The organism is Streptomyces sp. NPDC002676, assembly GCF_053592455.1.
Window position 1 is genome coordinate 55,357 of sequence record NZ_JBSFVT010000023.1, and the last position, 47,538, is coordinate 102,894.

45 protein-coding genes (1 of these 45 only partly in view) are annotated in these 47,538 nt (G+C 70.5%); 24 read left to right on the forward strand and 21 right to left on the reverse strand.

Annotation, left to right across the window (positions count from 1 at the left end; translation table 11 throughout):
• Positions 1-214, reverse strand: partial view of a methylmalonyl-CoA epimerase gene (gene mce / locus ACWD3E_RS37025; protein ID WP_451391898.1) — the beginning only. The gene continues 227 nt to the left of window position 1, outside the view; 214 of the gene's 441 nt are visible here — the first part of the coding sequence; its start codon is at positions 212-214; the stop codon falls past the left edge of the window.
• A gap of 150 nt (positions 215-364) precedes the next feature.
• On the opposite strand from mce, the gene ACWD3E_RS37030 reads away from it, so the two are divergent.
• Entirely contained in the window at positions 365-1,564 is a 1,200-nt protein-coding gene (locus ACWD3E_RS37030) for an acetyl-CoA C-acetyltransferase (protein ID WP_451391899.1), read from the forward strand.
• A gap of 51 nt (positions 1,565-1,615) precedes the next feature.
• Positions 1,616-2,572: a methylmalonyl Co-A mutase-associated GTPase MeaB gene (gene meaB, locus ACWD3E_RS37035; RefSeq protein WP_451391900.1), complete on the forward strand. Its 957-nt coding sequence runs from the start codon at positions 1,616-1,618 to the stop codon at positions 2,570-2,572.
• Between the two features lie 116 nt (positions 2,573-2,688).
• Here meaB and ACWD3E_RS37040 read toward each other — a convergent pair whose 3' ends face one another.
• From ACWD3E_RS37040 to ACWD3E_RS37055, 4 genes are all read right to left on the reverse strand, one after another.
• Positions 2,689-3,165: a MarR family winged helix-turn-helix transcriptional regulator gene (locus ACWD3E_RS37040; RefSeq protein ID WP_451391901.1), complete on the reverse strand. Its 477-nt coding sequence runs from the start codon at positions 3,163-3,165 to the stop codon at positions 2,689-2,691.
• 92 nt (positions 3,166-3,257) lie between these two features.
• Positions 3,258-4,019 carry an AIM24 family protein gene (locus tag ACWD3E_RS37045; RefSeq protein WP_451391902.1) on the reverse strand — a complete coding sequence of 254 codons (762 nt, stop codon included), beginning with the start codon at positions 4,017-4,019 and terminating at the stop codon, positions 3,258-3,260.
• 41 nt (positions 4,020-4,060) lie between these two features.
• Positions 4,061-4,711, reverse strand: coding sequence for an AIM24 family protein (locus tag ACWD3E_RS37050; RefSeq protein ID WP_451391903.1), 651 nt, complete (start codon positions 4,709-4,711; stop codon positions 4,061-4,063).
• 1 nt (position 4,712) lies between these two features.
• The gene (locus ACWD3E_RS37055; protein ID WP_451391943.1) at positions 4,713-5,345 is read right to left on the reverse strand and encodes an AIM24 family protein; all 633 of its coding nucleotides are present in this window, start codon (positions 5,343-5,345) and stop codon (positions 4,713-4,715) included.
• Between the two features lie 186 nt (positions 5,346-5,531).
• Between ACWD3E_RS37055 and ACWD3E_RS37060 the strand changes: the two genes are divergently transcribed.
• The 4 genes from ACWD3E_RS37060 (at position 5,532) to ACWD3E_RS37075 (ending at position 7,723) form a co-directional block, all read left to right on the forward strand.
• Positions 5,532-5,876 carry a DUF3817 domain-containing protein gene (locus ACWD3E_RS37060; RefSeq protein WP_451391904.1) on the forward strand — a complete coding sequence of 115 codons (345 nt, stop codon included), beginning with the start codon at positions 5,532-5,534 and terminating at the stop codon, positions 5,874-5,876.
• Positions 5,873-6,166, forward strand: coding sequence for an MTH1187 family thiamine-binding protein (locus ACWD3E_RS37065; RefSeq protein WP_451391905.1), 294 nt, complete (start codon positions 5,873-5,875; stop codon positions 6,164-6,166). Before ACWD3E_RS37060 ends, ACWD3E_RS37065 begins: the two co-directional genes overlap by 4 nt.
• 154 nt (positions 6,167-6,320) lie before the next feature.
• The gene (locus ACWD3E_RS37070) at positions 6,321-7,073 is read left to right on the forward strand and encodes a hypothetical protein (RefSeq protein WP_451391906.1); all 753 of its coding nucleotides are present in this window, start codon (positions 6,321-6,323) and stop codon (positions 7,071-7,073) included.
• Complete coding sequence (locus ACWD3E_RS37075) at positions 7,070-7,723, forward strand: TetR/AcrR family transcriptional regulator (protein ID WP_451391907.1); 654 nt, start codon at positions 7,070-7,072, stop codon at positions 7,721-7,723. Before ACWD3E_RS37070 ends, ACWD3E_RS37075 begins: the two co-directional genes overlap by 4 nt.
• An 8-nt stretch (positions 7,724-7,731) precedes the next feature.
• Here the strand turns inward: ACWD3E_RS37075 and ACWD3E_RS37080 are convergent, their stop codons facing one another.
• Positions 7,732-8,712 carry a DUF5937 family protein gene (locus ACWD3E_RS37080; protein WP_451391944.1) on the reverse strand — a complete coding sequence of 327 codons (981 nt, stop codon included), beginning with the start codon at positions 8,710-8,712 and terminating at the stop codon, positions 7,732-7,734.
• A 93-nt stretch (positions 8,713-8,805) separates the two neighbouring features.
• On the opposite strand from ACWD3E_RS37080, the gene ACWD3E_RS37085 reads away from it, so the two are divergent.
• The 4 genes from ACWD3E_RS37085 to ACWD3E_RS37100 all read left to right on the forward strand — a co-directional run bounded on the left by ACWD3E_RS37085 (position 8,806) and on the right by ACWD3E_RS37100 (position 12,792).
• A complete protein-coding gene (locus ACWD3E_RS37085) occupies positions 8,806-10,047 on the forward strand; it encodes an MFS transporter (RefSeq protein WP_451391908.1) in 1,242 nt (413 codons plus the stop codon).
• Positions 10,048-10,058: 11 nt separating this feature from the next.
• Positions 10,059-10,568 carry a MarR family winged helix-turn-helix transcriptional regulator gene (locus ACWD3E_RS37090; protein WP_451391909.1) on the forward strand — a complete coding sequence of 170 codons (510 nt, stop codon included), beginning with the start codon at positions 10,059-10,061 and terminating at the stop codon, positions 10,566-10,568.
• A gap of 43 nt (positions 10,569-10,611) precedes the next feature.
• Positions 10,612-10,950: a DUF3817 domain-containing protein gene (locus ACWD3E_RS37095; RefSeq protein WP_451391910.1), complete on the forward strand. Its 339-nt coding sequence runs from the start codon at positions 10,612-10,614 to the stop codon at positions 10,948-10,950.
• Between the two features lie 141 nt (positions 10,951-11,091).
• Positions 11,092-12,792 carry an acyl-CoA mutase large subunit family protein gene (locus tag ACWD3E_RS37100; protein WP_451391911.1) on the forward strand — a complete coding sequence of 567 codons (1,701 nt, stop codon included), beginning with the start codon at positions 11,092-11,094 and terminating at the stop codon, positions 12,790-12,792.
• A 52-nt stretch (positions 12,793-12,844) separates the two neighbouring features.
• Here ACWD3E_RS37100 and ACWD3E_RS37105 read toward each other — a convergent pair whose 3' ends face one another.
• Positions 12,845-13,522 carry a TetR/AcrR family transcriptional regulator gene (locus ACWD3E_RS37105; RefSeq protein ID WP_451391912.1) on the reverse strand — a complete coding sequence of 226 codons (678 nt, stop codon included), beginning with the start codon at positions 13,520-13,522 and terminating at the stop codon, positions 12,845-12,847.
• Between the two features lie 208 nt (positions 13,523-13,730).
• On the opposite strand from ACWD3E_RS37105, the gene ACWD3E_RS37110 reads away from it, so the two are divergent.
• The 4 genes from ACWD3E_RS37110 to ACWD3E_RS37125 all read left to right on the forward strand — a co-directional run bounded on the left by ACWD3E_RS37110 (position 13,731) and on the right by ACWD3E_RS37125 (position 18,154).
• Positions 13,731-14,702, forward strand: a complete 972-nt coding sequence (locus tag ACWD3E_RS37110; RefSeq protein WP_451391913.1) for a tetratricopeptide repeat protein — start codon at positions 13,731-13,733, stop codon at positions 14,700-14,702.
• A gap of 644 nt (positions 14,703-15,346) precedes the next feature.
• Positions 15,347-15,985 (forward strand): DUF6230 family protein, encoded by a 639-nt coding sequence (locus ACWD3E_RS37115; RefSeq protein WP_451391914.1) that lies wholly within the window; start codon positions 15,347-15,349, stop codon positions 15,983-15,985.
• A gap of 116 nt (positions 15,986-16,101) precedes the next feature.
• Positions 16,102-16,680 (forward strand): DUF6114 domain-containing protein, encoded by a 579-nt coding sequence (locus tag ACWD3E_RS37120; RefSeq protein ID WP_451391915.1) that lies wholly within the window; start codon positions 16,102-16,104, stop codon positions 16,678-16,680.
• A complete protein-coding gene (locus ACWD3E_RS37125) occupies positions 16,670-18,154 on the forward strand; it encodes a hypothetical protein (protein WP_451391916.1) in 1,485 nt (494 codons plus the stop codon). The genes ACWD3E_RS37120 and ACWD3E_RS37125 overlap by 11 nt, the downstream gene beginning before the upstream one ends.
• 118 nt (positions 18,155-18,272) lie before the next feature.
• Here the strand turns inward: ACWD3E_RS37125 and pyk are convergent, their stop codons facing one another.
• The 3 genes from pyk to pta all read right to left on the reverse strand — a co-directional run bounded on the left by pyk (position 18,273) and on the right by pta (position 23,134).
• On the reverse strand, positions 18,273-19,703 hold the full coding sequence (pyk, locus tag ACWD3E_RS37130) for a pyruvate kinase (protein ID WP_451391917.1): 1,431 nt from the start codon (positions 19,701-19,703) through the stop codon (positions 18,273-18,275).
• Positions 19,704-19,832: 129 nt separating this feature from the next.
• Positions 19,833-21,035, reverse strand: a complete 1,203-nt coding sequence (locus tag ACWD3E_RS37135; RefSeq protein ID WP_451391918.1) for an acetate kinase — start codon at positions 21,033-21,035, stop codon at positions 19,833-19,835.
• A 23-nt stretch (positions 21,036-21,058) separates the two neighbouring features.
• Positions 21,059-23,134: a phosphate acetyltransferase gene (gene pta, locus ACWD3E_RS37140; protein ID WP_451391919.1), complete on the reverse strand. Its 2,076-nt coding sequence runs from the start codon at positions 23,132-23,134 to the stop codon at positions 21,059-21,061.
• A gap of 198 nt (positions 23,135-23,332) precedes the next feature.
• Here pta and ACWD3E_RS37145 point away from each other — a divergent pair, with 198 nt between their 5' ends.
• Positions 23,333-24,358, forward strand: a complete 1,026-nt coding sequence (locus ACWD3E_RS37145; RefSeq protein ID WP_451391920.1) for an ATP-dependent 6-phosphofructokinase — start codon at positions 23,333-23,335, stop codon at positions 24,356-24,358.
• On the opposite strand, the gene ACWD3E_RS37150 is transcribed toward ACWD3E_RS37145, so the two are convergent.
• A complete protein-coding gene (locus tag ACWD3E_RS37150) occupies positions 24,355-25,044 on the reverse strand; it encodes a helix-turn-helix domain-containing protein (protein WP_451391921.1) in 690 nt (229 codons plus the stop codon). The two genes, ACWD3E_RS37145 and ACWD3E_RS37150, sit on opposite strands and share 4 nt — an antisense overlap.
• A gap of 142 nt (positions 25,045-25,186) precedes the next feature.
• Positions 25,187-26,044 (reverse strand): 5'-methylthioadenosine/S-adenosylhomocysteine nucleosidase, encoded by an 858-nt coding sequence (locus ACWD3E_RS37155; RefSeq protein WP_451391922.1) that lies wholly within the window; start codon positions 26,042-26,044, stop codon positions 25,187-25,189.
• A gap of 33 nt (positions 26,045-26,077) precedes the next feature.
• On the opposite strand from ACWD3E_RS37155, the gene ACWD3E_RS37160 reads away from it, so the two are divergent.
• Both ACWD3E_RS37160 and ACWD3E_RS37165 read left to right on the forward strand, forming a co-directional pair.
• Positions 26,078-26,635, forward strand: a complete 558-nt coding sequence (locus ACWD3E_RS37160; protein WP_451391923.1) for a hypothetical protein — start codon at positions 26,078-26,080, stop codon at positions 26,633-26,635.
• Entirely contained in the window at positions 26,632-28,818 is a 2,187-nt protein-coding gene (locus tag ACWD3E_RS37165; RefSeq protein WP_451391924.1) for a tetratricopeptide repeat protein, read from the forward strand. The genes ACWD3E_RS37160 and ACWD3E_RS37165 overlap by 4 nt, the downstream gene beginning before the upstream one ends.
• Here the strand turns inward: ACWD3E_RS37165 and ACWD3E_RS37170 are convergent.
• Together ACWD3E_RS37170 and ACWD3E_RS37175 are read right to left on the reverse strand one after the other, a co-directional pair.
• Positions 28,700-29,392, reverse strand: a complete 693-nt coding sequence (locus tag ACWD3E_RS37170) for a response regulator (protein WP_451391925.1) — start codon at positions 29,390-29,392, stop codon at positions 28,700-28,702. The genes ACWD3E_RS37165 and ACWD3E_RS37170 overlap by 119 nt on opposite strands.
• The gene (locus ACWD3E_RS37175; RefSeq protein ID WP_451391926.1) at positions 29,389-31,008 is read right to left on the reverse strand and encodes a sensor histidine kinase; all 1,620 of its coding nucleotides are present in this window, start codon (positions 31,006-31,008) and stop codon (positions 29,389-29,391) included. The genes ACWD3E_RS37170 and ACWD3E_RS37175 overlap by 4 nt, the downstream gene beginning before the upstream one ends.
• A 120-nt stretch (positions 31,009-31,128) precedes the next feature.
• Here ACWD3E_RS37175 and ACWD3E_RS37180 point away from each other — a divergent pair, with 120 nt between their 5' ends.
• Positions 31,129-32,538 carry a cation:dicarboxylate symporter family transporter gene (locus ACWD3E_RS37180; RefSeq protein WP_451391945.1) on the forward strand — a complete coding sequence of 470 codons (1,410 nt, stop codon included), beginning with the start codon at positions 31,129-31,131 and terminating at the stop codon, positions 32,536-32,538.
• A gap of 100 nt (positions 32,539-32,638) precedes the next feature.
• Here the strand turns inward: ACWD3E_RS37180 and ACWD3E_RS37185 are convergent, their stop codons facing one another.
• Positions 32,639-33,262 (reverse strand): TetR/AcrR family transcriptional regulator, encoded by a 624-nt coding sequence (locus ACWD3E_RS37185; RefSeq protein WP_451391927.1) that lies wholly within the window; start codon positions 33,260-33,262, stop codon positions 32,639-32,641.
• Positions 33,263-33,422: 160 nt separating this feature from the next.
• On the opposite strand from ACWD3E_RS37185, the gene ACWD3E_RS37190 reads away from it, so the two are divergent.
• Both ACWD3E_RS37190 and ACWD3E_RS37195 read left to right on the forward strand, forming a co-directional pair.
• Positions 33,423-35,108, forward strand: a complete 1,686-nt coding sequence (locus ACWD3E_RS37190; RefSeq protein ID WP_451391928.1) for an MFS transporter — start codon at positions 33,423-33,425, stop codon at positions 35,106-35,108.
• 132 nt (positions 35,109-35,240) lie between these two features.
• Entirely contained in the window at positions 35,241-36,005 is a 765-nt protein-coding gene (locus ACWD3E_RS37195; protein WP_451391929.1) for a DUF2127 domain-containing protein, read from the forward strand.
• On the opposite strand, the gene ACWD3E_RS37200 is transcribed toward ACWD3E_RS37195, so the two are convergent.
• Both ACWD3E_RS37200 and ACWD3E_RS37205 read right to left on the reverse strand, forming a co-directional pair.
• Positions 36,002-36,877: an aldo/keto reductase gene (locus ACWD3E_RS37200; RefSeq protein WP_451391930.1), complete on the reverse strand. Its 876-nt coding sequence runs from the start codon at positions 36,875-36,877 to the stop codon at positions 36,002-36,004. The two genes, ACWD3E_RS37195 and ACWD3E_RS37200, sit on opposite strands and share 4 nt — an antisense overlap.
• Before the next feature lies 1 nt (position 36,878).
• Positions 36,879-37,808, reverse strand: a complete 930-nt coding sequence (locus ACWD3E_RS37205; protein WP_451391931.1) for an NAD-dependent epimerase/dehydratase family protein — start codon at positions 37,806-37,808, stop codon at positions 36,879-36,881.
• 39 nt (positions 37,809-37,847) lie between these two features.
• On the opposite strand from ACWD3E_RS37205, the gene ACWD3E_RS37210 reads away from it, so the two are divergent.
• The 4 genes from ACWD3E_RS37210 to ACWD3E_RS37225 all read left to right on the forward strand — a co-directional run bounded on the left by ACWD3E_RS37210 (position 37,848) and on the right by ACWD3E_RS37225 (position 41,611).
• On the forward strand, positions 37,848-38,378 hold the full coding sequence (locus ACWD3E_RS37210) for an Lrp/AsnC family transcriptional regulator (protein WP_451391932.1): 531 nt from the start codon (positions 37,848-37,850) through the stop codon (positions 38,376-38,378).
• Between the two features lie 44 nt (positions 38,379-38,422).
• Positions 38,423-38,851, forward strand: coding sequence for a MerR family transcriptional regulator (locus ACWD3E_RS37215; protein ID WP_451391933.1), 429 nt, complete (start codon positions 38,423-38,425; stop codon positions 38,849-38,851).
• A 14-nt stretch (positions 38,852-38,865) separates the two neighbouring features.
• Positions 38,866-39,180: a thioredoxin gene (gene trxA / locus ACWD3E_RS37220; protein ID WP_451391946.1), complete on the forward strand. Its 315-nt coding sequence runs from the start codon at positions 38,866-38,868 to the stop codon at positions 39,178-39,180.
• 142 nt (positions 39,181-39,322) lie between these two features.
• Positions 39,323-41,611: a HelD family protein gene (locus ACWD3E_RS37225; RefSeq protein ID WP_451391934.1), complete on the forward strand. Its 2,289-nt coding sequence runs from the start codon at positions 39,323-39,325 to the stop codon at positions 41,609-41,611.
• Here the strand turns inward: ACWD3E_RS37225 and glgB are convergent.
• The 4 genes from glgB to ACWD3E_RS37245 all read right to left on the reverse strand — a co-directional run.
• Entirely contained in the window at positions 41,586-43,859 is a 2,274-nt protein-coding gene (gene glgB, locus ACWD3E_RS37230; protein WP_451391935.1) for a 1,4-alpha-glucan branching enzyme, read from the reverse strand. The genes ACWD3E_RS37225 and glgB overlap by 26 nt on opposite strands.
• Complete coding sequence (locus ACWD3E_RS37235) at positions 43,856-45,307, reverse strand: maltokinase N-terminal cap-like domain-containing protein (RefSeq protein WP_451391936.1); 1,452 nt, start codon at positions 45,305-45,307, stop codon at positions 43,856-43,858. The genes glgB and ACWD3E_RS37235 overlap by 4 nt, the downstream gene beginning before the upstream one ends.
• An 87-nt stretch (positions 45,308-45,394) precedes the next feature.
• Positions 45,395-47,113 carry a maltose alpha-D-glucosyltransferase gene (gene treS, locus ACWD3E_RS37240; protein WP_451391937.1) on the reverse strand — a complete coding sequence of 573 codons (1,719 nt, stop codon included), beginning with the start codon at positions 47,111-47,113 and terminating at the stop codon, positions 45,395-45,397.
• A partial coding sequence (locus tag ACWD3E_RS37245) for an alpha-glucosidase C-terminal domain-containing protein (RefSeq protein ID WP_451391938.1) occupies positions 47,110-47,538 on the reverse strand: 429 nt, incomplete at its 5' end. The genes treS and ACWD3E_RS37245, both read right to left, overlap by 4 nt.

Consider the following 47,538-nt stretch of genomic DNA (forward strand, 5'->3'; position numbering starts at 1 on the left):
CGACCGCGGAGTCCTCGCGGGTCGGCTCCAGCAGCTGCAGGTAGGAGGCGCCGCCGTCGGACGTCTCGTTGATCTTGAGCATGGCCTCGCGCACGCCCTGTTCCTCGTTGACCTCGGTGTGGAACACCTCGAAGCCGTACGTGGCCTTGTAGAACTCGATGGTGGCGTCGAGGTCGCGGCAGGCGATCCCGATGTGGTCGATTCGCGTCAGCATGGATTCAGTGCAGCGCTGATGTGGTGGTTACGCAACGTGCGCGCGATCACACCTACGGGCCGATGACGGCACGGAGTGCCACTCAGTACATTCGAAGTAAACCCTCGTTCACTCCTCGGCTCTTTTGCAGCTGGAAGGGGATCGCACCTCATGTCTTCTGGAACGACCAGCTCGGTGATCGTCGCGGGCGCGCGGACGCCCATGGGGCGGCTGCTGGGCTCGCTGAAGTCCTTCTCCGGAGCCGACCTCGGCGGCTTCGCGATCAAGGCCGCCCTCGACCGTGCGGGGATCGGTGGCGACCAGGTGCAGTACGTGATCATGGGCCAGGTGATCCAGGCCGGCGCCGGCCAGATCCCGGCCCGCCAGGCCGCCGTCAAGGCCGGCATCCCCATGAGCGTCCCGGCGCTCACCATCAACAAGGTGTGCCTGTCCGGCCTGGACGCGATCGCCCTGGCCGACCAGCTGATCCGCGCCGGTGAGTTCGACATCGTCGTCGCGGGCGGCCAGGAGTCCATGACCAACGCCCCGCACCTGCTGCCGAAGTCCCGCGAGGGCTTCAAGTACGGCGCGATCGAGATGCTCGACGCGATGGCCTACGACGCCCTGACCGACCCGTGGGCGAACATCCCCATGGGCGAGTCCACCGAGAAGCACAACACGCGCCTCGGCATCGGCCGCGCCGAGCAGGACGAGATCGCCGCCCTGTCCCACCAGCGGGCCGCCGCCGCGCAGAAGAACGGCGTCTTCGAGGCCGAGATCACCCCGGTCGAGATCCCGCAGCGCAAGGGCGAGCCCGTCCTGTTCAGCAAGGACGAGGGCATCCGCGCCGACACCACCGTGGAGTCCCTGGGCAAGCTGCGCCCGGCGTTCACCAAGGACGGCACGATCACGGCCGGCACCTCCTCGCAGATCTCCGACGGCGCTGCGGCCGTGGTCGTGATGAGCAAGGCCAAGGCCGAGGAGCTGGGCCTGGAGTGGCTCGCCGAGATCGGCGCGCACGGCAACGTGGCCGGCCCGGACAGCTCGCTGCAGTCGCAGCCGTCCAACGCGATCCTGCACGCCCTCAAGAAGGAGGGCCTGGGCGCCGAGGACCTCGACCTCATCGAGATCAACGAGGCCTTCGCCGCGGTCGCGGTGCAGTCAATGAAGGACCTCGGAGTGTCCACGGAAAGGGTGAACGTCAACGGCGGCGCCATCGCTCTCGGCCACCCCGTCGGAATGTCCGGCGCCCGGATCGTGCTGCACTTGGCGCTGGAGCTGAAGCGCCGCGGTGGCGGCGTCGGCGCCGCCGCGCTGTGCGGTGGCGGCGGCCAGGGTGACGCGCTCATCGTGCGTGTGCCCAAGGGCTGAGGTCCCTGCCCGAGTTCCCCTGTACGTCTGTGTAGTGAACGGAGCTGTTTGATGCAGGACGTCTCCTCTCTGGTGGCCCAGGCCAGGGAAGGCCGGCCGCGGGCCGTGGCCCGGCTGATCTCCCTGGTGGAGGGGGCGTCCCCGCAGCTCAGGGAGGTCATGGCGGCGCTCGCGCCGCTGACCGGCAATGCGTACGTGGTGGGCCTGACCGGCTCGCCCGGCGTGGGCAAGTCGACCTCCACCTCCGCGCTCGTCACGGCGTACCGCAAGCAGGGCAAGCGGGTCGGCGTCCTGGCCGTCGACCCGTCGTCCCCGTTCTCGGGCGGCGCCCTGCTCGGAGACCGGGTCCGGATGTCGGACCACGCCTCCGACCCCGGTGTCTACATCCGCTCGATGGCCACGCGAGGCCACCTCGGCGGTCTGGCCTGGGCCGCCCCGCAGGCGATCCGCGTCCTGGACGCGGCGGGCTGCGACGTGATCCTCGTCGAGACGGTCGGCGTGGGACAGTCGGAGGTGGAGATCGCCTCCCAGGCGGACACGAGCGTGGTCCTGCTCGCCCCCGGCATGGGCGACGGCATCCAGGCGGCGAAGGCCGGAATCCTGGAGATCGGCGACGTCTACGTCGTCAACAAGGCCGACCGGGACGGCGCCGACGCCACGGCCCGCGAACTGAACCACATGCTGGGCCTGGGCGAGGCCCGCGGTCCCGGCGACTGGCGCCCGCCGATCGTCAAGACGGTCGCGGCCCGCGCCGAGGGCGTCGACGAGGTCGTGGAGGCCCTGGAGAAGCACCGGGCCTGGATGGAGGAGCGGGGGGTCCTCGCCGAGCGCCGTCTGGCCCGCGCCTCGCGCGAGGTGGAGACGATCGCGGTCACGGCGCTGCGCGAACGCATCGGCGACCTGCACGGCGACCGCCACCTGGGTGCCCTGGCGGAACGTATCGTCGCCGGCGAACTGGACCCGTACCGGGCGGCGGACGAACTCGTGGCGAGCCTGACGGAGAGCTGACGGAGAGCCGGCAGGCTCAACTTCCGCGAGCTGCCACGGGCTCGACTCGTCGGCCGCCGGCCGGGGGGTGCCTGCTGGATCAGGTCGGCAAAGGATCCAGAAGACACCCCCGTGGCTCAGGGGCGTCCGCGCTGGGCCCTCAGGTGCTCGGCGATAGGCTTCAGGGCCTTGTCCAGTTCGTGCAGCGCCTCGGGCGACAGCAGGTCGATGAAGTGCCGCCGTACGGAGGCCACGTGGTGGGGGGCCACCTTGTTCATCGTCTCCATGCCGTGCTCGGTCAGCACGGCGTACAGTCCGCGTCGGTCGGACTCGCAGTTCTCACGGCGTACCAGGTTCGCGTTCTCCATGCGCGTGATCTGGTGCGAGAGCCGGCTCTTGGACTGCAGCGTGGCGGAGGCGAGGTCGCTCATCCGCATCCGTTCGTCCTCGGACTCGGACAGGTTCACAAGGATCTCGTAGTCGTTCATTGTCAGTCCGAACGGCTGCAGATCCTTTTCGAGCTGGTAGGTCAACAACATGTTGACCTCCAGGTGTGTGCGCCAGGCGCACTGCTCCGCATCGGTCAGCCAGGGCGTGGCCGTCTCGGTCTCCATGAATGAAGTCTACCTAAGAAGTTGAATGGCGTACTACTTCGGATGGTGTGACTGTGCGCACGCGTTCGATGTCACACTCCGCAGACTACCGCTCACAGCCCGAAGCGATGCTGGAGGTCTCCCAGCTGTCCGGGAAGGCGCGGTAGGCCGGGCGATTGCGGACCGTGTCCGGTCGATCCCGCACCGCCACCGCCGGGCACCCCCGGTTCGGACGGAACCGACCCCGTGGCCTGCCCGGCCATGAGGGTCTCCGTCGACTGCAGCAGGACCGTCCCGGCTCCCACGAACTCGAACTGGTGCTCCTCCCCGGAAGCCCCGCCGAGGCCCGTCATCGCACGTAGACCGCCCCATACGCCCGTCAGGTACCCGTGGTCGTAGTGATGGCACGGTGACGGGCAGTCGGCCCACCCGACGAGCGCCTGCGGGTCGACCCGGATCGGAGGTTCCACGAACACCACCGGACCGTTAGATGCGGCGACGAACTTGCCGGTTCCGATAAGGGTCAGAAAACCCGGCACGATCGATTGCTTGAGCGCGAGACTTGGCTGAAAAGCGAGCAGATTGCCCGCGCGAATGGTCAAGTTCCCGTCGTCCAGGTCATACGAGTTGACGTCGAAGGCCCGGTCGGCCAGCAGCATCTTCCCCGAACCCTCGGCGACGACCCAGTCGCTTGCGTGCAGTGGCGAATGGAACGACGTGCGGACAAGCCGGTCAAGTCGCCCGTGCCCGATGCCGTTGAACTCGATCGCCCCGTAGTAGGCGATCATCTTCCCCTTCTGCAGGAACCACTGGCCGCTCTTCAACTCCACGCAGAACGTGTACTTGTTCACGTTGTCGTCGGCGGGCAGCGTCATCGGGTCGTACACCACCGGGCCGCCGGGGGCTCCGTACGCGCTCACAGCTTCTCCTCCGAGGCCTGGACGTACACCGTGCCGCTGCCGCTCAGCTCCAGCTGGAAGGCCTCGCCGGAGCCGCGGCCGACCATGTCGCGCCAGCCGAGCGCGGTGGACAGCTTGTTGCGGACGTCGCCGTGGTGGGCGACGTACGCCTGCGGGTCGACGTGGACCGGGCGCTGCGGGGTGATCGGGACCTCGAAGACACCGCCGTGCGCCATCACGGCCACCGAGCCGTGGCCCTGGAGGGTGGTGGTGAACAGCCCCTGCCCGGTGACCTGGCCGCGGACCAGGCCCATGACCCCGCCCTGCGAGCCCATGAACATCGTGCCCTGCCGGAGCGTGCCCTCGAAGGCGAGCAGCCGGTCGGCCTCGACGTACAGGGTGTCGCCGGTGAGGCCTATGACGTGCACGTGGTGGCCGCCGTGCCCGAAGAAGACCGTGCCGCTGCCCTCGACGGTCATCAGCGGGGTCGCCTCGCCGGCCATCCGCCGACCGATCATGGACATCAGACCGCCCTGGCCGCCCTGGAGGTTGGGCGTGAAGGACACGTCCCCCTTGTACGCGAGCATCGCGCCGCGCTGACTGAACAGCCGCTGCCCGGGCAGCACGGTCGCCTCGACCATCTTGGAGTTGATCTCCCTGAAGCCCATGTCACAGATCCCCCGCGATCGTGTTCCGCTCGCTCGGCTGTACGTAGACCAGCCCGTCGCCCTCGAAGCGGATCTGGAAGGCCTCGCCGCCGCCCTCCCCGAGGAGCGTGCGGAAGGTCACACCGGACTGGAAGGACTGCCGTACGTTCCCCTGGTGGGCGATGTACGCGCCCGGGTCGACGATCAGCGGGTACTGCGGGCTGACCCGGAGCACGACCGCCGGCCCGTCGGACATGATGGCCGCCTGGCCGTGCCCCTCGACGGTCGTCGTGAACAGGCCGTTGCCCTGCGAGGCCCCGCGCAGCCCCGTGAAGGTCGTGCCCGTCCTGAGGCCCGCGTCCGTCGCCAGCAGGTTGCTCGACTCGACGTAGAGCTTGTCCCCCTGGAGGCTGACCAGGTTTATCTCGGACGCCCGGTCCGCGAACCAGCAGGTCCCATGACCCTTTACCTCCATCACCGTCATCTGCTCGCCGGTCAGCCGCCGGGTCACCATCCCGCGCAGCCCCTCGCCGCCGCCGCTCAGCTTCTTGAAGGCCATCTGCCCGTCGTACGCGACCATCGAGCCGTTCTTCGCCTTCACGGCGTCCCCGGTCATGTCGACGGCGAGCACCTTGCTGCCTTGGAGTCGGAACATCGCCACGCTGCGAAAGTAGCGTCCGGGCGGGTGGACGGAACAGGGCCTATGGGTGGAGAGCGACCCTGAGCGCACCCCTAGGGGCGCCGTTTGCCACAATGGGGCAAACGCTTGTGCGCGGGTTCACAAACTGCCAGGACCGCCGTCACAACTCCCATCCAAGACAACTCCCACCGAAGGTGACCTGTGGACATCAAGACCGCCACCGCCCTCCGCCGCCTCCGTCTGATCTCGGCCCCCGAGGCCGTGTCCTTCCTCGTCCTGCTCGTCTGCTCGGTCCTGAAGCGGACCACGGACTTCGACGCGGTGCCCGTCATGGGCGCGGTCCACGGTGTCCTCTTCATCCTCTACGTCATCTTCTGGGCGGACGCCTGGAACCGCACCAAGTGGAGCCTGAAGACCGCGGCCTTCTACTTCGTCCTCTCCGTCCTGCCCACCGGCGGTTTCTTCGCCGAGCGCAAGCTGCGCCACGAGGCCGAAGCCGCCGTCATCGCCGCCCGCGCGCGCAAGGAAGGGATCGTCAACGCATGATCGTCGCCTTCTCCGTGACGCCCCTCGGGGTCGGCGAGGACGTGGGGGAGTACGTCGCCGCCGCCGTCCGCGTGGTCCGGGAGTCGGGCCTGCCCAACCGCACCGACGCCATGTTCACCTCGATCGAGGGTGAGTGGGACGAGGTCATGGACGTCGTCAAGCGCGCCGTCGCCGCCGTCGAGGAGCGCGCCCCGCGCGTGTCCCTCGTCCTGAAGGCCGACATCCGGCCGGGCGTGCAGGACGGACTCACCTCGAAGGTGGAGACGGTCGAAAGACACCTGGCGCGTTGACGCAGAGTCACTTCCGGCAACTCATGGGAACGGGGCGGGGCTTGGTGTGTCGTAGGGCTTCCACGGATTTTTGAGCGCTCGCTCAAAGGGGTGTACTTTCGGCCACAGATGCTTTGAGCGCTCGCTCAAACAACAGGCTGACGTGGGGGATCTCATGGGTCTCTATGCAGAGACACACATACGCGTCGACATCGAGGAGTTGTGGACGCGCACCCAGGATCCCGTCCCGCACCGGCGCTGGGACCTGCGCGTCTGTGAGATGGAGTACCTCCCGCGCGCGGAGGGCGAGCCGCGGCGCTTCCGGTACGTCGCGCGCGTCCTGCCGTTCTTCACCGTGTCCGGCACCGGAGTCGCGGCGGGGGAGCGGGAATGCGCCGACGGCAGCCGCACCTCCGCCCTGCGCTTCGCCTGCCCGCACCCGCTCTCCCCGATCGCCAAGGGCAGCGGCTACTGGCGGTACGTGCCCGACGACAACGGTGTCCGCTTCTACACCGGCTGCAACTACCGCATCCGCTGGGGCGCCTTCGGCGCCGTCGCCGACCGGCTGGTGTTGAGACCGCTGCTGGGCTGGGCCACCGCCTGGTCCTTCGACCGGCTGCGGCTGTGGCTGGAAAGGGGCATCACCCCCGAGCGGGCCCTGGTCAACTGGCTGACCGAGCTGGCCGTCCGCGCACTCGTGCTCACCCTGTGCCTGACCGGCCTCGGCCTGGAGTCCGCCCTGCGCCTCTTCGGCCCGCTCGCGGACACCGTGGCCTTCCTGTGCCCGCTGCTGCTCCTCACCGCCGGCTGCGTCGCCCTGTTCAAGAGCCCGCTGGAGTCCACCCCGGCCGCCCGCCGCTGCCTGCGCGCCCCGGCCACCCAGACCCGTGCGCCCCGTGTCCTGCGCACCCTGGAGAAGTACGGATGACCCCGGAGCCGGACAAGTCCCAGGAGACGAAGACCAAGCTGCTGGAGGGCGCCCTGCGCACGCTCTCCGAGCAGGGCATCGCCAAGAGCTCGGCCCGTACCGTCGCGGCGGCGGCCGGGGTCAACCAGGCCCTGGTCTTCTACCACTTCGGATCTGTGGACGAACTCCTCGCCGCCGCCTGCCGCTACGGCGCCGAGAAGACCGTCGCGCAGTACCGCCCCCGGCTCGCCGCCGTGGCCACCTTCTCCGAACTCCTCGCCGTCGGCCGCGAGATCCACGCGCGGGAACGCGCGGGCGGCAACATGGCCCTGCTCGGCCAGCTCCTGGCCGGGGTCCCGACCCACGCGGCCCTGGGCCCCGCCACGGTCGCCGGCCTCGACCTCTGGATCGCCGAGATCGAGCAGGTGCTCACCCGCGTGCTCACGGCGACCCCCTTCGGCGCCTTCACCGACCCGGCCGGACTGGCCCGCGCGGTCGCCGCCTCCTTCGTCGGCATCGAGCTGTACGAGGGCGTCGACGAGCGGGGCGCCCACGCGGCCCTGGACACCCTGGAGCAACTCGGCGAACTCGTCACCGCCCTCGACGAACTCGGCCCCGTCGCCCAGCGCGCCGTCCACCGCCACCTGAGCCGCAGAAGAAAGCGGAGCTGACGCGCGGCTCAGCCGCCCGACGCCAGCGCCAGCCCCAGCGGTGTCCGCTCGTACAGCACCTGGTGCCCGTACCGCCGGGAGATCAGCAGTCCCGCGTCCCGCAGGACCCCCAGCTGCGCCGACACCGAGGACGGGGCGAGCCGCAGCCGGTGGGCGAGCGTGCTGGTGGACGCGGGTTCGTCCAGCGCGGCCAGCACGGCCGCCCGGTTCCGCCCCAGCAGTCGTACCAGCGCCTCGGGGGCGCGCTCGGCAGGCTCCGTCCACAGGCCGCAGATGCCCCGGGCGGGGTAGACGACGGTGGGCTGCCACGGCGGGTCGAAGCCCGAGATGACGTCGGGCCAGGAGAACACGCTCGGCATCAGCACCAGGCCCTGGCCGTCGAGATCCCGGGTGTACTCGCCGTGGTACGTGTGCGTCAGCGTCCGGCCGTTCCAGGACAGCCGTGCGTCGAGCTCCGGCAGCAGAGCGCCGAGCCCGACCTCCGCCAGCCGCCGCGAGTGGAAGGCCACGTCCGCCTCCAGCAGCGCCCGCAGCCGTGGCCAGTCCGGCTCGACCAGCACCCGCCAGGCCTCCGCCATCGCGTCCGCCAGCTCCCGCACCATCCGCGCGGGATCCGCCAGCCACGCCCGGCCACGCGGTGACTCCAGCGCGCCCGGGGTGCAGGCGAGCGAGCGGGCGGTGTCCTCGCGGGCCGCCTCCGGGTCCGCCGCCCGTACGGCCGCGAGCTCCTCCTCGAACGTGGCCGCGGGCCCGATCGGCGGCGCCCCCAGCCAGTCCGGCGAGTGGCCCCGCCGCGGCATCAGCAGCCACAGCGGCGCGAGGTCGAGCCCGGCCGCCGCCGTACGGATCCGGCGCAGCCACGGCACGTGGTAGCCGTGCCGGTCCGGCCGCTTCAGGGTGCGCACCGCCTCCTGCGTCTCCCACAGCGGCGAGACGGCGAACCGGCAGCGCAGGAAGTCGTCCTCGCCGAAGTGCAGCAGCGAGGGCATGGTCACCTCCGGGTCCTCCGACCGTGGATCCGAACATTCGGCTGGAGCCGAAACTCTACGGCCCCCCGCCCTCCCGCAGGCACGCTGCCCCGCATGTCCGCACCGCCCCAGACCCCGGCGCCCGCCCGCGCCGGGTACGCCCGCGTGTTCGCCGTGCCCGAGTTCCGGGCCGTCTTCGCCGCCCACCTGCTGTCCATGCTCGGCGTGATCGTCAGCGAGCTCGCGCTGTCCGTCCTCGTCTACGACCTCACCCGCTCACCCCTGCTCAGCGCCCTCACCTTCGCGGTCGGCTTCCTGCCGTACGCCGTCGGCGGCATCCTGCTCGCCCCGGTCGCCGACCGCTTCCCGGCCCGGCGGGTGCTGGTGACCTGCGACCTGGTGTGCGCGGGCTGCGTCGCGCTGATGACCGCCCCCGGCACCGGCACCGCCACCCTGCTCGCGCTGCGCTGCTGCCTCGCCGTCGTCGCCCCGGTGTTCGCGGGCACCCGCATGGCCACCCTCGCCGACGTGCTCGGCGACGGTGACCTGTTCGTCCTCGGCCGCTCCCTGCTGCGGATCGTCGCCCAGAGCACCCTGCTCGTCGGCTACGGCCTCGGCGGCCTGCTGCTCACCGCCGTCAGCCCCCGCCACGCGCTGCTGATCACCGTCGGCACCTTCCTCGCCTCGGCCGCGCTGCTGCGCCTCGGCACCTGCCGCCGCCCCGCCCGCACCAGGCCCGCCGGCGCCCCGCCCGCAGGTCCCGGAGCCCTCCTCGCCGACCGCCGCGTCCGCGTCCTGCTCCTCCTCTTCTGGATCCCGGCGATGTTCTCGGTCGTCCCCGAGGCGCTCGCCGCGCCCTACGCCGACGCGCTCGGCGCCGGTTCCGGCGGCCTCGGCCTGCTGATGTGCGCGCTGCCGGTCGGCACCGTGGCCGGCGAGCTGTACGCCGGGGCCCGGCTGCGGCCCGCGGCGCGGGAACGGATCGTGCTGCCCCTGGTCTGCCTGAGCCTCCTGCCGTACGCCGGCTACGCCCTGCGCCCGGGGCTCCCGCTCTCCCTGCTGCTTCTGCTGCTGTCCGGGGCGGGCTCGGCGTACACGCTGGGCCTGGACCAGTGGTTCGTGCGGGCGGTGCCGGAGGAGCTGCGCGGGCGCGCCATGACCGTGCTGAGCGCGGGCCTGATGACCGTGCAGGGCGTGGGCATGGCGCTGGCCGGGGTGGCGGCCGAGGTCACGGGGGTGCGTACGGCGGTCGTGGGGGCCGGCGTCCTGGGGGCGCTGAGCTGCTGCGCGCTCGCGTTCGAGGCCCGGTCGACCGAAAGCCGAGACGGGGCTGCTCGCAATCTGACCGGCCGGTAGGGTTTGACGACGTGCCGAAGCCTCTCAGCCTTCCCTTCGATCCCATCGCCCGCGCCGACGCACTGTGGAAGCAGCGCTGGGGAAACGTGCCGTCCATGGGCGCGATCACCTCGATCATGCGGGCACACCAGATTCTGCTCGCCGAGGTGGACGCGGTGGTCAAGCCCTACGGGCTGACGTTCGCGCGGTACGAGGCTCTGGTGCTCCTCACCTTCTCGAAGGCCGGTGCGCTGCCGATGTCCAAGATCGGCGAGCGGCTGATGGTGCATCCCACGTCCGTGACGAACACCGTGGACCGCCTGGTGAAGTCCGGCCTGGTGGCCAGGCGCCCCAACCCCAACGACGGCCGCGGCACCCTCGCCGTCATCACCGACAAGGGCCGCGAGGTGGTCGAGGCGGCCACCCGCGACCTCATGGCCATGGACTTCGGCCTCGGCGCGTACGACGCGGAGGAGTGCCGGGAGATCTTCGCGATGCTCAGGCCCCTGCGCATCGCGGCGGGCGATTTCGAAGAGGAGTGACCCGGGGCAAGATCTCCCGGAACCGCCCGTTACGCTCGTCGGCATGAAGAAAAGCGTGCTGACCCGCTACCGCGCCATGGCCTACATCACCGGCGTGCTTCTGGTTCTCCTGACCCTGGGCGTGATCGCGAAGTACGGGCTGCACCTCGACGGCGCGGAAAAGTTCACCACCTTCATCGGTATCGCGCACGGCTGGCTGTACGTCGTCTACCTGGTCTTCGCCTTCGACCTCGGCGCCAAGGCGAAGTGGCCGGTCGGCAAGCAGCTGTGGGTGCTGCTGGCGGGGACGATTCCGACCGCCGCCTTCTTCGTCGAGCGGAAGGTCAGCCGCGAGCTGGAGGCCAGGGTCGCCGACCAGGCCCCGGCCGTCGCGAAGGTCTAGTTCCTTCCGTCTCGCAAGCCTGGCTTCCGCCGTCGCGGAGGCCGGGATTTCGCACTCGTAAGGCATGGTTCCGCCGCCGTACGCCATCCGTACGGCCGTCTGCCATCGACATTTACTAGGACGTCCAAGTAAATTTGAACCATGCACCCTGACGCCATCGAGGAGGGCCGCCGCCGCTGGCAGGCCCGCTACGACTCTGCCCGCAAGCGCGACGCGGACTTCACCACGCTCTCCGGCGATCCCGTGGAGCCGGTGTACGGTCCCCGACCGGGGGACACATACGAGGGCTTCGAGCGGATCGGCTGGCCCGGGGAGTACCCCTTCACGCGCGGCCTCCATCCGACCGGCTACCGCGGCCGCACCTGGACGATCCGGCAGTTCGCCGGGTTCGGCAACGCCGAGCAGACCAACGAGCGGTACAAGATGATCCTCGCCGCCGGCGGCGGGGGCCTGTCCGTGGCCTTCGACATGCCGACGCTCATGGGGCGGGACTCGGACGATCAGCGCTCGCTCGGCGAGGTCGGGCACTGCGGGGTCGCCATCGACTCGGCCGCCGACATGGAGGTCCTGTTCAAGGACATCCCGCTCGGTGACGTCACGACGTCGATGACGATCAGCGGGCCGGCCGTACCCGTCTTCTGCATGTACCTCGTCGCCGCCGAGCGGCAGGGTGTCGATCCGGGGGTGCTCAACGGCACGCTCCAGACCGACATCTTCAAGGAGTACATCGCTCAGAAGGAGTGGCTCTTCCAGCCCGAGCCCCATCTGCGGCTCATCGGCGACCTGATGGAGTACTGCGCGGCGGGCATCCCCGCGTACAAGCCGCTGTCCGTGTCCGGCTACCACATCCGTGAGGCGGGGGCGACGGCCGCGCAGGAGCTGGCGTACACGCTCGCCGACGGGTTCGGGTACGTGGAGCTGGGGCTCTCGCGCGGGCTGGACGTGGACGTGTTCGCGCCGGGGCTCAGCTTCTTCTTCGACGCGCACGTCGACTTCTTCGAGGAGATCGCCAAGTTCCGTGCGGCGCGCCGTATCTGGGCGCGCTGGATGCGGGACGTGTACGGCGCGAAGAGCGAGAAGGCGCAGTGGCTGCGCTTCCACACGCAGACCGCCGGTGTCTCGCTGACCGCTCAGCAGCCGTACAACAACGTGGTCCGTACGGCCGTGGAGGCGCTGGCCGCCGTGCTCGGCGGGACCAACTCGCTGCACACCAACGCCCTGGACGAGACCCTCGCGCTGCCGAGCGAGCAGGCCGCCGAGATCGCCCTGCGCACGCAGCAGGTGCTGATGGAGGAGACCGGGGTCGCCAACGTGGCCGACCCGCTGGGCGGTTCGTGGTACATCGAGCAGCTGACGGACCGTATCGAGGCCGACGCGGAGAAGATCTTCGACCAGATCAAGGAGCGGGGCCTGAGGGCGCACCCGGACGGGCAGCACCCGATCGGGCCGATCACCTCCGGGATCCTGCGCGGGATCGAGGACGGGTGGTTCACCGGGGAGATCGCGGAGTCCGCCTTCCGGTACCAGCAGGCGCTGGAGAAGGACGAGAAGCGGGTCGTCGGCGTCAACGTCCACACGGGCTCTGTCACCGGGGATCTGGAGATCCTGCGGGTCAGCCACGAGGTGGAGCGGGAGCAGGTCCGCATCCTCGGTGAGCGCAAGGCGGCGCGGGACGAGGCGGCGGTGCGCTCCGCGTTGGACGCGATGCTGGGTGCTGCGCGCTCGGGTGCCAACATGATCGAGCCGATGCTGGATGCGGTGCGTGCCGAAGCCACGTTGGGTGAGATCTGTGGGGTGCTGCGGGACGAGTGGGGTGTTTACACGGAGCCGGCCGGGTTCTGAGCCGGTGCTGTGATGGGCGTACCAGGGGGCTCCGCCCCCTGGACCCCCGGACCTATGCCCACCCTCCCCCACGCTCGACTTCGCTCGCGCGGGGGGACCCCCATCCCGAATCCGTCGGCTGTGAAGCGAGGCCCAGCAGTAGTACCCGCGTGAGGTCGCGCACCCATTCCTCGTCCGCGGGTTTTCCGCTCACCAGGGTGCGGTGGACCACTGCGCCCGCCACCATGTCGAAGATCAGGTCCACCGTGCGGTCGGCCTCGCACGGGTCCGGTTCCTGGGGGAGTTCGCCGCGCTGCTGGGCCCGCGCGCGGCCCTCCAGGACCAGCCGCTTCTGGCGGTCCACGATGGAGTCGCGGATGCGTTCGCGCAGGGCGTCGTCCCGGGTCGACTCCGCCACCACGGCCATGAGGCCGCTCTTCGCCTCCGGGCGGGCCAGGATGGCCGCGAACTGGAGGACCACGCCCTCTATGTCGGCGGCGAGGCTGCCGCGGTCGGGGAGTTCGAGTTCGTCGAACAGTTCCGCCACCGCGTCGACCACCAGCTCGTTCTTGCCCGCCCAGCGGCGGTACAGCGTCGTCTTCGCAACCCCGGCCCGCGTGGCCACATCTCCGAGGGTGAGCTTCGACCAGCCCAGTTCGACCAGCGCCTCCCGCGTGGCGGCCAGGATCGCGGTGTCCGCGGCGGCGCTGCGCGGGCGTCCTGTGCGGCCGGTGGAGGTGCGGTTCTGCATCCCAAGACCATAACTGGCGGAATCTGTGCGGCCGTGAGGGAGATCACCGGGGAGTGGTGTCGCGCCCGGTCCCGGTGGCATTACGCTACGAGTCGTAGCGAAAGCTCGTGATGGACGTTCACGAGCTTCGACCATCGGCGTGGGGTGGGGACCCGGCGCCGTCACCGGCCTTTTTCATTCATGCGCGGGAACGGGGGAGGATAGGCACATGCAGCCACGGAACATGTCCATGAGCGGCGTCGTCGACCTCGCCGCGGTGAAGGCGGCCCAGGAGGCCAAGGCCAAGGCCGAGCAGACGCGCGCCGAAGCCGCCCGCCAGGGCGGGACGGGGGCCGTCTCCCCGGCCGATCTCGTGATCGACGTCGATGAGGCAGGGTTCGAGCGGGATGTCATCCAGCGCTCCGCCGAAGTACCCGTCGTCATCGACTTCTGGGCCGAGTGGTGTCAGCCCTGCAAGCAGCTGAGCCCGGTCCTGGAGCGGCTGGCCGTCGAGTACAACGGGCGCATCCTCCTCGCCAAGATCGACGTTGACGCCAACCAGCTGCTGATGCAGCAGTTCGGGGTGCAGGGCATCCCGGCCGTGTTCGCCGTCGTCGCGGGTCAGGCCCTGCCGCTCTTCCAGGGTGCCGCCGGCGAACAGCAGATCCGCCAGACCCTGGACCAGCTGGTGCAGGTCGCCGAGCAGCGGTTCGGGCTGACCGGCCTGACCGTCGACCCGGACGCCCAGCCGGGCGACGCCGGGCAGGCCGAGGCGCCGGCGGGGCCGTACGAGGCCGCGCTGAACGCCGCCGCGCAGGCGCTGGACGCGGGTGACCTGGGCGGCGCCGTCCAGGCGTACAAGAACGTGCTGGCCGACGACCCGACGCACCCCGAGGCCATGCTGGGCCTCGCCCAGGCCGAGCTGCTCCAGCGGGTCCAGGGCATGGATCCGCAGCAGGTGCGCAAGGACGCGGCCGAGAAGCCGGCCGACCCCGCGGCGCAGATCGCCGCGGCCGATCTTGACCTGGTGGGCGGTCATGTCGAGGACGCCTTCGGGCGGTTGATCGAGACCGTGCGGCGCACACAGGGTGACGACCGCGATGCGGTGCGGCGTCGGCTGCTGGAGCTGTTCGAGGTCGTCGGGGCCGAGGACCCGCGGGTGATCGGGGCGCGCCGGGCACTTGCGCGGGCGTTGTTCTGAGCGTCGCCGAGATGGCCGTTCTGACCCTGGGTGACCGCCGCGGGTTGTGATGGCCGGGTGAAAGATCTGCCGACGCACCGTCATGGTGGCCCCGCTTTGCCAAATCTTGGCAATCGGGACCCCTGTTACTCGCAGTAAATCAGGGCCGTTGATCTGTCTGGTTTTGTCCAGGGATCAACGGCTTTGTTCTGGGGTATGGCGCGACCGAGCGTCGCTTTCCGAGGCCAACGAGCCGTCCTTCGGTTATCGGGCCGTTACTAGCGAGTAACGAACCCCCTTGTGCAGGCGGCGAGAATGCACCACGATCGGCGACGCTCGGTCCATTCCCGTACCCCGGCAACCGGTCGGGTCGCGGGAGAATCTGGGTCCCCACCGAGCAGAGCCGGCGGCAGTGGCGCCGGGTCTAGGGCAGGGGGGTCTTCGCTCTACGGCGAAGCCTGTCCAGCAAGGTTGTGCGTGATGCGTGTCAGGCGCGACCAGTGGTTGTCGCTCGGGGGTGATCGCCGGTGATTCGGGCGCTGTTCGTGCCTCCGAGTTCGGGCGCTCTCCTTCCCGAGGACGTAGCACTTCTCCCATCCCTGCCCGGCTGAGCCGCCTCCGCGGCGATTCCAGGCCAGGAGATGTACGTCCGAGAAGGAGGAAATATGGAGTCCCAGGTGCGTGGCGGGACCAGATGGAAGCGGTTCGCTGTGGTCATGGTGCCCAGCGTCGCCGCCACGGCTGCGATAGGTGTCGCCCTCGCGCAGGGCGCTCTCGCTGCCTCGTTCAGCGTGTCCGGCCAGTCGTTCAAGGTGTCTGCCGACCAGCTGGTGGGTACCGGCTTCGAGCAGTACGCCGCTCTCGACAACGGCTACACGCTGTCCGGTGACAAGACGGCCCACCCGGTGGCCGTCTCGGCGTTCAAGCACGCCGAGATCACCAACCTCTGCCAGTCCGTGGTCACGCCGAACGTGCCGTTCTTCGGCAACGTCAGCCTGATCCTGCGGGCCGGCGGCGCGGGTCACGACAAGGTCCAGGCCGACAACATCTACATCGATGTCGCCGACCTCGACGCCGACGCGACCTTCAACAACATCGACATCGGCGTGGCCGCCAAGGATGCCGGCAAGGGTCCGGGCATGAAGGGCGGCGGCGAGCAGGCCAACCCCTACGGCTTCGCGCAGCAGGCCGACTCGGCCACGCTGGACAACGTGAAGCAGACGGCGTGGGCGACCACGGCCGGCACCTTCAAGCTCAGTGGCCTTCACATGTCGCTGTCGACGGGTGTCAAGGAGTGCTACTAGGCACTCGATGACGGGCGGGGGAGCCGGTGGCGCCCCCGCCCGTCCCCACTCCGGCCGCGTCTTCACGCGCGGCACACATCACCACCACAGCAACGCCGCACCAGGGAGCTGTTTCCATGAGCGCCGAGACTCCTGCCGCCGTACCCGGCCAGTTCACCACCCGGAGGCTGCAGTTCCGCGCCTGGCGGGGCTCGCGTCCGTTCTGGGCCGGACTGTTCGTCATGATCGGCGGAGTTCCGATCATGTACTTCCCGTACGCACATCTCCAGCTGGGGCATCTGACGCTGGCGATGTCGACCACCGCGGGAGCCGGATCCCTGATCATCGGCGTGCTGCTCGAGGTCCTGGGCATCAGCCTCTGGTTCCAGAAGCACGTACGGACCTTCGCCGGAGTCGCCGCGATCCTGCTGGCGCTGGTGTCCATCCCCGTGGCCAACTTCGGCGGCTTCGGCATGGGCTTCCTGTTCGCCCTGATCGGCGGAGCGATGGCCGTGGCCTGGGTGCCGGGCGTGTCTCCGCAGCCGCAGCCGGAGGCCGAGGTGGCCCCGGCCGAGGCGCCCCCGGCCGAGGTCGGTGCCCCCGAGGCGGTGCCCCTGGCGCACGAGGGCACGCACGGGACGAGCGAGTCGAACGACCTGTCAGGAACAGGAACGAACCCGGCCAACGGGGCGAACGGGAGGCACAGTGCCGGCTGACGAGGTGGCCCGCGGGAGCGATGTGGACGCGTCCCAGGCAAGAACCGGGCCCCGCCACGCGGCACCCAGGAAGCCGCTGTTCACCAGGTTCCACATGCCGGCGGGCAAGGCGATAGCCACCGTGGCGATGCCGACCGCGGTCCTCATGGGCATGGGCTTCACGTCCTCGCTCGCCCTTGCGGACAACGGCAGCACAGCGCCGACGTCCAACAGCCAGAAGGCCGCGGACTACAAGGACTGCGTCGCGGCGCTGGACGGCTCCAAGAGCGCCTCGGCCTCGCCGTCGCCCTCCGCGAGCAAGTCCTCCGACACGGCCACGCCTACGCCCTCGGCGTCCCCGGACGCCAAGAAGACGTCGGACTCGGGTTCCACGGGTTCCACGGGTTCCACGGGTTCGACAGGTTCCTCGGGTTCCAGCGACAAGGCCACGCCCGCGCCCACGCCGACCTCGGATTCCTCGGGCTCCGGCTCGGGCTCCGGCTCGGGTTCGGGATCGTCGGGCTCCGGTTCGGGCACGGGTACGTCCGGTTCCTCGGGCTCGGGCACGTCGACCTCCACGGGGTCCCAGAGCAGCGGCGGGGGCGTGCTGGGCACCCTCGGCGACACCCTCGGTGACACGCTCGGCGGCCTGGTCAACGGGGTCACCGGCGGCCAGAAGGACTCCGCCACGCCGTCGGCGAGCCCGTCGCCGTCCGCGTCCGAGCCGACGTCCTCGTCGGGGTTGTTGTCGTCCTCCTCGTCTTCTTCGGCCACGCCGTCCCCGGGTACGTCGTCCTCGTCGTCCGACTCGTCGACGAGCGCCAAGGACTCCGGCGGCAGCGTCACCGGCACCGTCACGGACACCGCCTCCAAGGCGGCCAAGACGGTCACGGACACCGCGCAGGGCGCCACCGACACGGCCTCCAAGACGGCCGGCGACGCCACGCAGGCGGCCAAGGACACGGCGGGTTCGGCCACGGCCACGCCCAGCCCGTCCGACAGCGCGAGCCCCTCGGCGGCCAACTGCGAGGCGGCCACGACGGACGTCAGCGGTGTCGACAACAAGGTGCCGGTGGCGGACGACCCCTGGTACCTGGACGCCAGCTCCCTGCTGCTCAAGGGCGCCGACTACCAGGGCATCGTGGAGGTGAAGACGGCGAACGGCACCACCAAGAAGGTGCTGAAGTACGTCATCTCCGACGGCACCGACATCGGCGACCTGCACCAGACGGTGAACGACAAGCTCACGGGCAAGATCTACCACGTGCAGGCGTCCGCGGGCTCGACGTCCACCATCCGGGGCGGCCAGACCGTGATGTACACCGAGAAGATCTCCGGGAACCTCTTCGGTCTGATCCCGGTGACCTTCAGCCCGGACAGCCCGCCCCCGCTGAACATCCCGCTGATCTACTTCACCCATGTGAAGGTGGTCCAGGCGGCGCAGTTCGGCGGCAACCTGCACATTCCCGGTATGCACGTGTACACGACCGGCTGACCGGTCGCACCAGCCCGTTCGGGAGCCGCACAAGGCTGAGGGGCGCCCCCCAATTCCGGGGGGCGCCCCTCAGCGCCGTACATGGACTGCAACGGCCCGCAAAGCCCTTGCGGGCCGGTCAGTTGCCTTCGCCGCCGCCGAGGTGGTGGACGCGCAGCATGTTGGTGGTGCCGGGGACCCCGGGGGGCGAGCCGGCGGTGATGATGACGGTGTCGCCCGCGTCGAAGCGGCCCAGCTTGGCGACTTCCTGGTCCACCAGGTCGACCATCTCGTCGGTGGTGGCCACGAAGGGCACCACGTGCGACTCGACGCCCCAGCTGAGGGTCAGCTGGTTGCGGGTGGACTCGTCCGTGGTGAAGGCGATGATCGGCTGGGTCGCGCGGTAGCGGGAGAGCCGGCGCGCGGTGTCACCGGACTGGGTGAAGGCGATCAGGCCCTTGCCGCCGAGGAAGTCGGCGATCTCGCAGGCCGCGCGGGCGACCGAACCGCCCTGCGTGCGCGGCTTCTTGCCGGGAACGAGCGGCTGCAGGCCCTTGCTGAGCAGCTCCTCCTCGGCCGCCTTGACGATCTTCGACATCGTCTTGACGGTCTCGACCGGGTACGCGCCCACGCTCGACTCGGCCGACAGCATGACCGCGTCGGCGCCGTCCAGGATCGCGTTGGCCACGTCGGAGGCCTCGGCGCGGGTCGGGCGGGAGTTGGTGATCATCGACTCCATCATCTGGGTCGCCACGATCACCGGCTTGGCGTTGCGCCGGCACATCTCCACCAGGCGCTTCTGCACCATCGGGACCTTCTCCAGCGGGTACTCGACGGCGAGGTCACCGCGGGCCACCATGACGGCGTCGAACGCCGCGACGACTTCCTCCATGTTCTCGACCGCCTGCGGCTTCTCCACCTTGGCGATCACCGGGACCCGGCGGCCCTCCTCGTCCATCACGCGGTGGACGTCCTGCACGTCCTTGGCGTCCCGGACGAAGGACAGCGCGACCATGTCGCAGCCCATGCGGAGGGCGAAGCGGAGGTCCTCGATGTCCTTCTCGCTCAGCGCGGGCACGTTGACGGCCGCGCCGGGCAGGTTGATGCCCTTGTGGTCGGAGACGACACCGCCCTCGATGACGATCGTCCTGACCCGCGGGCCCTCGACGTCCAGGACCTTGAGCTCGACGTTGCCGTCGTTGATCAGGACCTGGTCGCCGCGCGAGACGTCGCCCGGCAGCCCCTTGTACGTCGTACCGCAGATGTGCCTGTCGCCAGGGATGTCCTCGGTCGTGATGACGAACTCGTCACCGCGTTCCAGCTCGACCGGACCCTCGGCGAAGGTCTCCAGGCGGATCTTCGGGCCCTGCAGGTCGGCGAGGACACCGATGGCCTTGCCGCACTCCTTGGACGCGGCCCGGACGCGGTCGTACCGCGCCTGGTGCTCGGCCTGGGTGCCGTGGCTGAAGTTGAACCGGGCCACATTCATGCCCGCCTCGATCATGGCGACGAGCATCTCGTGGGAGTCGACCGCGGGGCCGAGAGTACAGACGATTTTCGAACGGCGCATGGGGCGATCCTATCGGTTTGTTTCGCGGCGGAATATTCCGTCTGGCGGAAGATACAAATGGGCGGACATGCGCTCAGGCGTGTTACTGCGGTGTATTGCTCAGCTCCCACGCGGCGGAGCCGCATATTGTTACTGCCCGACCAGCGCGTACGTCTGTGTGGCGATCTCCAGTTCCTCGTCGGTGGGCACCACGGCGACGGCCACCCGCGCGGACTCGGGGGAGATCAGCCGCGGCTCACCGCTGCGTACGGCGTTCAGCTCGGCGTCGACCGCGAGGCCGAGCCCCTCCAGGCCCGCGATCGCAGCTTCTCGCACCGGCGCCGCGTTCTCGCCGACCCCCGCCGTGAACGCGACCGCGTCCACCGTGCCGAGTACCGCGTAATAGGCGCCGATGTACTTCTTGAGCCGGTGAATGTAAATCTCGAAGGCGAGCGCGGCCTCTTCGTCGCCCTCGTCGATGCGGCGTCGGATCTCGCGCATGTCATTGTCCCCGCAGAGACCGAACAGACCGCTCCTCTTGTTGAGAAGAGTGTCGATCTCGTCCATGGACATTCCGCCAACGCGCGCCAAATGGAAGATGACCGCCGGATCCAGGTCACCGGACCGCGTCCCCATCACGAGCCCCTCCAGCGGCGTCAGCCCCATGGAGGTGTCCACGCAGCGGCCCTTCTCCACCGCGGAGGCGGAGGCGCCGTTGCCGAGGTGCAGCACGATGACGTTGACCTCGGACGGGTCCTTGCCCAGCAGCCGCGCGGTCTCCCGGGAGACGTACGCGTGCGAGGTGCCGTGGAAGCCGTAGCGGCGGATGCGGTGCCGGTCCGCGACCTTCGGATCGATCGCGTAGCGGGCCGACGACTCCGGCATGCTCGTGTGGAACGCGGTGTCGAAGACCGCGACCTGCGGCAGGTCCGGGCGCAGAGCCTGCGCGGTGCGGATGCCGGTGAGGTTGGCCGGGTTGTGCAGCGGTGCGACCGGGATCAGCCGCTCGATCTCGGTGAGCACCTCCTCGTCGATCACGGTGGGCTCGGTGAAGAACATCCCGCCGTGCACCACCCGGTGCCCGATCGCGGCCAGCTCCGGCGAGTCCAGGCCCAGGCCGTCCCGGGCCAGCTCCTCGGCGACCGCCTTGAGGGCGGCGTCGTGGTCGGCGATCGGCCCGTTCAGCTCACGGGTCTCGCCGGTGCTCACGCGGGTGTGCTTGAGCCGGGAGGTCTGCTCGCCGATGCGCTCGACCAGGCCGACCGCGAGCCGGCTCGCGTCGCGCATGTCGAGCAGCTGGTACTTCACCGACGAGGAGCCGGAGTTGAGGACGAGGACGCGGTTCGCAGTCACGGTGAATCGATGGCTCTCTGTGGTCAGTTGGCGGGCGTCTGGGCCTGGATCGCCGTGATGGCGACGGTGTTGACGATGTCCTGGACGAGCGCGCCCCGGGACAGGTCGTTGACCGGCTTGCGCAGACCCTGCAGGACCGGGCCGACGGCGATCGCGCCGGCCGAGCGCTGCACGGCCTTGTAGGTGTTGTTACCTGTGTTGAGGTCCGGGAAGATCAGAACCGTTGCCTGCCCGGCGACCTCGGAGCCCGGCAGCTTGGTCGCGGCGACCGACGGCTCCACGGCCGCGTCGTACTGGATCGGCCCCTCGATCTTCAGATCGGGCCGCCGCGAGCGCGCCAGCTCGGTGGCCTCGCGCACCTTGTCGACGTCGGCGCCCGAGCCGGACGTACCGGTGGAGTACGACAGCATCGCGATCCGCGGGTCCACGCCGAACCGGGCGGCCGTTCCCGCCGCCTGGACGGCGATGTCCGCGAGCTGCTCGGCGTTCGGGTCCGGGTTGACCGCGCAGTCGCCGTAGACCAGCACCTTGTCGGCCAGGCACATGAAGAAGACGGAGGAGACGATCGAGGACTCCGGCTTCGTCTTGATGATCTCGAAGGCGGGCCGGATGGTGGCCGCCGTGGAGTGCACCGAGCCCGACACCATGCCGTCGGCCAGGCCCTCCTGGACCATCAGGGTGCCGAAGTAGTTCACGTCCGCGACGACGTCGTAGGCCAGCTCCACGGTCACGCCCTTGTGGGCGCGCAGCTTGGCGTACTTCTCGGCGAAGGCGTCGCGCAGCTCGGAGGTGGCCGGGTCGATCAGCTGGCTGTCGCCGAGGTCGATGCCGAGGTCGGCCGCCTTCTTGCGGATCTGGTCGGCCGGCCCGAGCAGCGTCAGGTCGCACACCCCGCGGCGCAGCAGCACCTCGGCCGCGTGCAGCACACGCTCCTCGGTGCCCTCCGGCAGCACGACCCGCCGCTTGTCGGAGCGGGCCTGCTCCAGCAGCTTGTGCTCGAACATCATCGGGGTGACCCGGTCGTCGCTCGGCGCCGAGACCCGGCGGGCCAGGGCGGCGGTGTCCGCGTACCGCTCGAACAGGCCGAGCGCCCGCTCCGCCTTGCGCGGGGTGGCCGCGGTCATCTTCCCCTCCAGGGAGAAGAGCTGCTCGGCGGTGGGGAAGCTGGTGCCGGGGACCGAGATCACCGGGGTGCCCGGGGCGAGGCGGGCGGCGAGGGTGAGGATCTCCTCGCGCGGCACCTCGTTCAGGGTCAGCAGTACGCCGGCTATCGGCGGGGTGCCGGCGCTGTGCGCGGCCAGCGCGCCGACGACCAGGTCGGCCCGGTCGCCGGGCGTGACCACCAGGCAGCCCGGGGTCAGCGCGCCCAGGAAGTTCGGCAGCATCGCACCGCCGAAGACGAAGCCCAGCGCGTCCCGGGCGAGCCCCGAGTCGTCGCCGAGCAGCACCTTGGCGTCCAGGGACTGGGCGATCTGGGCGACCGTCGGCGCGGACAGCGCGGGCTCGTCCGGCAGCACGTACGAGGGCACGGGCAGCCGGTTCACGAGCCGCTCGGCGATCTCGTCGCGGTCCTCGCGGGCCACCCGGTTGGCGACCATGGCCAGCACGTCGCAGCCCAGCCCGTCGTAGGCCCGGTAGGCGTTGCGGGTCTCCGCCAGCACGGACTCCGCCGTCTGCCCGCGACCGCCCACCACCGCGATCACCGACGCGCCGAACTCGTTGGCCAGGCGGGCGTTGAGGGCCAGCTCGTCCGGGAGCTGGGTGTCGGCGAAGTCCGTGCCGAGCACGAGGACGACGTCGTAGTCCCGGGCCACCCGGTGGAAGCGGTCGACCAGGGTGGAGACCAGCTCGTCGGTGCCCTGTTCGGCCTGGAGCGTGGACGCCTCGTGGTAGTCCATGCCGTAGACGGTCGCCGGGTCCTGGGAGAGGCGGTACCGCGTCCGCAGCAGCTCGAACAGCCGGTCGGGCACGTGGTGCACGAGCGGGCGGAAGACACCCACTCGGTCGACCTGCCGGGTCAGGAGTTCCATGACTCCCAGCTCCACGACCTGGCGGCCGTCGCCGCGGTCGATCCCGGTCACGTACACGCTGCGCGTCACGTGTGCACCCCGATCCCTGTGTCTCGTCTCCGGCGTAAAAGTCTCAGGCATAAAAATCGCCCACCAAGGTGAGCAGAACCCTCTTGACAATACCCCCGGTGCCGGATAAGGCGCCCGTCAAGACTTCACCCCTCCGGCAGACGTGAAAGAATCGGAACCGGCTCACAGGTACCGAAAGCGAGCAGGAGACACAGCACGATGCGCATCGGAGTTCTCACCGCAGGCGGCGACTGCCCCGGCCTGAACGCCGTGATCCGGTCCGTCGTGCACCGGGCGGTGGCGCAGTACGGCGACGAGGTCATCGGCTTCGAGGACGGCTACCGGGGTCTGCTCGACCGCCACTACCGCTCCCTCGACCTGGACGCGGTCAGCGGCATCCTGGCCCGCGGCGGCACCATCCTCGGCTCCTCCCGCCTGGAGCGCGACCGGCTGCGCGAGGCCTGTGACAAGGCCACCGACATGGTCGCGGAGTTCGGCATCGACGCGCTGATCCCGATCGGCGGCGAGGGCACCCTGACGGCGGCCCGCATGCTCTCCGACGCGGGCCTGCCGGTCGTCGGCGTCCCCAAGACCATCGACAACGACATCTCCTCCACCGACCGCACCTTCGGCTTCGACACCGCGGTCGGCGTGGCCACGGAGGCGATGGACCGCCTGAAGACCACGGCCGAGTCCCACCAGCGCGTGATGGTCGTCGAGGTCATGGGCCGGCACGCCGGCTGGATCGCCCTGGAGTCCGGCATGGCCGCCGGCGCCCACGGCATCTGCCTGCCCGAGCGCCCCTTCGACCCCGCCGACCTGGTCAAGATGGTCGAGGAGCGCTTCGCCCGCGGCAAGAAGTTCGCGGTCGTCTGCGTCGCCGAGGGCGCCCACCCCGCCGAGGGCACCATGGACTACGGCAAGGGCGAGATCGACCAGTACGGCCACGAGCGCTTCCTGGGCATCGGCACCGCGCTGGCGTACGAGCTGGAGCGCCGCCTCGGCAAGGAGGCCAAGCCGGTCATCCTCGGCCACGTCCAGCGCGGCGGCGTCCCGACCGCCTACGACCGCGTCCTCGCCACCCGCTTCGGCTGGCACGCCGTCGAGGCCGCGCACCGCGGCGAGTTCGGCAGGATGACCGCGCTGCGTGGCACCGACATCGTGATGGTGCCGCTCGCGGAGGCGGTCACCGAGCTGAAGACGGTCCCGAAGGACCGGATGGACGAGGCGGAGTCGGTCTTCTAACCGGTCCTGTTCCCGACCGCCGCCCAGAAGTTCTCGACAATCCGGCCGAGGAACTCCTCACCGGACGCACTGGCGCCCCTGCTGCCGCCACCCCAGCTGAGGGTGGCGGCCATGTGCCCCTGATAGTCCTGGTGCAGCTCCTGCAGGACGTCCTCCAGGACGCCCCTGTCCAGGGGTACCAGCTTCATCACCGGCCGCACATACGCCTGCCAGCGGGTGCTCATCGCGCTGTGCAGCAGGTCGGCGAGCTTCGCCTCGCGGCCCGTGACGGCCACGAAGTCGGGCAGGGCCAGTTGCAGCGCCCGAGCGAGCGCGGCCGACTGCCGCTCGTTGCCGTGCCAGGTACCGCTCTCCTCCATCCGCAGATACGCCGGGAGGTCGATGCCGACGGCGCGGGCCATGTCCTCCGGCGCGATCCCGCGGGCGATGCGGTGCTCGCGCAGGGTGCGGGGCCGTCCGATGAGTTCCCCCGGAGAACACCACAACACCCCCGCGAGGGCAGTGAGTTCGGGGCTGCTCGGGGAGGCGGTGCCGCGCTCCCAGGCGATCACGAGGTCGGGCGTGACGTACGGCAGGCCGTACGAGGCCCGCATGCCGTAGGCGACGTGCTCGGGCCCCATGCCGAGGTTGGCACGGAGCCTGCGGGCGGCCGGGGCGTTGAACGGAGGAGCTGAGGGTTGGCGCACCCCGCACAAGGTAGGGGTGTGCGAACGTGATGACTACAGTCGGTTCCACCGAGATCACGGATCGTAGAATCGTACGTCTTGATCGCGGCGGGCGAGCCGGCACCCGGTGTCACCCCGCGATGACCTGGCGTTACCTGCGGTACTACCCTCGTCCGACCTGCTTGCCGATGACGGGCCCGTTGAAGGTCGCGCCCCGGAAGTCGATGTGGTCGCCCCCGTGGCCTCCGTGGGATCCCTCCTCGGAGCCGGAGGATTCGCCGGGACCGGCACTCCCGCCCCGGCCCCGGTACTTGCGCAGCACCGCCATCGCCACGGCCGCCGCCTGCGCCGCCGCCCGCTCCTGCGAACCTCCGGCGTCGTCCGCGTCCTTGTCGGCGTTGGTGCGGTCGCTGATGCCCCGGACGACCAGGGCGTCCCGGCCCTCCAGATGGGCCGCGTGGGCCGCTCCCGAGCCCTCCATCTCGAAGGCCGCCGTGTCGTTGTAGTTCTCGCGTATCTGCCGGGCGATCTCGGACTCGTCGTCGGCCAGGACCACGTCCCCCGTGGCGATCGGCTTGAAGTGCGCCCGTACGTCCGGCATGTCCCGCACCGCCGAACGCGCCGCCTGCACCAGCGCATTGGAGCCGTGCCACGCGTCCGGGCGCACCAGCGTCCTCCCGGGCGTCACCTTGCCGCCGTGGACGGCGTACACCTTGGTGCTGACGACGACGTCACCGAGACCGATGTCCGGCTTGAGGCTGCCGGCCACGCCGACGAACAGGACGGCCTGCGGGCGCAGCCAGCCGATGAGCGACGCGGTGAGTGCCGCGGTGTTCCGGGCGCCCTCGCCCAGTTCGGCGGCGGCGACGTGCCACGGGGTGCCGGGCAGGCGGCCCACTTCGACGATGGTGCCGTTGCCGGGGTGGGTCCGCTCCTTCCGCTCCTCGATGTACGTGCGCACCGCCGCGTATTCCAGCGCGAGTGCGGTCAGGACGAGAACGGTGGGCTGAGTCTCCGGCACACTCTTAAGGTACTGCCGGGGGAAGGGGTTGGAGTGCCGGAACGAGACGTCAGCGTGGGGCAGTTGCTGCTCACCGAGTACCAGACGATCAAGGACGAGCAGAAGACGCGGATCGGGTTCCGGGACAACCTGCTGTACGTCACCCTCACCGTGGTGGCCGCGGTGATCGCCGCCGCGGCCCAGGCCAAGCGGACGGAGATGCTGCTCGCGCTGCCGCCGGTGTGCGTCGTGCTCGGGTGGACGTATCTGGTCAACGACCAGAAGATCTCTGCTATCGGGGCTTATGTGCGGGGGCAGTTGGGGCCTCGGCTGGCGGAACTGGTGCAGGCGGAGGGCGCCGAGGTCTTCCAGTGGGAGGTCGCGCACCGCGGGGATGCTCGGCGCTTCTCCCGGAAGGTCGTGCAGTGCGTGGTCGACCTGCTGGCCTTCTGCGTCGTGCCGTTGGGCGCGCTGGTCGTGTACTGGGCGGGGGGTGACGTCTCGGCAGGGCTGGGGACGCTGTCCGTGCTGGAGGCGGTCGCTGTGGCGGGGCTGGGGGTGTACATCGTCCAGTACGCCTTGCCCTTCGGGTCGGGGGGTGGTTCGAGGTGAGCGATCACATCGACTTCCAGGGCGGGGAGTTCCGCGGGACGGTCATCGGGAAGGCGGAGTACCGGCAACAGGCGTCGGCACCGACCGCGCTGGACGCGCTGCCGCCGCGGGCGGCGGGATTCACGGGGCGGGACGGGGAGTTGGTGCGGCTGCGGATCGCGCTGGATCGCGCCGGCTGCGATCAGGCTGTCCTTGTCACCGCGGTGTCCGGGCTCGGCGGCATCGGTAAGACGGCGCTGGCGGTGGAGGCGGCGTACGCGGCGCGGGAGGCGGGCTGGTTTCCGGGTGGCGTTCTGTTCGTGGACCTGCACGGGTACGACGACACACCCGTCACCGCCGACCAGGCCCTCCAGTCGCTGCTGAGGGCGCTCGGGGTCGAGCCGGAGCACATTCCGACGACGGCGGACGAGCGGGCGGGGCTGTACCGCTCGCTGCTGGCCGAGCGGGACGCGGTGTTGATCGTCGCCGACAACGCGTCGTCGCCGGACCAGGTACGGCCACTGCTGCCCGGGGGCGGGCGGCACCGGGTACTGGTCACTTCACGGGACCGACTGCCCCAACTGGGCGCCCGGCTCGTGCCGTTGGACCAGCTCACGCCCCAGGCGGCGTACGAACTCCTTGACCGGGTCCTGCGTATCGCCGACCCGGAGGACTGCCGGATCGCCGAGGAGCCGGACGCGGCGGCCCGTCTGGCCGACCTGTGCGGATGCCTGCCGCTGGCCTTGCAGATCGCGGCGGCATTGCTGGCGGAGGATCCGGGCAAGTCGGCGGCGGAGCTGGCGGAGGAACTGGCCATGTCGCACGACAGGCTCGCTCCCCTCGATGACGGCGACCGGAGTGTCCGTGCCGCCTTCGACCTGTCCTACCGCAGGCTTCCGGCCGAGCAGGCCCGCCTGCTGCGCCTGCTCGCGCTCGCGCCGGGTCCGGAGGCGAGCGAGGAGGTCGCGGCTGCGCTGGTGGGGACGGAGGCCCCGCCGCTGCGGGAGCTGAAGGCGCTGGCGCGGGCGCATCTCGTGGAACGGGGGAGCGAGCGCGACCGGTGGCGGATGCACGACCTGGTGCGGGCGTTCGGGGCGGGAGCGGCGGTCGCGGACGCCGCGTTGCGGGAGGAGTCCGAGGCCGCGCGGGAGCGTGTGCTGGAGTACTACGTGCGGTGGGCCGATGCAGCCGAGGACCGATTGCAGTGGCTGCCGGGCAAGCCGGAGGTGGAACTGTTCGCGGACCGGCGACAGGCGCTGGCGTGGCTTGACGGGCAGCGGGCGGGGCTGGTGGCGGCGATGTCGTGGGCTCAGGAGGAGCGATACAGGGCCCCGGCGTTGAAGCTGGCCCCGAGCCTGGGGCTGTATCTGAATTGGCGACGGCACTTCGCGGACTGGGTTGCTGTCAGCCGTGCCGCACAGGAGGCTGCACACCGCGCCGGGGACGCCGCCAACGAGGCCACGTCGTTGATCGACCTGGGCTTCGCCCTGTTGAAGACGGGATCGGTGGAGGAGGCGGTGGATGCCCAGACTCGTGCCCGCGACCTCTGTCAGGCCGTGGGGGACCCCGCCGAAGAGGCCAGGGCCTGGAACCTCCTCGGCATTGCCCTGCGGGAGGCGGGCCGGGAGGAGGAGGCGATAGAGGCCCACATTCGCGCTCGCGATCTGTATCAGGCCAAAGGGGGTCGTCACAGTGAGGCCCAGGCGTGGCACAACCTGGGCAACTCCCTGTATGTGGCGAGTCGGTGGGAGGAGGCGATCGAGGTCCAGAATCGCGCTCTCGACCTGTACCGGGACACTGGGGATCGCTACCGTGAGGCCCAGGTGTGGCACAACCTGGGCAACTCCCTGCGTGCAGCTGGTCGAGTGGACGAGGCGATCGAGGCATACGGCAAGGCTCTGAAGGTCGACCGGGAGTTCGAGGACTGGTACGGGACAGGCATGAGCCTTGCGGGCCTGGCTCAGGCGTTTCTGAAAGCCGGCCGTCCGGCCGAGGCCCGAGCCCACTGGCTCCGCTCCGCCGACGCCTACACCCAAGCCCACGCTCCCACAGAAGCTGACCGATCCCGCGCCAGGGCAGCCGCCCTCACCGCCCCTGAACCACCCACCGATACACCAACTCCGGTCTCCCCACCTGCCCGTACAGCGGCTTCCGCGCCGCCCGGCCCGCCTCCACCAGGTGCTCCAGATACCGCCGAGCCGTGATCCGCGAGATCCCCACGGCCACCGCGACCCCCGCCGCCGTGAGCCCTTCCTCCGCCTCCCGCAGAGCCGAAGTCACCCGCTCCAACGTCGGCCCGCTCAACCCTTTCGGCAGCGCCGCAGGCGACGGCGCCCGCAGGGCCGCCAGCGCTCGGTCCACCTCGTCCTGGCCGCTCGCCTCGCCCGCCGCGCCGCGGAATTCCGCGTACCGCACCAGCCGGTCCCGCAGCGTGGCGAACGTGAACGGCTTCAGGACGTACTGGACGACGCCCAGTGAGACGCCCTCGCGGACCACGGCCAGGTCCCGCGCCGACGTCACCGCTATGACGTCCGCGTGATGCCCCGCCGCCCGCAGGGAACGGGCGAACTGCAAGCCGTGCACGTCCGGCAGGTGCAGGTCCAGCAACAGCAGGTCCACGGGCGTACGGTCCAGGATCCGCCGCGCCTCCGCTCCCGTGTGCGCCTTGCCCACCGCCACGAACCCCGGCACCCTCCCGACGTAGAGCACATGCGCGTCCGCGGCGACCGGGTCGTCCTCCACCACGAGGACCCGGATCGGCTGCTGCTCGTGCGTCATGCGTCGCCACCCACCGCCGTACGCAGCGGCAGCCGTACCTCGAACACCGCGCCGCCCTCCTCGGCCTCCGTCACGCTCAACGTCCCCTCATGCCGTGTCACCGCCTGCCGCACCAGCGCGAGCCCCAGCCCGCGCCCGCCGGGCCCGGAGGGCTTCGTCGAGAACCCCCGCTGGAATACCAGGTCGGTGTGGGCCGAGTCGACCCCCGGGCCGGTGTCCGACACGCGTATCACCAGTTCGGCGTCCGATGCGTACGCCGTCACCGTCACCCGCGCCCGCACGCTGCCCTGTGCCGCGTCCACCGCGTTGTCGATGAGGTTGCCGAGGATGGTCACCAGGTCACGCGCGGACACACGCTCCGGCAGCAGGCCGTCGTCCAGGCGGCTGTCCGCCGACACCACCAGCTCCACGCCCCGCTCGTGCGCCTGTGCCGTCTTGCCCAGCAGCAGGGCCGCCAGCACCGGCTCGCCCACCGCTGCCACCACCTGGTCGGTCAGGGCCTGGGCCAGCTCCAGTTCAGCCGTCGCGAACTCCACCGCTTCCTCGGCCCGGCCCAGTTCGATCAGTGAGACGACCGTGTGGAGCCGGTTCGCCGCCTCGTGCGCCTGGGAGCGCAGGGCCTGCGTGAAGCCCCGCTCGGAGTCCAGCTCACCCATGAGGGACTGGAGTTCGGTGACATCGCGCAAGGTCACCACCGTGCCTCGGCGTTCGCCGCCGGACACCGGTGAGGTGTTCACCGCCAGTACCCGGGACGCGGCCAGGTGCACCTCGTCCACCCTGGGCCCGGAGGCCAGCAGCGCGCCCGTCAGGGGGGCGGGCAGGCCCAGGTCGGCGACCGAACGGCCGAGCACGTCCTCCTCGACCCCGACGCCCAGCAGCTCCCGGCCGCCGTCGTTGATCAGCGCCACCCTGTACTGCCCGTCCAGCAGCAGCAGGCCCTCCCGGACGGCGTGCAGGGCCGCCTCGTGGTAGTCGTACATCCGGCTCAGTTCGGCCGCGTTCATGCCGCGGGTGTGGCGGCGCAGCCGAGCGTTGATGACGTACGTGCCGACCGCGCCCAGCAGCAGGACGCCGCCCGCGACGCCGAGCAGGGCCGTGACCTGGCGCTGCATCCGGCGGCTTATCGCCTCGACCTTGATGCCGGCGCTCACCAGGCCGATCACGCGGCCGTTCTCCTCCACGGGCGTCACCGCGCGGACGGTCGGGCCGAGCGAGCCGGAGTGCGTCTCGGTGAAGGTGCGGCCGTGCTGGGCGGGGCCGATGTGGCCGGAGAAGCGCTTGCCGATGAGCGTCGGGTCCGGGTGCGTCCAGCGGATGCCGGACGGGTTCATGATCGTGACGAAGTCGACGTCCGTGTCCCGGATGACCCGGAGGGCGTACGGCTGGAGCTGCGCGCTGGGGTCGGGGGTGTGGATCGCCGAGCGGACCGCGGGGGAGTCGGCGATCGAGCGGGCCACCGCGGTCGCCCGGCCGGTCGCCGCGTCCACCGCCTGGCGCTGGTCGTTGACGTACGTGAACAGCGCGTAACCGGCCACCACCAACGCGAGCAGCACGGCCTGCATGGCGAAGAGCTGGCCCGCCAGGCTGCGTGGTCGGGGGAGGGTGGGAAAGCGCATGTCAGCAGTGTGCCTCTCCGCATAAGTGTGAACTAAATGAACGGAAGGGTGACCGCCGTCACAGGCCGGGAGATAGTCACGGCATCCCCCACAACCCCGGACGTGAGCCGCACGCCGGTGATGCCGACGAAGACGTCAAGGAGGGCAGCCGTGGCCGCCAGTTCCCCCGATACGGCACCTGCCGCACCCGCAGTGAAGCGGGACCGTACCCATTACCTGTACATAGCCGTCATCGTGGCGGTCGTGCTCGGTATCGCCGTGGGGCTCATCTGGCCCGATGCCGGAGTGCAGCTGAAGCCGCTGGGCGCGGGCTTCGTCAACCTGATCAAGATGATGATCTCGCCGATCATCTTCTGCACGATCGTGCTGGGCATCGGTTCCGTACGGAAGGCCGCCAAGGTGGGGGCCGTCGGCGGTATCGCCCTCGGGTACTTCCTGGTGATGTCGCTCGTCGCGCTCGCCATCGGGCTGGTCGTGGGCAATGTCCTGCACCCCGGTGACGGGCTGCACATCACCAACGCCATCAAGGCCTCCGGGCACGACCAGGTGTCTTCCGACGCGCTGCCGCCGGTCGACTTCGTGCTGTCGATCATTCCGAAGAGCTTCGTCTCCGCCTTCACCGAGGGCCAGGTGCTCCAGACGCTGCTGGTCGCGCTGCTCGCCGGGTTCGCGCTGCAGGCCATGGGACCGGTCGGGCAGCCGGTGCTGCGCGGCATCGAGCACATCCAGCGGCTCGTCTTCCGCATCCTGTCGATGGTCATGTGGGCCGCGCCGATCGGTGCCTTCGGCGCCATCGCCGCCGTCACGGGTTCGGCCGGTCTCGACGCGCTGAAGAGCCTCGCCGTGCTGATGTTCGGCTTCTACGTGACCTGCTTCCTGTTCGTCTTCATCGTGCTCGGTGCGCTGCTGCGGATCGTCGCGGGCCTGAACGTCCTCTCCCTCTTCAAGTACCTCGCCCGCGAGTTCCTGCTGATCCTGTCCACCTCGTCCTCCGAGTCCGCGCTGCCGCGGCTGATCGCGAAGATGGAGCACCTGGGCGTCAGCAAGCCGGTCGTCGGCATCACCGTGCCGACCGGCTACTCTTTCAACCTCGACGGCACCATGATCTACATGACCATGGCGTCCCTCTACATCGCCGACGCGCTCGGTACGCCGATGTCCGTCGGCGAGCAGATCCCGCTGCTGCTCTTCCTGCTGCTGGCCTCCAAGGGCGCGGCGGGCGTCAGTGGCGCCGGCCTCGCCACGCTGGCCGGCGGCCTCCAGTCGCACAAGCCCGCCCTGGTCGACGGCGTGGGCCTGATCGTCGGCATCGACCGCTTCATGAGCGAGGCGCGCGCCCTGACCAACTTCGCGGGCAACGCGGTGGCCACCGTGCTGGTGGGTACCTGGACGAAGGAGATCGACAAGGGCCGGGTCAAGCAGGTCCTCGCCGGCGAGCTGCCGTTCGACGAGACGACGCTGCTGGACGAGAACGAGGCCACGGCCGCCGAGCTTCCCGAGCCCCGGGACGGGGAGCTGACCAAGGCCTGACCCGCACAGCACACTCCGGACGCCCGGCCCCGCCTGAACCCGGGCCGGGCGTCCGGTCTCCCTCTCCCCGAAGGTTCCCCGGGGATTCCCAAGGGGTTCGCTACGACCCTTCACTCAACCTGGCCACCAGCTCGGTGGCCCTGGAGGCGGGTACGCCCGCCGCGGTCAGCAGGGTGACCGCGGCCGAGCGGCCCGCCTCCGCTGCTGTCAGCAGGCCGTCGTTCACCGCCTCCATCACCGCGAACAGCATCTGCTCGTGCACGTACGCCAGCGCCGGAGCGGCCAGTGGGGAGTCGAACACGCCCGTGTCCAGGCCGCGTTGGAGCGTGTGGACCTTCTTCTCGCGCAGTGGTGCGAGGCGTTCGCGGATGCCCTGCATGGTGACCGTGCGCTGGGCCAGGGCGACCAGCAGCCGGTAGCGGTCGGCGACCTCCCACAACGCGAGCACCGAGCGGGCCACGTCCTCCGCCGGGTCCTCCGCCTCCGCACGGACGCGCTCGGTGACCTCCAGCACCTCCGCCACCGCGCCGTCGACCAGCGTGGCGATCAGGGCCTCGCGGCTCGGGAAGTGGCCGTACACGGTCCGTCGTACGACCCCGGCGGCGCGCGCGATCTGGTCCATGGAGGCGTCGGGGTCGCGCAGCAGCTCTGCGAGGGCGACGTCGAGGATGCGGCGTCGGTTGGCGTCGGCGCGACTGGTGTTGCCGGTGGTCATGACGGTCATTCTGCACGCTCTCCTGACTTGCACAGTGCTGTGCAACCACGTACATTGCACATGTTTGTGCAATTGCACGCCACTGTGCAAATCACCGTGCAAGCGTGCACATCGCTGTGTGCCCCGCTGTGTGCGTCCCGTCGCGAATCCGAGGAAGGCGACCCCTGCCATGCGACTCGTCATGACCGAACCCGTCGAAAGGACGGAGCGCCCCTATGCCCGGCGCTGGTGGGCGCTGCTGGTGCTCTGCCTGAGCCTGCTGATCATCGTGATGGCCAACACCGCCCTCACGGTCGCGGCGCCCGGCATGACGAAGGACCTCGGGCTGTCCAGCGCCGACCTCCAGTGGGTGATCGACGGCTACACCGTCCCGTACGCGGCGCTGATGCTGCTGCTCGGCGCGATCGGCGACAAGTACAGCCGGCGCGGCGCGCTCGTGCTCGGGCTGACGGTGTTCGGCGGGGGCGCCGTCTTCGGGTACCTCGCCGACAGCTCCACGACCGTCATCGCCGCGCGTGCCGTCATGGGCGTCGGCGCGGCGCTCATCATGCCCGCCACGCTCTCGCTGCTCGCCGCGACCTTCCCGCGGGAGGAGCGCGCCAAGGCGATCACCCTGTGGACCGCCACCGCCGGTCTCGCCATCGCCGGCGGTCCGGTGGTCGCGGGCGCCCTGCTGCGCGACCACGGCTGGTCCTCGACCTTCCTGATCAACGTGCCCGTCGCGGCCGTGGCGATCGTCGGCGCCTTCGTCCTCGTGCCGCCGTCCAAGGCCGGTCACCACGACCGCATCGACTACGTCGGCGGCCTGCTGTCGGTGATCTGGACCGGCTCGCTCGTCTACATGATCATCGAGGGCCCGCACTTCGGCTGGGGCGTGAAGGCGATCACGGCGGCGGTCGTCGCGGGCGTGGGCCTGGCCGCCTTCGTCCTCTGGGAGCTGCGCACCCCCCGCCCGATCCTGGACGTACGCCGCTTCGCCTCCCGCCGGTTCGCGGGCTCCAACCTCGCCGTCGCCCTGTTCTTCCTCGCCGTCTTCGGCGCGTTCTACTACCTCACCCAGCACCTCCAGTTCGTCCTCGGCTACGACGCCCTGGAGACCGGCGTCCGCATGCTGCCGCTGGCCGGCGCGGTCTTCGTCGGCTCGGCGCTGACCGGCGTGCTCACCCCGCGCGTCGGCATGAAGTGGACCGTGAGCGCAGGCATGGTCGGCGGCACGACCGCGCTCGCCCTGCTGACCCGGGTGGACGCCGGCTCGACGTACACCGACTTCGTCGCGCCCCTGATCATCCTGGGCCTCGCCATCGGTCTCGCCCTCTCACCCTGCACCGACGCGATCATGGGCGCGTTCCCGGAGTCCGAGCTGGGCGTCGGCGGTGCGGTCAACGACACCTCGCTGGAGCTGGGCGGCTCCCTCGGCATCGCGATCCTCGGCTCGCTCCTCGCCACGTCGTACGGCAACCACCTGAGCGACGCCACCGCCGGCAGCAAGCTCCCGGCGAGCGCCCTGGACACCGCGCAGGACTCGGTCGGTGCCGGGTACGCTGTCGCGCAGGGCATCGGCGAGAAGGCCCACCGGCTGGCCGCGCAGGCGGCACACGCCAAGGACCCGCAGCAGGCCGCGCAGCTCAAGCAGCAGGCCGCCGAACTCGCCACGGGAGCCCGGCAGATGGCCGACGCGGTCGGCTCCGCCTTCTCCGACGCGGTGGCCCACACCAGCCTGGTCGGCGCGGTGATCCTCGGCATCGGCACGATCCTGGTCGCGGTCCTGCTGCCGCGCCGCGAGGCCCCGGCATCCGAGGTGAAGGAAATGGGGAAGGATGGAGAAAGGGAGCCGGTGGAGAGCGCGGCCGGCTGATCTCACCGTGCCTCTCCAGGGCCTCATCCACTAACGTGCCGCTCCGGATCAACCGGAACGGCACGTTCGTGCGTGGCGTCAGTACGTGTGAATCAGTACGAGTGAATCAGTACCTGCATGGAGGCACGGGGGATGAAGACCGACTGGGACCGGCGGCACTGCGCGCGCAAGGGGCACGTGACCTACGCGCCGGACGACCCGCGGCTGCGGATCCGGCTGCGCGCCGAGACCGCGCTGGGCGAGGTGTGGCGCTGCCTGCGCTGCGGCGACTTCGTGCTCGGTGAGCCGCACGGGTCGGGACCGGCCGCGGACGCCCCGCTCGTACCGCGCGGCAAGGTTCTCCGCGACCTCTTCATCCTCCGCTTCCTCGCGATCGAGCGCGCGGTCCGCGGCGTCTTCATCGTCCTGGTCGCGGCGGCGGTGTGGAAGTTCAGCAACAGCCAGGACGCGGTGCGCCGCCTGTTCAACGAATACCTGGACGTCTTCCGTCCGGTGTTCAAGCACTTCCACTACGACCTCGACCACTCTCCGGTCGTCGACTCGCTTCAGAAGGCTTTCGGGTACAAGCACAGCACCCTGCTGCTGGTGGCGGCCCTCCTCCTCGCCTACGCGCTCATCGAACTCGTCGAGGCGGTCGGCCTCTGGTACGCCAAGCGCTGGGCCGAGTACCTGACGGTGGTCGCCACCGCCGCCTTCCTCCCCCTGGAGATCTACGAACTCACCGAGCACGTCAGCTGGCTGAAGATCGCCACGCTCGTGCTGAACATCCTCGCGGTCCTCTACATCGCCCTGGCCAAGCGCCTGTTCGGCCTTCGCGGCGGGGCCAGGGCCTTCGAGGAGGAACGGCACAGCGCGTCCCTGATGGAGGTGGAGGAGTCGGCGGGCGTGACGGGCTAGGGGAGCCGCGCCAGCTCCTCCTCGGTCAGCTCCAGCTCGGCCGCCCCCGCCGAGTCCCGGATCGTCTCCGGGCGGCTCGCGCCCGGGATGGGGATCAGGGTCGGGGAGAGGGACAGCAGCCAGGCCAGGCAGACCTGTTGGGGGCTCACGCCGTGGTCGCGGGCCACCTCGTGGAACGCGGCGTACCGCGGCTCTGCCGTCTGCCCCGACGGGCCGTCCAGCGAGCTGCGGGAGATGCCGCCCAGCGGGCTCCACGGGAGGAACGCCAGGCCCAGGTCCGTGCACAGACGTAGCTGCGGGTCGCTCTCGCGGATCTCCGGGGAGTAGCGGTTCTGGACCGAGACCAGGCGGTCGCCGAGGATCGCGTGGGCGCGGTGGATCTGGTCCACGGTCACGTTGGAGAGGCCGGCCAGGCGGATCTTGCCCTCGTCGAGGAGGTCGCGCAGCGCGCCGACGGAGTCCTCGAAGGGTACGGCCGGGTCGGGCTTGTGGAGTTGGTAGAGGCCGATCGCCTCGACGCCCAGCCGCTTCAGGGAGGCCTCGGCCGCCGCCTTGAGGTGAGCCGGCGTGCCCGTCACCGTCCAGCTGCCGTCCGCAGGCCTGCCCCGGCCGCCCTTGGTGGCCACCAGGACGTCGTCGCGGTCGCCGCCGTACGTCGCGAGCGCGCGGGCCAGCAGGAGTTCGTTGTGGCCGGGGGGCCGGCCCGGGAGGTGGTAGGAGTCGGCGGTGTCCAGCAAGGTCACGCCCGCGTCCAGCGCCGCGTGGACCGTGGCGAGGGCGCGCCGCTCGTCGGGGTGGCCCTCGATCGACAGCGGCATGGCGCCCAGCCCGACCGCGCTCACCTTCAGCCCGCCAAGGGTGCGGTACCGCATGTCAGTTGTCCCTTCCGAGCGTCTCGGCGATCGCCTTCGGCAGCCACAGTCGCGCGTGGTCGAAGCCGAAACCGAGGCCTGTGGCACGGGAGTTGTCCATGCCGTAGCGGTTGCGGAAGGCGAAGGGGGAGACCTCGGCCGCCTCGGTCGCCTCGAACACCACCTTTCCGTCCGGCAGTTGGTCCGCAATCTCCGCGCACAGCTCCCGGACCCCGAACGGCCCGTGCGAGGCGGCGTTCACCGGGCCCGTGAAGTCCTCGCCCACCGCCCAGAACAGGAAGTCGGCGATCTCCTCGACGTGGATGTACGTCGCCGAGCGGGGCAGCGGCGGTATGAGGATGGGGGCGCCGGTGCGGATGCGGCCGGCGTAGTGATCCAGGCGGCCGGTGAAGTCGTCGTCGCCGCCCAGGACATGGGCCAGGCGGACGGACACGAACGGCAGGTCCGGGCCGGCGGCCGTGAACACGGCCTCCGCCTGCCGCTTGCCCTCGCCGTAGTGCCTCTCCAGGAACTGCGGGTCGTCCCAGGGAAGTCCGAGATCGACCGCGACCGTACGCGGATCCACCGCGCTCTCGGACACCGGCACCTCGGAGTCCTCGTGCTCGTACACCTCCACGGTCGAGGTCATCAGGTAGCGGCCGGTGCGGCCCGCGAAGACCCGTCGGGCGATGTCGGCGTGGCGCGGGCTGTAGCAGACCTGGTCGACGACGACGTCGAAGGTGCGTGCGCCCAGCGCCTCGGCCAGAGCGGCCTCGTCGGCCCGGTCGGCCACCAGGTGGTCCGCGCCGGGCGGCGCGGGCACCGACCCCCGGTTCAGGACCGTGACCCGGTCTCCCGCCGCCAGCAGCCGCGCGATCAGCCGCTTGCCGAAGTAGCGGTTGCCGCCGATGACCAGGACCTCTCGAGCCCTTTTCGCCTTTTCCATGGTCATAATTCTCCGTTCACGGTACCGGGCTCTGAAGGGGGAGACATGGGAGATACGGCAACCGCGCCAAAAGAACCACGGCATCTGCGGGCCGTCACCGGCGGAACTTCGGTGGCCTTCGACGGGGTGGACCGGGACATCCTCCGGCTGCTCCAGACCGACGGGCGGATCAAGCTGAGCGAGCTGGGCCGGCGGGTCAGCCTGAGCCCGGCGGCCGTCGCCGAGCGCGTGCGCCGGCTGGAGGCGGCCGGGGTGGTCGAGGGGTACGGCGCCCAGGTCGCGGCTCATCGCCTCGGGTACGGCATCCTGGCCTTCATCCGCGTGAACCCGCACGGCGGTTACAACCTCAAGCATCCCAGGACCCTGGAGCTGATCGACCGCCCGGAGGTCATCGAGGTGCACCACGTGGTCGGCGAGGACTGCTGGATCCTCAAGGTCGCCGTCACCGACACCGTGCACCTGGAGCAGATCCTGGAGCAGACCTCGGCGCTGGGGCGGACGACGACCTCGATCGTGCTGTCCTCGCCGGTGCCCAGGAAGCCGCTCCTGCCTCCCGAAGGCCCCGGCTCGTCCTGAACCGGCTTGCCTTGACGCCGACGTCAACACCTACCGTCGTGGACATGCGAATCGGCGAGCTGGCCGCACGGGCCGGGACCACCACCCGCACGCTGCGCTACTACGAGGCGCGGGGGCTGCTGCCCGCCCGGCGCGACGACAAGGGACACCGCACGTACGACGAGAGCGATCTCCGGATGCTCCACCAGATCCGGACGCTGCAGGACTTCGGGTTCGACCTGGAGGAGACGCGGCCGTTCGTGGAGTGCCTGCGGGCCGGGCACCCGGAGGGCGACTCCTGCCCGGCGTCCCTCGTGGTCTACCGGCGCAAGCTGAACGAACTGGACGCACTCATCGGGCAGTTGACGGCGGTGCGGGAGCAGGTCGCGGGGCAGTTGCGGCGGGCCGAGGAGGCCCGGGACGGGCTGGCCGCCGAGGCGCTGGTTCCGGGGGGTCCGGAACCCGTGTGCGAACTGGGAGGGCTGACGCGGTGAGCAAGGTGCACGGACTGGCCGAGGTGACGGACGCGGACTTCGAGGCGGAGGTGATCGGCGCGGATCTGCCGGTGCTGGTGCAGTTCACGGCCGACTGGTGCGGGCCGTGCCGGCAACTCGCGCCGGTGCTGAAGGACATAGCCTTCGAGGAGGGTGACCGGCTGAAGATCGTCCAGCTGGACGTGGACCGCAATCCGCAGACGACGGTCGCCTACGGCGTGCTGTCGACGCCGACCCTGATGGTCTTCCGGGACGGTGAGCCGGTGCGGTCGATGGTGGGCGCACGGCCCAAGCGGCGGCTGATGGAGGAGCTGGCCGACGTGCTGTAGACGCACAGCAGGGGTGCCGTAAAGGAACCCGGCCACGAAAAAATCCCCTGAGCAATTGCGCTCGGGGGATTTCCCTGCGTATATTCGGTGGTTCGCGACTTCAATTCGAAACAGTCGCGGAGAAGTTCACCGAGCACAGTATATGCGGGCGGGAGCGGCATTGTCAAACACCGAATTTCCAGGCGATGAATTGAGGCACGAGCAGGAATTCATCGACGGACTGTATGCGCGCGTCGACGTGCTGCGCGGCGAGGCCGAGGGCTCCGTCGCGGACGCGCTCGCCCAGGGCGACAAGCCCATGCAGGCCCGGCTGGAGCGGGACATCCTGGTCGCCGAGCGCTCGGGGCTGCTCGCCGCGCTGAACGCCGTCGACGGCTCGCTCTGTTTCGGCCGGATCGATCTGGCCGACGGTGCCGTCCACCACATCGGCCGGATCGGGCTGCGCGAGGACGACACCGAGCACACCCCGGTCCTCATCGACTGGCGGGCCGACGTCGCCCGCCCGTTCTACCTGGCCACCGGCCACACCCCGATGGGCCTGCGCCGCCGCCGGCACATCACCACCCACGACCGGACCGTCACCTCCCTGCACGACGAGATCCTCGACCTCGGCGACACCACCCGCACCGGCCACGAGGACCCCACCGGGGACGCCGTGCTGCTGGCCGCGCTCAACTCGGCGCGCACCGGCCGGATGAGCGACATCGTGCAGACCATCCAGGCCGAGCAGGACGAGATCATCCGCGCGCCCCACCGCGGGGTGCTGGTGGTCGAGGGCGGCCCCGGCACCGGAAAGACGGCTGTCGCCCTGCACCGGGCGGCCTACCTGCTCTACGAACACCGGGAGCTGCTGGCCCGCCGGGCCGTGCTCATCGTCGGCCCGAACCCGGCCTTCCTCGGCTACATCGGCGAGGTGCTGCCCTCCCTCGGCGAGACCGGCGTCCTGCTCGCCACGGTCGGCGAACTCTTCCCCGGCGTGAAGGCCACGGCCACCGACACCGAGCGGGCCGCCGCCGTGAAGGGCCGCGCCGCGATGGCCGACGTGCTCGCCGCCGTCGTACGCGACCGGCAGGCGCTGCCCGACCCCGTCATCGCCATCGAGCACGACCGCGAGGTGCTGATGCTGGACGACGGTCTCGTGAACGTCGCCCGCGAACGCACCCGTGCCGCCAAGCTGCCGCACAACGCGGCCCGCGAGTACTTCGAGGGCCACATCCTCAACACGCTCACCGAGCTGTACTCCGAACGCGTGGGCACCGACCCGTACGACGGCAGCAGCCTGCTGGACGCCTCCGACTTCACCCAGATCCGCGACGAACTCGCCGACAACCCCGAAGTCTGGTCCGCCGTCGACCAGCTGTGGCCCCGGATCACCCCGCAGCGGCTGGTCGCCGACTTCCTCGCCGAGCCGGACGGCTACCTCCCGCAGGAGGACGCCGACGCGATCCGCCGCCCGGTGACCCGGGCCTGGACCGTCGCGGACGTCCCGCTGCTGGACGAGGCGGCCGAACTCCTCGGCGAGGACGACCGGGTGGCCCGGGCGCGCGCCGAGCGGGAGCGCGAGACGCAGGTCGCCTACGCGCAGGGCGTGCTCGACGTGTCGTACGCGTCCCGGACGTACGAGTTCGAGGACAAGGAAGACGATGACCCGGACGCTTCCGAGGTCCTGTCCGCGCACGACATCATCGACGCCGAGCGGTTCGCCGAGCGGCACGAGGAGGCGGACCACCGCAGCGCCGCCGAGCGGGCCGCGGCCGACCGGACCTGGGCGTTCGGCCACATCATCGTGGACGAGGCGCAGGAGCTGTCGCCTATGGCCTGGCGGCTGCTGATGCGGCGCACCCCGACCCGCTCGATGACCCTGGTCGGCGACCCGGCCCAGACGGCGGAGGCGGCGGGCGTCGGCTCGTGGGCCGAGATCCTTCAGCCGTACGTCGAGGACCGCTGGGAGCACACCCGGCTCGGCGTCAACTACCGCACCCCGTCCGAGATCATGGAGCTGGCCGCCGCCGTGGTCCGCGCCGAGAACCCGGAGTTCCGGCCGCCGAGCTCGGTCCGCTCGACCGGGGTACGGCCCTGGGTGCGCGATGCCGCCGGCGACCTGCCCGGCGCGGTCGCCAAGGCGGTCGCCGAACTCACCCCCGCCGAGGGCCGGCTGGCGGTGATCGCCCCGCGCGCGCTGCACGGGGCGCTGGCCGCACGGCTGGACGGTGTGAGGGCCGGCGCGGAACCCGACCTGACCCACACGGTCGTCCTCCTCGACCCCCGGCAGGCCAAGGGCCTGGAGTTCGACTCGGTCCTGGTGGTCGAGCCGGGCGCCTACGGCACGAGCGACCTGTACGTGGCCCTGACCCGGGCCACGCAGCGACTGGGCGTGCTGCACACCGGCGCGCTCCCCGACGGGCTCAGGCAGGCCGCAGCCACACCGTAGCCAGCGGCGGCAGGGTCAGCCGGATGCTCGCAGGGCGGCCGTGCGCGCCCTGCGGGTCCGGTTTGACCGGGTCGGGATGGGTGACGTCGCTGCCGCCGTAGCGGGCCGCGTCGGTGTTCAGGATCTCCCGCCAGGCCGGGATGTCGTCGGGGACGCCGAGGCGGTAGTCGGCGCGGACCACGGGGGAGAGGTGGGTGACGGCGAGCAGCGGGGTGCCGACGGCGTCCAGGCGCAGGAACGCCAGGACGTTGTCGTCCGCCGCGTCCCCCGCGATCCACTGGAAGCCCGCCGGGTCGGTGTCGCGCTGCCACAGGGCCGGGGTGACGCCGTAGACGGTGTTCAGGTCGCGGACCAGGTCGCGCACGCCCCGGTGGTCGGCCGCCGCGCCGTACGCCGGGTCGAGCAGCCACCAGTCGGGGCCGTGCGCCTCCGACCACTCGGCGCCCTGCGCGAACTCCTGCCCCATGAAGAGGAGTTGCTTGCCCGGGTGGGCCCACATGAAGCCCAGGTAGGCCCGGTGGTCGGCGCGCTGCTGCCACCAGTCGCCCGGCATCTTCGACACCAGCGCACGCTTGCCGTGCACGACCTCGTCGTGGGATATGGGCAGGACGTAGTTCTCGCTGTAGGCGTACACCATCGAGAAGGTCAACTCGTTGTGGTGGTACGCGCGGTGCACCGGGTCATGGCTCATGTACTTCAGCGAGTCGTGCATCCAGCCCATGTTCCACTTCAGCCCGAACCCGAGCCCGCCGAAACCGCTCGGGCCCCGGTGGTGGGTGGGCCGGGTGACCCCGTCCCAGGCCGTCGACTCCTCGGCGACGGTCACCACCCCCGGGCAGCGCCGGTAGACCGTGGCGTTCATCTCCTGGAGGAAGGCCACCGCGTCCAGGTTCTCCCGGCCGCCGAACCGGTTCGGGGTCCACTGGCCCGGCTCGCGCGAGTAGTCGAGGTAGAGCATCGAGGCGACCGCGTCCACCCGCAGGCCGTCGATGTGGAACTCCTCGCACCAGTACACGGCGTTCGCCACCAGGAAGTTGCGCACCTCCCGGCGGCCGAAGTCGAACTCCAGCGTGCCCCAGTCGGGGTGCGCGGCCCGCAGCGGGTCGTGGTGCTCGTACAGCGGACGCCCGTCGAACTCGGCCAGCGCCCAGTCGTCGCGCGGGAAGTGGGCCGGAACCCAGTCCATCAGCACACCGATCCCGGCCTGGTGCAGCCGGTCCACCAGGTACTTGAAGTCGTCGGGGGTGCCGAGGCGGGCCGTGGGGGCGTAGAAGCCGGTGACCTGGTAGCCCCACGAGCCGCCGAAGGGATGCTCGGCCACCGGCATCAGCTCCACGTGCGTGAAACCCAGGTCGACGACGTACTCCGTGAGCTGATCGGCCAGTTGGCGGTACGTCAGCCCTGGCCGCCAGGACGGCAGATGCACCTCGTACACCGAGAACGGCGCCTCGTGCACAGGCGTGTCGCCCCGCTGGGCCAGCCACTCGGCGTCGCCCCACTCGTGGTGCGAGGCGTGCACGATCGAGGCGGTGGCGGGCGGGGCCTCGGTGCGGCGGGCCAGCGGGTCGGCGCGCAGGGTGCGCGAGCCGTCCGGGCGGGTGAGCTCGAACTTGTACAGCTCGCCCTCGCCGACGCCCGGCACGAACAGCTCCCACACCCCGGACGAGCCGAGCGAGCGCATCGGGAAGCCGGTGGCGTCCCAGAAGTTGAAGCTGCCCGCCACCCGTACGCCCCGCGCGTTCGGCGCCCACACCGAGAACCGGGTGCCGGTCACGCCCTGGTGCGTCATGACGTGCGCCCCGAGCACCCGCCACAGCTGCTCGTGCCGGCCCTCGCCGATCAGGTGCAGGTCCAGCTCGCCGAGCGTGGGAAGGAAGCGGTACGGGTCCTCGGTCTCGTGGACCGTGTCGCCCTGGTCGTCGTATCCGACCAGGAGGCGGTACGCGGGGACCTCGGTGAGCGGGAGCAGACCGGAGTAGAACCCGTCGCCGTCGTCGTGCAACGCGACCGGCGCCTCGCCGCAGAGCACGGTGACCGACCGGGCGTGCGGACGGAAGGCGCGGACGGCGACGCCGCCGGGGACCGGGTGGGCGCCCAGGACCGCGTGCGGGTCGTGATGGGTGCCGTACAGCAGCCGCTCCCGGTCGTCGCGGTCCATGGCTGCGGACACGCGAGGCGCGGGCCGCTGCCCGGCCTTCCGCGCAGCCGTCTTCTTCGGGGTGGCCGACTTCCTGGACTTGGACGTCACGAGCGAGTCTCCCGGGCGAGGTTCGGGTCGGACGTGGCGAGGCGGTGGACCGCCGCGAGCGGTACGGGGAGCCAGTCGGGGCGGTGCCGGGCCTCGTAGACGACCTCGTAGACCGCCTTGTCGGTCTCGTAGGCCCGCAGCAGTACGGGATCGGCGCGTGGGTCGCGGCCGGTGATCTCGGCGTATCCGGCGCAGTAGGCGGCCCGGCAGGCGCGCGCCCAGTCCGGCGCGGGCGGGGCGCCCGAGTGGGCCGCGTAGTCGAAGGAGCGCAGCATCCCGGCGATGTCCCGCAGCGGCGGCTGCGGTATACGCCGCTCGGCCAGCGGCCGGGCCGGCTCGCCCTCGAAGTCGATCAGCGACCAGTCCCCGGACGGCGAGCGCAGACACTGCCCGAGATGCAGATCCCCGTGGACGCGCTGCGCGGTCCAGGTGGCGCCCTGGGCGGCGAGATCGGCCAGCGCCGTGTAGGCCGAGCGCAGCCCGGTCGCGTACGGCCGCAGCGCCGGCACCGCCTGCGTGGCCGCACTCAGCCGCTCGGTCATGCCGTCCACCAGCTGCCCCAGCTGGGCGTGGCCCAGGGTGACCGTCGGCAGGGCGCGGGCGAGCGCGGAGTGCACCTCGGCGGTGGCCCGGCCCAGTGCCCGTGCCTCGGCGGTGAAGCCCTCGGCCCCGCCCTCGCCTTTGGCCCGCTCGCGCAGCGCCAGCTCCCAGCCGTCGGCCGCGCCGCGCAGATACGGCTGGAGCACGGCCAGGACGTACGACTCCGCGCCCCCGTCGGCCCCCGCCTCGGCGCCCACGTCGGCGTGCAGCCAGGCCGTCGGCGCGGGTACCCGGGCGCAGCCCTCGCGGGCCAGGGCCAGCGGGAGCTCCAGGTCGGGATTGACCCCGGGCACGACCCGGCGCAACAGCTTGAGGATGAACGTATCTCCGTAGACGACCGACGAGTTGGACTGTTCGCCGGTGTTCAGCCGGGCCACCAGGCCGCTGCGGATCTCCTGGCGCCGGTCCCGCTCGAACCGCAGCGCACCGACGCGGGCTCGGCTGCGCAGGGCCTCCAGGAGCAGCTCGGCGGGCCGGGGGTCGTACAGGGCCTCGTAGACCGTGCGTCCGGCGAGCGGCCCGGCGGTGACGTGTCCGATCAGCGCGGGGGCCAGCCGGGGCGGCAGTGCCTCGCGCTCGCCGATCAGCAGCTGGTAGCAGTCGCCGGGGTGCGGCGGGCCGCCGATCGCGGACGGCTGGTGGACGCGCAGCAGCAGGTGGTACAGGCTCAACCGGCCGCTGGACGGCAGCAGTTGGGTGACGGACACCGGAGTGAATCCGGTGACCGGGCGTCCCTTGCCGGCGAACCACCGCTGTCTCGGCAGCCACTCGCGCAACAGGGGATCGAGCGAAGCGAGGAGGTGACCGCTGGAAGTGGTGGTGCCGTTAGGGCCGACCGTTTCCGCCATGGGCGTCACGTCCTTTCCCCGGATTGTCGGGGTGTTACTGATGCGTGCCCCGGGTGGGACGGCGGAAACCGCCCCACCGGGCCTGGGCTACACGGCGTCCCGGCGCAGCCGGAACCAGTAGAAGCCGTGCCCCGCCAGGGTCAGCAGGTACGGCAGCTCGCCGACCGCCGGGAACCGCACCCCGCCGAACAGCTCGACCGGGTGCCGCCCGGTGAACCGGCGCAGGTCCAGCTCCGTGGGCTGGGCGAACCGGGAGAAGTTGTGCACGCAGAGCACCACATCGTCCTCTCCTTCCTCTGACGAGGGGGCCTCCCGCAGGAAGGCGATCACCGCCGGGTTGGAGGACTGCAACTCGGTATAGGACCCCAGTCCGAAGGCAGGATTCTGCTTACGGATCTCGATCATGCGGCGGGTCCAGTGGAGCAGGCTGGACGGGGACGACATGGAGGCCTCGACATTGGTGACCTGGTAGCCGTAGACCGGGTCCATGATCGTGGGCAGGAAGAGGCGTCCGGGGTCGCTGGAGGAGAAGCCGGCGTTGCGGTCGGGGGTCCACTGCATGGGGGTGCGGACGGCGTCGCGGTCGCCGAGCCAGATGTTGTCGCCCATGCCGATCTCGTCGCCGTAGTAGAGGATCGGTGAGCCCGGCAGGGACAGCAGCAGAGCCGTGAAGAGTTCGATCTGGTTGCGGTCGTTGTCCAGCAGGGGCGCGAGACGGCGGCGGATGCCGATGTTGGCGCGCATACGCGGGTCTTTCGCGTATTCGGCCCACATGTAGTCGCGTTCCTCGTCGGTGACCATTTCCAGGGTCAGCTCGTCGTGGTTGCGCAGGAAGATGCCCCACTGGCAACCCGAGGGAATGGCGGGGGTCTTGGCGAGGATTTCCGAGACGGGGTAGCGGGACTCGCGTCGGACGGCCATGAAGATGCGGGGCATGACCGGGAAGTGGAAGGCCATGTGGCATTCGTCGCCACCGCCCTGGAAGTCACCGAAGTAGTCGACCACGTCCTCCGGCCACTGGTTCGCCTCCGCCAGCAGCACGGTGTCGGGGTACTGGGCGTCGATCTCGCGCCGCACCCGCTTCAGGAACTCGTGGGTGGCGGGCAGATTCTCGCAGTTGGTGCCCTCCCGCTGGTACAGGTACGGCACCGCGTCGAGGCGGAATCCGTCGATGCCCAGGTCCAGCCAGAACCGCAGCGCGGAGAGGATCTCCTCCTGCACGGCAGGGTTCTCGTAGTTGAGGTCCGGCTGGTGCGAGAAGAAGCGGTGCCAGAAGTACTGCTTGCGGACCGGGTCGTACGTCCAGTTGGAGGCCTCGGTGTCGACGAAGATGATCCGCGCGTCCTGGTACTGCTTGTCGTCGTCGGCCCAGACGTAGTAGTTGCCGTAGGGGCCGTCGGGGTTCTTGCGGGACTCCTGGAACCACGGGTGCTGGTCGCTGGTGTGGTTCATGACGAAGTCGATGATGACGCGCATGCCGCGCTGGTGGGCGGCGTCCACGAAGTCCACGAAGTCGGCCAGGTCACCGAACTCGGGGAGGACGGCGGTGTAGTCGGAGACGTCGTAACCGCCGTCCCGCAGCGGGGACTTGAAGAAGGGCGGCAGCCACAGGCAGTCGACGCCGAGCCATTGCAGATAGTCCAGTTTGGCGGTCAGGCCCTTGAGGTCGCCGATGCCGTCGCCGTTGCTGTCCTGGAAGGAACGGACGAGGACCTCATAGAAGACGGCGCGTTTGAACCAGTCGGGGTCCCGGTCCTTGGCGGGGGTGTCCTCGAAGGTGTCCGGAACCGGCTCGTTGACAGTCATATGGCGGGTGACCCTCCGATCTGCGGGGTGGACGGTCGCAGGACGAAGACGTGCGCGGGCCTGTGGCCCGGTTCGAGGCGCACATAGTTGGCCCTGCCCCAGTGATAGGTCTCGCCGGTGAGCAGATCGCGCACCGGCACCGACTCGTGCCATTCCAGGCCGAGTTGCGGCATGTCCAACGACACCGTGGCCTCCTGGGTGTGGTGTGCGTCGAGATTGGCGACCACCAGAACCGTGTTCGAACCGCTGCGTTTCGAATAGGCGAGCACCGCTTCCTTGTCCGTGTGGTGGAAGTGGAGTTCGCGCAACTGGCGCAGGGCGGGGTTCTGCCGGCGGATGTCGTTGAGGCGGGTGATGAGGGGCGCGAGGGTGCGGCCCTCGCGGGCGGCGGCGGCCCAGTCGCGGGGTTTGAGCTGGTACTTCTC

Bases quoted from the DNA above. Each gene is read 5' to 3' on its own strand.
- ACWD3E_RS37080 (WP_451391944.1), bottom strand. From the start codon at position 8,712: ATGCCCTCGCTGCTGCACTTCGGCGAGGACGACTTCCTGCGCTGCCGG.
- ACWD3E_RS37055 (WP_451391943.1), bottom strand. From the start codon at position 5,345: ATGTTCCGACTCCAAGGCAGCAAGGTGCTCGCCGTCGACATGACCGGG.
- ACWD3E_RS37110 (WP_451391913.1), top strand. From the start codon at position 13,731: ATGCAGCCACGGAACATGTCCATGAGCGGCGTCGTCGACCTCGCCGCG.
- ACWD3E_RS37235 (WP_451391936.1), bottom strand. From the start codon at position 45,307: ATGGCGGAAACGGTCGGCCCTAACGGCACCACCACTTCCAGCGGTCAC.
- ACWD3E_RS37205 (WP_451391931.1), bottom strand. From the start codon at position 37,808: ATGACCATGGAAAAGGCGAAAAGGGCTCGAGAGGTCCTGGTCATCGGC.
- ACWD3E_RS37050 (WP_451391903.1), bottom strand. From the start codon at position 4,711: ATGGGCTTCAGGGAGATCAACTCCAAGATGGTCGAGGCGACCGTGCTG.
- ACWD3E_RS37195 (WP_451391929.1), top strand. From the start codon at position 35,241: ATGAAGACCGACTGGGACCGGCGGCACTGCGCGCGCAAGGGGCACGTG.
- ACWD3E_RS37180 (WP_451391945.1), top strand. From the start codon at position 31,129: ATGCCGACGAAGACGTCAAGGAGGGCAGCCGTGGCCGCCAGTTCCCCC.
- ACWD3E_RS37105 (WP_451391912.1), bottom strand. From the start codon at position 13,522: ATGCAGAACCGCACCTCCACCGGCCGCACAGGACGCCCGCGCAGCGCC.
- ACWD3E_RS37085 (WP_451391908.1), top strand. From the start codon at position 8,806: ATGTCCGCACCGCCCCAGACCCCGGCGCCCGCCCGCGCCGGGTACGCC.
- ACWD3E_RS37175 (WP_451391926.1), bottom strand. From the start codon at position 31,008: ATGCGCTTTCCCACCCTCCCCCGACCACGCAGCCTGGCGGGCCAGCTC.
- ACWD3E_RS37200 (WP_451391930.1), bottom strand. From the start codon at position 36,877: ATGCGGTACCGCACCCTTGGCGGGCTGAAGGTGAGCGCGGTCGGGCTG.
- ACWD3E_RS37210 (WP_451391932.1), top strand. From the start codon at position 37,848: ATGGGAGATACGGCAACCGCGCCAAAAGAACCACGGCATCTGCGGGCC.
- ACWD3E_RS37070 (WP_451391906.1), top strand. From the start codon at position 6,321: ATGGGTCTCTATGCAGAGACACACATACGCGTCGACATCGAGGAGTTG.
- pyk (WP_451391917.1), bottom strand. From the start codon at position 19,703: ATGCGCCGTTCGAAAATCGTCTGTACTCTCGGCCCCGCGGTCGACTCC.
- ACWD3E_RS37215 (WP_451391933.1), top strand. From the start codon at position 38,423: ATGCGAATCGGCGAGCTGGCCGCACGGGCCGGGACCACCACCCGCACG.
- ACWD3E_RS37120 (WP_451391915.1), top strand. From the start codon at position 16,102: ATGAGCGCCGAGACTCCTGCCGCCGTACCCGGCCAGTTCACCACCCGG.
- ACWD3E_RS37045 (WP_451391902.1), bottom strand. From the start codon at position 4,019: ATGACGCTGCCCGCCGACGACAACGTGAACAAGTACACGTTCTGCGTG.
- ACWD3E_RS37100 (WP_451391911.1), top strand. From the start codon at position 11,092: ATGCACCCTGACGCCATCGAGGAGGGCCGCCGCCGCTGGCAGGCCCGC.
- meaB (WP_451391900.1), top strand. From the start codon at position 1,616: ATGCAGGACGTCTCCTCTCTGGTGGCCCAGGCCAGGGAAGGCCGGCCG.
- ACWD3E_RS37170 (WP_451391925.1), bottom strand. From the start codon at position 29,392: ATGACGCACGAGCAGCAGCCGATCCGGGTCCTCGTGGTGGAGGACGAC.
- ACWD3E_RS37065 (WP_451391905.1), top strand. From the start codon at position 5,873: ATGATCGTCGCCTTCTCCGTGACGCCCCTCGGGGTCGGCGAGGACGTG.
- treS (WP_451391937.1), bottom strand. From the start codon at position 47,113: ATGACTGTCAACGAGCCGGTTCCGGACACCTTCGAGGACACCCCCGCC.
- ACWD3E_RS37095 (WP_451391910.1), top strand. From the start codon at position 10,612: ATGAAGAAAAGCGTGCTGACCCGCTACCGCGCCATGGCCTACATCACC.
- ACWD3E_RS37185 (WP_451391927.1), bottom strand. From the start codon at position 33,262: ATGACCGTCATGACCACCGGCAACACCAGTCGCGCCGACGCCAACCGA.
- ACWD3E_RS37040 (WP_451391901.1), bottom strand. From the start codon at position 3,165: ATGGAGACCGAGACGGCCACGCCCTGGCTGACCGATGCGGAGCAGTGC.
- ACWD3E_RS37145 (WP_451391920.1), top strand. From the start codon at position 23,333: ATGCGCATCGGAGTTCTCACCGCAGGCGGCGACTGCCCCGGCCTGAAC.
- ACWD3E_RS37190 (WP_451391928.1), top strand. From the start codon at position 33,423: ATGCGACTCGTCATGACCGAACCCGTCGAAAGGACGGAGCGCCCCTAT.
- ACWD3E_RS37115 (WP_451391914.1), top strand. From the start codon at position 15,347: ATGGAGTCCCAGGTGCGTGGCGGGACCAGATGGAAGCGGTTCGCTGTG.
- ACWD3E_RS37030 (WP_451391899.1), top strand. From the start codon at position 365: ATGTCTTCTGGAACGACCAGCTCGGTGATCGTCGCGGGCGCGCGGACG.
- ACWD3E_RS37075 (WP_451391907.1), top strand. From the start codon at position 7,070: ATGACCCCGGAGCCGGACAAGTCCCAGGAGACGAAGACCAAGCTGCTG.
- ACWD3E_RS37225 (WP_451391934.1), top strand. From the start codon at position 39,323: ATGCGGGCGGGAGCGGCATTGTCAAACACCGAATTTCCAGGCGATGAA.